Below are 57,671 nucleotides of genomic sequence, written 5' to 3'. Positions count from 1 at the left end.
GCACGATCGGCGAGAGCGTGGTGGGCGCGCCGGTGATCCGGGCGTACGGGATCGCGGGGCGCACCGAGCGGCGGTTGGACGAGGCCATCGACGGGCAGCGGCTGGCGCAGCAGCGGGCGATCCGGATCAGCATCGTGGGCAGTTCGGTCGGCGAGTTGGCCGCTGGGCTCGCGTTGGCGGGTGTGGTGGTGCTCGGGGTGACGCTGGGGGTGGACGGCACGCTGTCGATCGGCCAGTTGACCGCGTTCCTGTTCCTGGTGACGCTGTTCATCCAGCCGGTGCAGATCGCCACCGAGGTGCTCAACGAGGCGCAGAACGCGATCGCCGGCTGGCGTCGGGTGCTGGATGTGCTGGACGTCGCCCCCGATGTGGCCGACCCGGGGGAGCAGGGGCGCAAGCTGCCGGCGGGGCCGCTGGACATCCGGTTCGCCGGTGTGCGGTTCGCCTATCCGGGTGGCCCGCCGGTGCTGCACGACATCGACCTGGAGATTCCGGCGAAGAGCAGGGTGGCGGTGGTCGGCGAGACCGGCAGCGGCAAGACCACCTTCGCCAAGTTGCTGACCCGCCTGATGGATCCGTCGGCCGGGGCGGTGCTGCTGTCCGGGGTGCCGCTGGCGGAGGTGCGGTTCGACTCGCTGCGTTCCCGGGTGGTGATGGTGCCGCAGGACGGGTTCCTCTTCGACGCGACGGTGGGGGACAACGTCCGGTTCGCCCGGCCGGAGTTGACCGACGAGGAGCTGAGCGTGGCCTTCACCGAGTTGGGCCTGTCGGACTGGCTGGAGGGTCTGCCGGCGGGTCTGCACACGCCGGTCGGCGAGCGCGGCGAGGCGCTCAGCGTCGGTGAGCGGCAGTTGGTCGCCCTGGCCCGCGCGTACGTGGCCGACCCGGACCTGTTGGTGCTCGACGAGGCGACAAGCGCGGTGGACCCGGCGACCGAGGTGCGCCTGCAACGCACCCTGGACGCGGTCACCAGGGGGCGGACCACGCTCGCGATCGCGCACCGGCTCTCCACGGCGCAGGCCGCCGACGAGGTGATCGTGGTGGACCGGGGGCGGGTGGTGCAGCGCGGCCCGCACGACGAGTTGGTCCGCGACGCCGACTCGGTCTACGGCCTGCTCTACGCCTCCTGGCTGGAGCAGACCCGGTGACGCGTCCCCGCTGCACGGGTGTGGTGGACGCCGACGGGCAGGTGCTCTAGGCTCCGGGTTAGGTAAGCCTAACCTTCGAAGGAGGTCGCGCCATGCGGCCCACGCCCGCCGAGATCGTTCGTACCCTTGTCGCCGGCCGCCTGCCCGGTCTCGTCCATCTCGCGCACCGGCCGAGCCCGCACCACGCCCGGCACGTGACCGACCCGGACGGGCGGGTGCTGCTGCTGGTGCCGGTGGCCAGCCACCTGGCCGCCGCGCTGCAACCGGTCGCCGGGGTCAGCGACGTCGCGGTGGTGCTCGACGTGCTCGACCTGCCACCCGCCGCCGGTGCGCCCGGTCTGGGGCGGGCCTGGGTCTCCGGCTGGGCGGGCGAGCTGCACGGCGACGAGGCCCGCCGCGGGGCGCTCGACTTCGCCGCTGTGGAGCCGACCGGCGACCTGCTCGACCTGGGCACCCGGTTCCGGTTGTTCCGCTTCGAGGTGGTCGAGGTCCGTTGGGAGCGCGCCGGCGCCGTGCACCGGATCGACCCGGGGGAGTACGCCGAGGCGGAGCCGGACCCGGTGCACCCGGTGGAGGCGCGGCTGCTCGCCGACCTCGCCGAGCGCCACGGTGCCCAGGTGACCGAGTACCTGCGCCGGCAGCTCGGCCTGACCGAGCAGACCCTCGACGGGCCGCCCCGGGTGGTGCGCATCGACCGCTACGGGCTGGTGGTCGCCCTCGGCCACCCCGGCGCCCGACGTCGGATCCGGTTGGCGTTCCCCGGCCCGGTGGCCGACCCGGCCGACCTGCCGCGGCTGCTGCCGCCGCTGCGCCTCCCCGCCGGCGCCCGCCGACCGCGCTGACCGCACGCGCCGGCGCCCGCCGACCGCGCTGACGGCGCTGACGGCGCTGACCGCGCCCGGTGCCGCGTTGGCCGCGGGGCTGCCTCAGGCCGGCAGCGGCCCGGTGAGGTAGCGCTGGATCGTCGGGCCGATCGCGGCGACAAGGGTTTCCGGGTCCGCCGAGGCGACCGGCTCCAGTCGCACCACGTGCCGCATCATGGCCAGGCCGATCATCTGGGTGGCCACCAGGGAACCCCGCAGCGGCAGTTGGGCCGGATCGACGTCGAGCTGTTCGAGCACCCGCCGCAGGACCTGGGTGGCGACGAACTCGCGCAGCAGTCGAGCGGTCCACTCGTTGCTCACCGCGGAGCGCAGCAGTGCCTGGGCGGCGCTGCCGGCCGGTGAGTCCCAGATGCCCAAAAAGGTGCGCACCATCCGCTCACCGACGCCGTCCTGGTCGCCGGAGAGCACGTTCGGTACCAGCTGAGCCGGATCGAAGGGAAAGTTCATCGCGGCCAGGAAGAGCTGGTCCTTGCTGCCGAAGTAGTGGTGCACCAACGCCGGGTCGACGCCCGCGGTGCCGGCGATGGCGCGGATCGAGGCGGAGTCGAAGCCACGCTCGGCGAACGCGGTGCGCGCCGCGTCGAGGATCGCCTCCCGGGTGTCCGGGTTGCCGGGTCGCCGGCCGGTCCGCCGCGTCATCGCCGCCCCTCGTTCGTCCACGTGGGCAGCCGTGGGCCGGTCTGCCCACGGCTGCCGCAGCCTCACCCGCTGCGTCGGCGCAGGGTGGCCGCCGCGAGCACCAGCGCCAGCACCACCGCGCCGAGCACCACCGCCACGTCCCGCCACATTGTGCCGGTCGGCTCGGCGTGGGCGCCGACCTCCTGCAACGCCTCGATGGCGTACGACAGGGGGAAGGCGTCACTGAGCGCCTGGAGCCAACCGGCCATCTCGTCGCGGGCCACGAACAGCCCGCACAGCAGCAGTTGGGGGATCACGACGACTGGCAGGAACTGTACTGCCTGGAACTCGGTGCGGGCGAAGGCGCTGCACAGCAGCCCGAGGGCGACGCCGAGCACGGCGTCGACGACCGCGATCCCGATCACCAGCCCGATGCTGCCGGCGGTGTCCAGATCGAAGACCCAATACGCCACGGCGGCGGCGACCGTTGCCTGCGCGGCGGCGGCCAGCCCGAACGCGATGCCGTAACCGAAGAGCAGGTCGAGTTTGCCCAGCGGCGTGGTGAGCAGACGTTCCAGGGTGCCGGAGGTGCGTTCGCGGAGCATGGCGATGCTGGTCACCAGAAACATGATCACGAAGGGGAAGATGCCGAGCATCACGAGCGCGACCCGGTCGAACGTGGTCGGCTGTCCGGGTGGGGTCGGCTGGTCGGCGTACATGAAGTAGACGAGGGTGAGCAGGACGGTCGGCACCACCACGAGCAGCGCGATGGTCCGCCGATCGTGCCGGAGTTGACGCAGGATGCGGCCGGTGGTGGCCGCCAGGATCCGGGGGTTCATGACTGCTCCTGTCCGGCTTTCGTGACGGTGCTGGTCGGGCCCGCCTCGCCGGCCCGGATCAGGCGCAGGAACGCCTCGTCGAGGTCGTCCACACCGGCGGCGGCGCGGATGGCGGCCGGGCTGTCGTCGGCGATCAACCGCCCCTGACGGATCAGCAGCAACCTGTCGCAGCGGGCCGCCTCGTCCATCACGTGGCTGGACACCAGCAGGGTGGTGCCCGCTGCGGCCATCGCGTGGAACCGGGCCCACAGGTCGGCCCGTAGCACCGGGTCCTGACCGACGGTCGGCTCGTCGAGAATGACCAGCTCCGGCTCCCCGACCAGGGCGCAGGCCAGGGAGGCCCGGCTGCGTTGACCGCCGGAGAGGGTGGCGACCAGTTGGCCGGCGGCCTCGGCAAGCCCGACATCGCTGATCGCCCGGTCGGCCTCGACCCGCCCGCGCCCGTAGAGGGCCGCGAAGTAACGGGCGTTCTCCCGGACGGTCAGGTCGGCGTAGACGCTCGGCGCCTGGGTGAGGTAGCCCACCTGGTGCCGCAGCGCCGGGCTGCCCGCCGGCTGCCCAAGGACGGTGACCGTCCCGCCGCTGACCACCTGCACCCCGACCACGGCGCGCATGAAGGTGGTCTTGCCGCTGCCGCTGGGGCCGAGCAGCCCCGTGACGGCGCCGCGGGGGACCCGGCAACTGATGCGGTCCAGCACCCGCCGCCCGCCCCGGTCGACGACCAGGTCGCGGACGGCTATCGCGTCGTCCATCGTGCACCTCCAAAAAACTCATCATCTGTTGAACTCAACGCTAGATGAAATATCGGTCCGGGCGCAACGGCGAAGTCCGGTGCGCGAGTGCCCGGCGTCACGGAGAGCATGAGAACGGGCAGTAGGTTCCGGACCGGACACCAAGTCCGCCACCGGGCATTGCGCGCCGATCGGACGTACGGCACGATGGCGCGGTGGGTCACGCTCCGTTACCGAACAGCGGTTTTCTTGAGGACTGGGCCGCACGGTTGCGGCAGGGCGCCGAGCGGCCGGTCGTCGGCATCCTGCTGCGCGGCAGCCACGCCCGCCGGGCCGCCACCGCGCACAGCGACGTCGACCTCGACGTGCTCGTCGGCGGCGCACCGTACGCCGCGCGGCAGGCGTACCTGGCCGAATCCGCAGGCCGGGTCACCCACGTCTCGGTCGCCGCCCGCGACGTCCGCTCCTGGGTGCACCGGCTCGGCGAACCAGCCGACTGGGCGTTCGGGCTGCCGGTCACCGCGCCGGCGCGGCTGCTCTGGGCCGACCCGCACTGGCGGCCACGAATCGACCTGCCGGTGCTCTGCCAGCCCGCCGAGCCACCCCGGCTCGAGGAGCTGATCGCCACTCTCGGTAAGGCAGCCGCCGCCCGGTCCGCCCACGACCGCCTCGGGGTCCGGCTCGCCGTCGCCGATTTGGCCCGACTCTGCCCATCGGTGCTGCGCCCAGCCAACCCGTCGGTACGGGTCCACTCCCGCCGGGCGGCCTTCGCGGCGGCCCTGGACCTGCCGGTGGCCCCACCCGGCTACCGGGCGGACATGCTGCTCTGCCTCGGGCTGCGACCGGGCGCCACCGGCCAGCTCTGGGCCGCCGCCGTACGGCTGGTCGCCGGCACCCTGCCGTTGATCCGGCCGTACGCCGAGGAGATCGCCGAGGCGGCCGGCGCGGACCTGGCCGCCGCCCTGGTCGACGGTCGGCTGGATCGTTACGTGGCCCAGCTGGCCCGACCCGACGGGCCCACGCCGCAGCCCCGCCGGGAGCGGTCGCCGGTGCCCGCGCCACGTGCGGGACACTTGGACACTGTGTCCGTACCTGACTCGCCGACGACCGGCGTCCCCAGCGCTCCGAGCGACCCGGTGGCCTCCGGGTCGGCTCGCCCGTCCCGACTCGACGCGGCCATCGCGGCCCGGCTGCGCCGCACCGCCGACGGTCTGGTCGCCGCGGTCGTCCGCGCGCACGACTCCGGTGAGGTGCTGATGGTCGCCTGGATGGACGACGAGGCCCTGCACCGCACCCTCACCACCGGCCGGGCCACCTACTGGTCGCGCAGCCGACGCGAATACTGGGTCAAGGGAGCCACCTCCGGGCACCACCAGTACGTCCGCTCGGTCGCGCTCGACTGCGACGGAGACGCGTTGCTGATCAGCGTGGACCAGGTCGGTGCCGCCTGCCACACCGGCCACCGGACCTGCTTCTTCACCGAGTTGCCCGTCACCGCCCCGGAGGCACGGTGAGCGCGCGCAGCGCAGCGCGGCGCAGCCCCGCAGCCGCGAACGAAAGGCAGACCCAGCCATGACCGACGGCACCGTCAGCCCCGACCTGGGCACCTTCACCGAGCTGGCCGCCGACTGGCGGGTGGTGCCGGTGACCCGGCGGCTCCTGGCCGACGCGGAGACGCCGGTCGGGGTCTACCGGAAGCTGGCCGGTGGGCCCGGCACGTTCCTGCTGGAGTCGGCCGAGCAGGGGGTCGGCTCGGCCGGCCTGGCCTGGTCGCGATACTCGTTCATCGGGGTCCGCAGCAGCGCCACCCTCGTCGAGCGGGACGGCGTGGCGACCTGGCTCGGCCAGCCGCCGGCCGGGTTGCCCACCGAGGGTGACCCGGTGCGGGTGCTGCGGGAGACGGTGGCGGCGCTCGCCGGCCCGGTCGGGGACCCGTCCGACGGTCTGCCGCCGCTGACCGGGGGCATGGTCGGCTACCTCGGCTACGACCTGGTTCGCCGCTTCGAGCGGCTGCCCGACCTGACCGAGGACGACCTCGGCGTGCCGGAGTTGGGCATGATGCTCGCCACCGACCTGGTGGTGCTCGACCACTACGACGGCTCGGCGATCCTGGTCGCCAACGCGGTGCTGCCGCCGCTGGACGCCCCGGACCGCGCCCCGCAGGTCGCCGCCGCGTACCACCACGCGGTGGGCCGGCTGGACGCGATGACCACGGCGCTGTCCCGGCCCATCCCACCGATGATCTCCACCGTCGAGCGTCCGCCGGTCGGGGAGGTGCTCTGCCGTACGCCCGACGGCGGCTACCCGAAGGCGGTGGAGGCCGCCAAGGAGGCGATCCGCGCCGGCGAGTGCTTCCAGATCGTGCTCTCCCAGCGCTTCGAGCGGCCGACGCACGCCGACCCGCTGGACGTCTACCGGGTGCTGCGCACCAGCAACCCCAGCCCGTACATGTACCTGCTGCGCTTCGACGGGTTCGACATCGTCGGCTCGTCCCCGGAGGCGCACCTGAAGGTCACCGGTGGCGCGGGCGGACGGCGTCGGGCCTTGCTGCACCCGATCGCTGGCACCCGGCCGCGCGGCGGCACCCCCGCCGCCGATGCCGTGCTCGCCGCGGAGCTGCTCGCCGACCCCAAGGAACGGGCTGAGCACGTGATGCTTGTCGACCTCGGCCGCAACGACCTGGGCCGGGTGTGTCAGCCCGGCACCGTGGAGGTGCCCGAGTTCGCCACCATCGAGCGGTACAGCCACGTCATGCACATCGTCTCCACCGTCACCGGCACGTTGCGCGACGACCAGAGCGCGTTCGACGCGCTCGCCGCGACCTTCCCGGCCGGGACCCTCTCCGGCGCGCCGAAGGTACGGGCCATGGAGATCATCGAGGAGTTGGAACCGGTTCGCCGCGGCCTCTACGGCGGCACGGTGGGCTACTTCGGCTTCGGCGGCGACCTGGACATGGCGATCGCCATCCGGACCGCGCTCATCCGCGACGGCCGCGCTTACGTGCAGGCCGGAGCCGGGGTGGTGGCCGACTCGGACCCGGCCGCCGAGGACCAGGAGACGCGGAACAAGGCCGCCGCCGTGCTGGCCGCGATCGCCGCCGCCGAGACGTTGCGGCCGGCCCGGTGAGCGCGAGGAGTGCAGCGCAGCGGAGCCCCGCAGTCGCGAACGAAAAGCCAGCCTCGGTGAGCGCGAGGAGTGCAGCGCAGCGGAGCCCCGCGGTCGCGAACGAAAAGCCAGCCTCGGTGAGCGCGAGGAGTGCAGCGCAGCGGAGCCCCGCGGTCGCGAACGAAAGGCCAGCCTCGGTGAGCGCGAGGAGTGCAGCGCAGCGGAGCCCCGCGGTCGCGAACGAAAGGCCGGCCCGGTGAGCGGCGGCGAGCGGTCCGCCGAGGGTCGGCGCGAGTTGGCGTACGCCGTGCTCCTCTGCCTGGTCGGCGCGGCCCTGGCGCTGTGGGCAGCGACGCGGACCTGGTCGGTCGAGCTGACCGTGCGCCCGGCGCCGCTTCCGCCGGTACGCGACACCCGCAGCGGTGCCGCGCTGCTGCCCTGGCTGCCGGCGTTGGCTCTGGTGACGTTGGCCGGCGGTGGCGCGGTGCTGGCAACCCGGGGGCGGCTGCGGCAGGTGCTCGGCGCGCTGCTCGGCGTGCTCGCCCTGGCTGTTGCGGCCGGCGGTGGGTACGGGCTGGGTGTCGACGGCTTGGCGCAGCGGCAGTGGCCGGTGCTCTGCCTGGTCGGCGGCCTGCTGGCCGCCGTGGGCGGTTTCTGGACGGCGGTGCGCGGTGGCGGCTGGCCGGCGATGGGCGCCCGGTACGAACGGCCGGCCCGCACCGCTGGGCAGGCCGCGCCCGCGCCGACCGGCACGCCGGAGCCGCCCGGGCCGATGGCCGGGCGGCGGACGACCGAGGCGTGGGACGCGCTGGATCGGGGTGAGGACCCGACGGCCGACTGACGCGACGGCCGGTGGTGTCAGCCGACTGGCTGACGGTCCCGCTGCGGTCGCTGACGGGCGGCGCGGGCGGCGGTCAGTTCGGCCACCAGGCGGTTCAGTTCGGCGCGCTGGTCGGCGCGGGCCCGGTCGGCGCAGACCGCCTCCCAGGCGTTGCCACGCGCCGTGCGCATCCGCCCCTCGCCCACCACGGCCCGCTCCAGGGTGTGCACCACCCCGACGGCGAGCGACGCCACCGTCCGCGAGATGGTCGTCAGGCCGATGGTCTGCTGCGGCTCGGACATGCTCATGGTCACCTCGCACGAGGAGTTGCGACGGTCGGGGCAGGCGCGCCATCGAGTCTGCCCGAGGACGATGCTGGCCGGCTGACGTTTCGCCGTCGTGACCGCCCGGTCAACTGTCCCGCCTCGGCCGTGACCAGGGACCGTCCGTTCGGCCTTGAGCTTGCTCACAACATCGACGGTCGCCGTTGTCGTCGGGCGCCGGTGCGGAACTGGTGGCATGATCGATGCAACGGCACGCTCTGATCGCGGCCGCCAGGCTCCATACCGCGTGACGATTGTCGATACGGGAGGTGGCGCTGCGTGACATACCGTTCACGGCAAGTCGGCCATTATGCCGCAGCCCTTTTCGTGAGCAGCGCCATACCCCCGGCATTCGGCGTCGGTCGGCTGCCCCTAGCATCGGCCCATGACGCCCGGAGAGGGGAGTCCGTTGGTGACTGCTGAGCATGCGCACGCGGAGGGGGACGAGGCCGGTCAGGCAGCGTCCGTAAGCGTGCTCGACGAGATTCTGGCTGGCGTGCGTGAAGACGTCGCCCGACGCCAGGAGCAGGTTCCGCTGGAGCGGATCCGTGAACTGGCAGCGGCGGCGCCGCCGCCGCTGGACGCGTACGCGGCGCTGCGTAAGCCCGGCGTGGCCGTGATCGCCGAGGTGAAGCGCTCGTCGCCGTCCAAGGGGCGGCTGGCCGAGATCGCCGATCCGGCCGACCTGGCGGTCGACTACGCCGCGGGTGGGGCGCGGGCGATCAGTGTGCTCACCGAGGGGCGCTGGTTCGGTGGCTCGCTCGACGACCTGGCGGCCGTCCGTGCCGCGGTCAGCGTGCCGGTGCTGCGCAAGGACTTCGTGGTCTCCAGCTACCAGGTGCACGAGGCGCGCGCGCACGGTGCCGACCTGGTGCTGTTGATCGTGGCCGCGCTCGAGCAGAACGTGCTGATGGGCCTGCTGGAGCGGATCGAGTCGCTGGGCATGACCGCGCTGGTCGAGGTGCACGACGAGGAAGAGGCCGACCGCGCGCTGGAGGCGGGCGCTCAGGTGATCGGGGTCAACGCCCGTGACCTGCGTACCCTGGAGGTCGACCGGTCGGTGTTCGAGCGGATCGCCCCCGGCCTGCCCAGCAGCGTCGTCAAGATCGCCGAATCCGGCGTTCGGGGCCCGCACGACCTGATCCGGTACGCCTCCGCGGGTGCTGACGCGGTCCTCGTGGGCGAGGGCCTGGTCACCCAGAAGAGCCCTCGCGAGGCGGTCGCCGAGCTGGTCAACGCGGGTAACCACCCGGCAACGCCCCGGCCGGTGCGCTGACCCCGCACCGGACGCCCCACCGAGAGGATTTCCGATGAGCGCCGACGCGCTGGCCCCGGTGGCCGGCCCGCAGCCCGACTCCGCCGGCCACTTCGGCCGCTTCGGCGGTCGGTTCGTTCCCGAGGCCCTGGTGGCCGCGCTCGACGAGCTCGACGGGGCGTGGCGCACGGCGATGGCGGACGAGTCGTTCCGGGCTGAGTTCGGCGCGCTGCTGCGCGATTACGCGGGTACGCCGTCGCTGCTCTACGAGGCCCGGCGGTTCTCCGCGAAGCTCGGTGCGCGGGTGCTGCTCAAGCGTGAGGACCTCAACCACACCGGCGCGCACAAGGTGCGCAACGTGCTCGGCCAGGCGCTGCTCACCAAGCGGATGGGCAAGACCCGGGTGATCGCCGAGACCGGCGCCGGCCAGCATGGTGTGGCCACCGCGACCGCCGCCGCCCTGTTCGACCTGGAGTGCGTGGTCTACATGGGCCAGGTCGACACCGAGCGGCAGGCGCTCAACGTGGCCCGGATGCGGATGCTCGGCGCCACTGTCGTTCCGGTCACCAACGGCTCGCGCACCCTCAAGGACGCGATGAACGAGGCGATGCGCGACTGGGTGGCGAACGTCGACGAGACGCACTACCTGATCGGCACCGCCGCCGGTCCGCACCCGTTCCCGGCGATGGTCCGCGACTTCGTCCGGGGCATCGGTGACGAGGCCCGTCAGCAGTGCCTCGACCTCACCGGCGCGCTGCCGGACGCGGTCACCGCCTGCGTCGGCGGCGGCTCCAACGCGCTTGGCATCTTCCACGCGTTCGTCGGTGACGAGGACGTGCGGTTGTACGGCTTCGAAGCCGGCGGCGACGGGGTGGCCACCGGCCGGCACGCGGCCAGCATCACCGGTGGGTCGGCAGGTGTCCTGCACGGCACCCGCACCTATGTGCTGCAGGACGCCGACGGGCAGACGCTGGAGTCGCACTCGATCTCCGCCGGCCTGGACTACCCGGGCGTCGGGCCCGAGCACGCCTGGCTGCACGACACCGGCCGGGCACGTTACCTCCCGGTCACCGACGACGAGGCGATGGCCGCGTTCGAGCTGCTCTGCCGCACCGAGGGGATCATCCCGGCGATCGAGAGCGCGCACGCGCTCGCCGGCACCGTCGCGCTGGCCCCGAAGCTCGCCGCCGAGCTGGGCCGGGAGCCCACCATCGTGGTCAACCTCTCCGGGCGGGGCGACAAGGACGTGCACACCGCCGGCGACTACTTCGGCATCCTCGACAAGGAGCGGTGAGATGAGCCGGATCGGGGTGGCCTTCGACAAGGCCCGCGCCGACGGGCGGGCCCTGCTGATCGGCTGCATGCCGGCTGGGTTCCCGACCGTCGACGGCAGCATCGCCGCGATGACCGCCATGGTCGAGGCCGGCGTCGACGTCATCGAGGTGGAGATTCCCTACTCCGACCCGGTGATGGACGGGCCGGTGATCCAGAAGGCAAGCGACATCGCGCTGGCCGGCGGCGTCCGCACCAGGGACACGCTGCGCATCATCGAGGCGGTGGCGGCCACCGGCGCTCCGGTGGTCACCATGACCTACTGGAACCCGGTCGAGCGGTACGGCGTGGACGTGTTCGCCCGTGACCTGGCCGCCGCCGGTGGCACCGGTCTGATCACCCCCGACCTCATTCCCGACGAGGCGGCCGAGTGGCTGGCCGCCTCGGACGCCCACGGACTGGACCGCACGTTCCTGGTCTCCCCGTCCTCCACCGACGCGCGGCTGGCGATGACCGTGCAGCACTGCCGCGGTTTCGTCTACGCCACCGCCGTCATGGGTGTGACCGGCGCGCGGGCGAGCACCTCCGACGCGGCACCGACGCTTGTCTCCCGGGTCCGGGACGTCACCGACCTGCCGGTGGGTGTCGGTCTCGGTGTGGGCACCGGTGCGCAGGCCGGCACCGTCGCCGGTTACGCCGACGGGGTGATCGTCGGCAGTGCGCTGATCCGGTGTCTGCTCGACGCGCCCACCGAGGCGGAGGGGCTGGCGGCCCTGCGTGCCCTCAGCGCCGAGCTCGCCGAGGGCGTGCGCAACCCCGCCCGCTGACCCGCCCGCGCCGACCTGTCGGTGCTCGTGCAGGCCCGCCAGCGAAGCGGCGCGGGCTTCCGCGGCCACGCGCCGGACCTCCGGGCGCTTACGGATCTGTCAGTGGCGCAAGGAGGGGTCCGGGGCCTCGCCGCGTTGCTCCGGTGGCTGCCCCGCTCCCGGCTGCCCGTCCGCGCCCACGCCCGGCTGCCCGTCCGCGCCCACGCCCGGCCGTCCGTCCTCGTCCACGCCCGGCTCGCCGTCCTGCGCGGTCGTCGGCCAGCCCTCCTCGGCTGGGCGAGCCGCCGGCGGCGAGGTGTCTACGGCACCGGGCACCCGGCGGACCGCGCGGAGCACGCCGGAGCGGCCGGCGGTCGCGTCGGCGACGGCGGCCCGGGTGAGCGGGGTGACCGCCTCGGGCAGCGCGTCGGGGGAGTGCCAGGACAACCGACAACCAGGCGGTGGGCCGGCCGGCGGGCGGTCGTCGGTGGCGTGGGCCCGAAAGACGTGTACGAGGACGTCCGGCAGCGGCGCGGCGCGTCCCGGCGACGACTGCCCGCTGGGGCCGGTCAGGTGGTAGACGCCGATCAGGTCGACAAGTTCGATCTGCCAGCCGGTCTCCGCGCGGATGTCCCGCAGGGCCGCCTGCACCGGGCTCTCGGTCGGGCGCAGCCGCCCGCCGGGTAGCGCGTGGCGGCGCTCACCCCGGCCCTGCCGGCAGAGCAGCACCCGGCCGTCGTCGTCGTTGACGACCGCGGCGACCGCCCAGGTGAGCGCGCTCATGGACAAAGAGCGTACGGCGGCGCAAACCAGAAGTCACCGAGACGCGCGCTCCCGCGACCGGGGTGCCGCTATGGGGGTGTGCAGCGGTAGCGTGTGCACCCGTGACCCTCGCCTCGCTGTCCCCCCAGGCGGCCCTGCCCAGTCCCAGCACCGCGGTCTGGCAACTCGGGCCGGTGCCGATCCGGGCGTACGCGCTCTGCATCATCGCCGGCATCGTGCTGGCCTGCTGGGTGACCGAGCGCCGGCTGCGGCAGCGCGGCGTCGCGCCCGGCGCGGTGCTCGACATCGCCGTCTGGGCGGTGCCGGCCGGCATCATCGGTGCCCGGATCTACCACGTCGTCACCTCACCGGAGAAGTATTTCGGCGCGGGCGGTGAGCCGATGAAGGCGTTCGCCATCTGGGAGGGCGGTCTCGGCATCTGGGGTGCCGTCGCCGGTGGCGCGGTCGGCGCGTGGATCGCCGCCCGGCAGCTCGGCATCCCGTTCGGCGTGGTGGCCGACGCGCTGGCCCCCGGGCTGCCGCTGGCCCAGGCGGTCGGCCGGTTCGGCAACTGGTTCAACAACGAGCTGTTCGGTGGCCGGACCACCCTGCCGTGGGGCCTGCAGATCCACCGGATGGACCCGGACAATCCGGGGCACGCGCTGCGGGACGACGCCGGGCAGCCGATCCTCGAACCGGGCCTCTACCAGCCGACATTCCTCTACGAGGCGTTGTGGAACCTCGGCGTCGTCGCCCTGGTCCTCGTTCTGGACCGCCGGCTGAAGCTGGGTCGTGGCCGCGCGTTCGCGCTGTACGTGATGGGCTACACCGTCGGCCGGTTCTGGATCGAGCTGATGCGCACCGACGAGGCCAACCAGATTCTGGGCGTCCGGCTCAACGTGTGGACCGCCGCCCTGGTCTTCCTCGGCGCGTTGATCTACTTCGTCAGGGTGCGCGGCCCGCGCGACTACCTGATCCCGCTCGGTGCGGCGGCGACGCCGACCCCGACGCCCGCGTCCGACCTGTCCCAGGTCGACCTCTCGGAGCGCGAGACCCCCGCGCGGGCCACCGCTCCGGAGGGATACCGGGTGGTGCGCGAGGAGCAGTACGCCGCCTGGCAGGCCACCGGCGTCATCCCGCCGGAGCCGGCCACCGACCAGGACTCCCGGCCGGGCGACGGGCCGCTCGGTGACGCGGCGCCCGTCGACGGCCCGTCCAGCGACGACGAGGACGACGAGCCGGTGGACGAGCCGTCGGCTGCGCGTGCCGACCGGGCCGACGCCGCCGGCGTGCGGCCCGCCGACCGGGACAGCTGAGCGGGGGCGGCACCGATGCGAAGCGCGGTGGTGGTCGGCGCAGGGGTCGGTGGCCTCGCGGTGGCCGGCGCGCTGGCCCGCTCCGGTTGGCAGGTCACCGTGCTGGAACGCGCCGAACGGGTTCGCCCCGAGCCGACCGCCGTGGTGCTCTGGCCCAACGGTGTCCGCGCGTTGCAGGCCCTCGGCCTCGGCGCGGGCCTCGCGGCCATCGCCACCCCGCTGGCCGACGGCGGGGTCCGCCGCCCGGACGGGCACTGGCTCGTGCAGCCTCGGCCCATCCCGGCCGACCGGATGCCGGTGATGGTGCACCGTGAGGACCTGCACGACGCGCTGATCGCGGGCCTCGGTGAGCGGGTCGAGCTGCGTACCGGCGTGACCGTGCGGCACGTCCGGGTCGAGCCGGGCGAACGGCCGGCGGTCAGCGACGGACGGCACACCATCGAGGCCGACCTGGTGGTCGCCGCCGATGGCACGGACAGCGGGATCCGCCGTCAACTCGCCCCCGAGTCCCGGGTGGTCAGCTCCGGATGCGCCGCCTGGCGGGCCGTCATCCCCTGGTACCAGGCGCCTCGGCTGCCCGACGACCAACCACTGGCCGGCGAGATCCTCGGTGCCGGTTACCGGTTCGTGGCCGCGTCGTTGGGTGATCGCGGCTCCTCGGGCGGGTCGACCCGGGGCGGGATCTACTGGGTGGCCACAGCCGCCGGCGCTCCTCGCCCGGAACCCCCGGAGACCCAGCTCGCCCTGCTGCGCCGCTGGTACGCGGGCTGGCCCGCCCCGATCGGCGCGCTGCTCGACGCCACCGACCCGGCCGACCTGGTCCAGCAGGAGGTCCGCGAGCTGCGGCCGCTGCCCCGTGCGTACGGCTTCCCCGTCGGGCCGGGCGGGGTGGTGCTGCTCGGCGACGCGGCGCACGCCATGCCGCCGCACCTTGGGCAGGGCGCCTGCCTCGCGTTCGAGGACGCCGCCACGCTCGCCTCACTGCTGCGTGAGGCGCGACTGCCCGACGCGGTCCAGGCGTACGACCGGGTGCGCCGCCCCCGGGCCGCGACTGTGGTCCGGCAGACCCGGCGGATGTCGGCGGTGCTCCAGGCCCGGGGCCGGTTGGCGTTGCGCGCCCGGGACGCCGCACTCGGCACGATCAACACCCGGCTGCTCTCCAGTGCCGCCTCCTCCGCCGCCCAGTGGCGTCCCCCGGCCTGACAGCCGGGCGGCGGGAGCGGTCAGGCGATGAGCGCAGCGGGTTCGGCGATGCAGGCGGTGCCGATGCGGCGGAAGCCGACCCGTAGGTAGACCCGGGCGATGTCGTCGCTGCCCGCGGAGAGAAAGATCAGGTCGGTGCCGGCCGCGTGCAACTCCCGGGCGAGGGTGGCGGTGAGCGCGGCGCCCAGCCCGCGTCGGCGGGCGGCCGGCAGCGTGGCCACGCCGGCGATCTCCGCGACGTCGCCCACCCGCATGGCCATGCCGCTGGCCAGCGCGCCGTCGGTCGACGTCCCGGCGAGCGCGGAGATCCGTCGGCCGTCGGCGATCCGGACCCGCTCCTCGTCGAGCGCGGCCACCTCGAGTTCGGTGACGGCGGCGTCCCGCTCGGCCGGGCCGGCCTCACCGGGCGCGGTGCCGGCGGCGGCGAACGACACCGCTGCCACCGCGCGCCGGGCCGCGACGTCGGCGGCGAAGCCGGGGGAGTCCGCCGCCAGCACCCGCACCGGTACGTCGGACAGCGTCGCCGGATCGGGCAGCGCGGCCGGGTCGAGCACCATCAGCGGTGCCTCCAGCACGTGCAGCCCCGCCGAGCGGGCCACCGCCAGCAGCTCGGGAGTGGTCTCGTGCACCCACTCGAAGGCTTCCGGCAGGCCCAGCTTGCGCTGCCGCTCGCGTACCGCTGTCACGTCGGCCAGGGACGGCGGCTCGGTGGCGCCGATCCGGGGGCGGGCGTAGAACGGCCAGCCGGCACCCTCGCGGACGAACAGCACCAGCCCGCCATGGTCTTCAGCACCGGCGACGTCGCGGGGCACCGCGTCGTAGAAGTGTTCCAACCGGTCGAAGATGTCCTTGTGTAGCGGATCCACCGCGCGAGACTACACGTCCCAGACTATGGACGGTGTGATCAATCTCAGGTGGCAGTGCGAGCCTGGCCCTAACGTAGACTCAATAGACCCACGGGCCGACGTCGTCCCCAATCATGATCAACCTGAGTGACGACAGGAGGCCCGGTGGCTCAGCCGTACGCGGAAATGACACAGCCGCACCCGCACAGCCCGCAGGCGTCCCCGATGCCCGGCACCCGCCCGCCCGCCCAGGGCCTCTACGACCCCACCCAGGAGCACGACGCCTGCGGGGTGGCCTTCGTGGCGGACCTGCACGGTCGCCGTTCACACGCGGTCGTCGCCAACGGGCTCGGCGCGCTCTGCCGCCTGGACCATCGAGGAGCCCGGGGCGCGGAGCCCAACACCGGCGACGGCGCGGGCATCATGATCCAGGTTCCGGACGGTTTCCTGCGCGCGGCGGCCGACGTCGCGCTACCCCCGGCCGGCGAGTACGCCACCGGGCTGGTCTTCCTTCCCGACGACGACGCCGGCGAGGCGCGTGCCCGGCAGGTGGTCGAGAAGTACGCCCTGGTCGAGGGTGCCGAGGTGCTCGGCTGGCGCGAGGTGCCGATCGCCCCGGAAGGGCTCGGCGAGACCGCCCTGGCGGCGATGCCCCGGGTCCGGCAGGTCTTCGTGGCCGCGCGCCGGCTCACCGACTCACCCGCCGGGCCGGCCGGCTCCGCGCTGAGCGGCATCGAGCTGGACCGGGTGGCGTTCTGCCTGCGCAAGCAGGCCGAGCGGGAGACCGCCGAGCGGGGTGTGGCGGCGTACTTCCCGTCGCTGTCCAGCCGGACGATGGTCTACAAGGGCATGCTCACCCCCGACCAGTTGCCGGCGTTCTACCCGGACCTGCGCGACGAGCGGGTGGACAGCGCCATCGCGCTCGTGCACTCCCGCTTCTCCACGAACACCTTCCCGTCCTGGCCGCTGGCGCACCCGTACCGGTTCATCGCCCACAACGGCGAGATCAACACGATCCGGGGCAACCGCAACTGGATGCAGGCCCGCGAGGCGCTCCTGCGCTCGCCGAACGTGCCGGGCAACATCCGGCGGGTCTTCCCGGTCTGCACTCCCGCCGCGTCCGACTCGGCGAACTTCGACGAGGTCCTGGAGCTGCTGCACCTGGCCGGGCGGAGCCTGCCGCACGCGGTGCTCATGATGATCCCCGAGGCCTGGGAGAACGACCCCGGGATGGACCCGGCCAAGCGCGCCTTCTACCGCTTCCACGCCAGCCTCATGGAGCCGTGGGACGGGCCGGCGTCGGTGGCCTTCACCGACGGCGAGATCGTCGGCGCGGTGCTGGACCGCAACGGGTTGCGCCCGGGTCGCTGGTGGCAGACCGACGACGGGCTCGTGGTGCTCGGCTCCGAGGCGGGCGTGCTCGACCTCGACCCGGCCCACGTGGTCGCGAAGGGGCGGCTCCAGCCGGGCAAGATGTTCCTTGTCGACACCGTGGCCGGCCGGATCGTGCACGACGAGGAGATCAAGTCCGAGTTGGCCGCCGCCCAGCCGTACGGCGAGTGGCTGCACGCCGGGCTGATCGAGCTGGGCGACCTGCCGGCCCGCGAGCACACCGTCTACACCCACGACTCGGTGCGCCGGCGGCAGCAGACCTTCGGCTACACCGAGGAGGAGCTGAAGATCCTGCTCGGGCCGATGGCGCGCACCGGCGCCGAGCCGCTGGGCTCGATGGGTACGGACACCCCGATCTCGCCGTTGTCGACCCGGCCGCGGCTGCTCTACGACTACTTCCACCAGCTCTTCGCCCAGGTCACCAACCCGCCACTGGACGCCATCCGCGAGGAGCTGGTGACCAGTCTGGCGTCGACGATCGGGCCGGAGGGCAACCTGCTCGACCCGGGCGCGGCGAGCTGTCGGCAGATCGTGCTGCCGCACCCGATCATCGACAACGACGAGCTGGCGAAGATCCTCTCCATCGACGAGGACGGCGACCTGCCCGGCTTCAAGGCGGTCCGGGTGTCCGGCCTGTACCGCATCCGGGAGGGCGCCGCCGGGATCAGGGCACGGCTCACCGAGATCTGCCGGCACGTCTCCGAGGCCATCGAGGACGGCGTGCGCATCCTGGTGCTCTCCGACCGGGACTCCAACGCCGACCTGGCGCCGATCCCGTCGTTGCTGCTCACCGCCGCCGTGCACCAGCACCTGGTGCGGGAGCAGACCCGCACCCAGGCGGCGCTGATCGTGGAGTCCGGCGACTGCCGGGAGGTGCACCACGCGGCCGTCCTGATCGGCTACGGCGCGGCGGCGGTCAACCCGTACCTGGCGTTCGAGTCCGTGGAGGACATGATCGCCACGGGCGCGCTGGCCGGCGTGGCACCGGCCGCCGCGGTGCGCAACTACGCCAAGGCGCTCGGCAAGGGCGTCCTCAAGATCATGTCGAAGATGGGCATCTCGACTGTCTCGTCGTACTGCGGTGCGCAGGTCTTCGAGGCGGTCGGCCTGGACAACCGGCTGGTCGAGCGCTACTTCCGGGGCACCCCCAGCCGGATCGGCGGGGTCGGCCTGGCGGGCGTGCACACCGAGGTGGCCGCCCGGCACGCCCTGGCCTGGCCCCCGGCCGGCGCCGCGGCCTCCGCCCGACTCGAGGTCGGTGGCGAGTACCAGTGGCGCCGCGAGGGTGAGCTGCACCTGTTCAACCCGGAGACGGTCTTCCTGTTGCAGCACGCCACCCGCAGCCGGCAGTACGACGTCTTCCGGCAGTACACAGCGAAGGTCGACGCGCTCGCCGCGCAGGCCGGCTCGCTGCGGGGGTTGTTCACCCTGCGGACCGGGGCCCGCCCGGCGGTGCCGATCGAGGAGGTCGAGCCGGCCACCGAGATCGTCAAGCGCTTCGCCACCGGCGCCATGTCGTACGGGTCGATCTCGGCGGAGGCGCACGAGACGCTCGCCATCGCGATGAACCGTCTCGGCGGCAAGTCCAACACCGGTGAGGGCGGCGAGGACGTCGACCGGCTGCACGACCCGCTGCGGCGCTCCTCGGTCAAGCAGATCGCCAGCGGTCGGTTCGGCGTGACAAGCGAATACCTGGTCAACGCCGACGACCTCCAGATCAAGATGGCCCAGGGCGCGAAGCCCGGCGAGGGCGGCCAACTGCCGGGCAACAAGGTCTGGCCGTGGATCGCCCGGACCCGGCACGCCACACCCGGCGTCGGCCTGATCTCCCCGCCGCCACACCACGACATCTACTCCATCGAGGACCTCGCCCAACTCGTGCACGACCTGAAGTGCGTCAACCCGGCCGCCCGGGTGCACGTCAAGCTGGTCAGCGAGGTCGGCGTCGGCACCGTCGCCGCCGGGGTGGCGAAGCTCAAGGCGGACGTCATCCTGATCTCCGGTCACGACGGCGGCACGGGCGCGTCCCCGATGAACTCGCTCAAGCACGCCGGCACGCCGTGGGAGCTGGGGTTGGCCGAGGCGCAGCAGACGCTGCTGCTCAACAAGCTGCGCGACCGGGTGACAGTGCAGGTCGACGGTCAGCTCAAGACCGGCCGGGACGTGCTGATCGCGGCGCTGCTCGGCGCGGAGGAGTTCGGCTTCGCGACCGCGCCGCTGATCGTCTCGGGCTGCGTGATGATGCGGGTCTGCCACCTGGACACCTGCCCGGTCGGCATCGCCACCCAGAACCCGGTGCTGCGGGAGCGGTACACGGGCACGCCGGAGTTCGTGGAGAACTTCTTCCTGTTCCTCGCCGAGGAGGTCCGGGCCTACCTGGCCGAGCTGGGTCTCCGGTCGATCGAGGAGGCGATCGGGCAGTCCGAGCTGCTCGACGTGGCCCCGGCGGTGACGCACTGGAAGGCACACGGGCTCGACCTGGCGCCGGTCCTGCACCTGCCGGAGCTGCCCGCCGGCGCGGCCCGACGGGGGATCCGCGCGCAGGATCACGGCCTGGAGCACGCCCTGGACAACGAGCTGATCGCACTGGCCGCTCCGGCGCTGTCCGGGGGCGCGCCGGTGCGCGTCGAGGTGGCGGTGCGCAACGAGCACCGCAGCGTCGGCGCGATGCTCGGCGGCGAGGTGACCCGTCGGTTCGGCGGTGTCGGCCTTCCCGAGGACACCATCGAGTTCGTGTTGCACGGCACGGCCGGGCAGTCGTTCGGCGCGTTCCTGCCGCGCGGGGTGACCCTGCGGCTGCACGGCGACGCCAACGACTACGTGGGCAAGGGGCTCTCCGGTGGGCGGCTCGTCGTCCGTCCGGACGCCGCCGCGCCGTTCCTCGACCCGGACGCCGAGCCGGGGCAGCGGGCCGAGGATCAGATCATCGCCGGCAACACCATCCTGTACGGGGCCACGGCGGGTGAGGTCTTCCTGCGCGGTCGGGTGGGGGAGCGGTTCGCGGTGCGCAACTCCGGCGCGATCGCCGTGGTCGAGGGCGTCGGTGACCACGGCTGCGAGTACATGACCGGCGGCACGGTGGTGGTGCTCGGTCCGACCGGCCGGAACTTCGCGGCCGGCATGTCCGGCGGCACCGCGTTCGTGCACCACCTGGACCGGTCCCGGGTCAACGCGGAGTTGGTCGACCTGCTGCCGCTCGGCGAGCAGGAGCAGGCGCTGTTGCACGAGCTGGTCCAACGGCACGTGGCCGAGACCGGGTCGGCGGTCGCCGAGGAGCTGCTCAAGCGTTGGCCGGAGGCGGTGGCCGAGTTCACCGCCGTGGTGCCCCGCGACTACCGCCGGGTACTGGAGATCATGAAGGCCGCCGAAGCCGCCGGCCGCAACGTCGACGACGCGGTGATGGGAGCGCTCAGCGCGCCCGCCGCGCCGGTGCCGCCCGCCCCGCGGGTGGCGGCCCAGGAGGTGGCACGTGCCTGACCCGAACGGTTTCCTGCGCTACGACCGGCGACTGCCGGCCCGCCGCCCGGTGCCGGTGCGGATCAGCGACTGGCGCGAGGTGTACCCACCGGCCGGCGAGGAGCTGGTCCGTGAGCAGGCCACCCGCTGCATGGACTGCGGCATCCCGTTCTGCCACGACGGATGTCCGCTCGGCAACCGCATCCCGGACTGGAACGACCTGGTCCGCACCGGCAACTGGGACGCCGCGGTGGAGTCGCTGCACGCCACCAACAACTTCCCGGAGTTCACCGGCCGGCTCTGCCCGGCGCCCTGCGAGGCGGCCTGCGTCCTCGGCATCGCCGGCGGCCAGCCGGTGACCATCAAACAGGTCGAGGTGGAGATCGCCGACGCGGCCGCGGCTCGCGGGTTCACCCCTCGGGCGGTGCCGGCGCCGTCCGGTCGGTCGGTCGCCGTGGTCGGCTCCGGGCCCGCCGGCCTGGCCGCCGCCCAGCAACTGGCCCGCGCGGGTCACGCGGTGACGGTGTACGAGCGGGACGACGCGATCGGCGGCCTGCTCCGGTACGGCATCCCCGACTTCAAGTTGGAGAAGCGGCACATCGACGCCCGGCTGGCCCAGCTCAGCGCCGAGGGGGTGCGCTTCCGCACCGGGGTCAACGTCGGGGTGGACGTCACCGCCGAGCAGTTGCGCGCCGAGCATGACGCGGTGCTGTTGGCCTGCGGCGCGTTGCAGGGGCGGGACACTCCGGAGACTCCGGGTCGGGCGCTGCGGGGCGTACACCAGGCGATGGCGCATCTCGTCGCGGCCAATCGCGCGGTCGCCGCCGCGGCCACCGGCGAGCCGGGCGTCCCGGCCACCGGTGAGGGCCGGGCGGCGCGTGCGCTGCTGCCGGACGGCACCCCGATCGACGCGGCCGGCAAGCACGTGGTGATCATCGGCGGCGGTGACACCGCTGCCGACTGTCTCGGGGTGGCGCACCGGCAGGGCGCCGCTGGCGTGCACCAGCTCGACCTGTACCCGCAGCCGCCGCAGGAGCGCGACGAGGCACGGGACCCGTGGCCGACCTGGCCGTGGATCCTGCGCAGCTACCCGGCGCACGAGGAGGGCGGCGAGCGGGTCTTCGCCGTCGCGGTGCAGGAGTTCGTGGACGACGGCACCGGTCAGGTGCGGGCGGTGCGGATCGCCGAGGTGACAGTGGAGAAGCAGGACGGGCGGCGGGTCGTCACAGTGGTGCCGGGCTCCGAACGGGAGCTGCCGGCCGATCTGGTGCTGCTGGCGATCGGCTTCGAGGGCACCGAGCAGCAGCCGTTGCTGGCCCAGTTCGGCGTGACCCGCAATCCGCGGGGCGCGGTCGACGCCCACGACGACTGGCAGACCGACGCCGACGGGGTGTTCGTGGCCGGTGACATGCACCGGGGGGCCTCGCTGATCGTCTGGGCCATCGCCGAGGGTCGGGCGGCGGCTGCCGCGATCCACGGGTACCTCGGTGGTGTCGGTGCGTTGCCGGCCCCGGTCGGCCCGGCCGCGCAGGCTCTCGCCGCGCGCTGAGTCGCGGGCGTCCGGTCGGTGGGGCGGTCCGCTGCCCCACCGACCGGGCATTCCCGCTGGTGAAGCCGCTCACAAAAGTGGGCAAAGAGGTTTAAGCCGGCAAGACTTGCCGGCTGCCGAACCGCGCCGCGATCGGCGTGAATGATCATGCTGCCGATCGCTGGAGGTTCGTCGTGGCCACGGGTGCCACCTTCGCCGCACTGCGCCACCGCAACTACCGGATCTGGGCGCTCGCTGGCTTCGTCTCGGTCATCGGCACCTGGATGCAGGTCCTCGGGGTCAACTGGTACGTCCTCAAGGAAACCGGCTCGGCGACGTCCATGGGTTTCGCCGTGCTGCTCCAGGCGGCGCCCACGCTGCTGCTCAGCGTCTGGGGCGGTGTGCTGGCCGATCGCCTGCCCGCCCGCCCGCTGCTGATCGCCGCCCAGGTGGCCCACGCGGCGCTCGCCGCCGGACTGGCGGTGGTCGCCCTGACCGGGGTCGGCGGCCTGCCGCTGATCTTCGCGATCTCCCTGGGCACCGGTGCCGTCTCGGCGGTCGAGGGTCCGGTGATGGGGCGCTGGGCCGCCACCCTCGTCGACCGGGAGACGCTCGGCAACGCCCTGGCGCTCGGGTCGCTCACCAACTCCGCCGGACGCATCCTCGGCATGAGCCTCGGTGCCGTCGTGGTGGCCGCCGTCGGGCCCGCCCTGCTGTTCGGCATCAACGCGGCGAGCTTCGCCGCAGTGGTGGCGGCGCTGTTCGCCGTACGTCCGGGAACCCCGGCGGTGGTGACGGCACGAAACGGCGGCCGGGCCCACGACGGGGTCCGCGCCGGCTTCGCCTACCTGCGCGGGCAGCCGGTGCTGCTCCTCGCGCTCGCCCTGTCGTTCGTGCTCGGCAGCCTGGGCCGCAACTACCAGGTGACGATGGCCGCGATGAGCGACGGGCCGCTGCACGCCGGTGCGTCCGGCTACGGCGTCCTATCGACGGTGTTCGCGGTCGGGACCGTGCTGGGCGCGCTCGTCGCGGCCCGCCGCCGTTCCCTCGACTACCGGACCCTGGTCGCCGCGGGTCTGTTCGCCAGCGGGCTGCAGATCGTCGCCGGCCTGGCACCGGGAACCTGGAGCTTCGCCGCGATGATCCTGCCGATCGCCGCCGCCGCGGTGGTCATCGACACCACCGTCGGCACCCGCGCCCAACTCGACACCGACGGCGCGATGCGGGGCCGGGTGCTCGCCGCGCTGGCGGTGACCGGCTCGGTCTCGGCCGCGGTCGGCGCTCCGCTGCTCGGCTGGCTCGCCGAACACGCCGGGCCGCGCCAGACGCTCGTGCTCGCCGGATCCATCGCCGCTATCGCCACGGTGGCGGCGGCCGTCGCCCTGGACCGCCAGCACGCCCGCGCGGCCCTCGCGCTTGTCGCGCCACGACCCCGTCATCCGGTACGGCGAGTGGCGTTCCGGGCCGCCCGCATCGTCCGGCCCGCCGGGGCGGTCTGTGTCATCGCGCCCGCCGGGGTGGGGTTGGGCGCGTCCCGGCTCGGTGAGTTGGTCACGGTCGGGCCGGAGGCGCGCCGCTGAGACAGCGGTCACCCCCCGGTGGCCGGCGTACGGGACAGGGCACCGCGAAGATCATCGTTACGCTGCGATCATGGACATCGAGGAGCGCCTACGGCGGACCCGCCGGTGGCTGTGGATCGTGCTGATCGGGCTTTTCCTGAGCGGTGCCACCGCTTTTCCGCTGGAGATCGAGGTGCGCTGGCTGCTGCGTGTCCTGGACCCGCTCGCCGGCCAACTGCCCGCTCTTGTCGACTGGATCGAGCGGGTGCACACCGGGCTGGTGACGGCCGGCGAGGACTACCCGTTCCTGCTCTACGGCACCGACTGGTTGGCCTTCGCCCACCTGGTGCTGGCGGTGGCGTTCTGGGGGCCGCTGCGCGACCCGGTACGCAACGTCTGGGTCGTGCAGGTCGGCATGATCGCCTGCGCGGGCATCGTCCCGCTGGCGTTGATCTGCGGCCCGATCCGGGACATCCCCTGGTTCTGGACGCTCATCGACCTGTCGTTCGCGGTCGGGGCGTTCCCGCCGCTCTGGTTCGCCTACCGGCACATCCGCGTCATCGAGGCGAGCGCGACTGACTCGCCAGCCGTCCCCGCCATTCCCTGACCGGACGTCGTCAGCTAGCTGCCCGGGCGGGGTGAGTAACACCCCCGGCGGTGCCTGTAGAGCTGCCCCAGATATGGGGCTGCGACCTTGGGGCCGTGCCTCGGGGCCGTCCCTTGGCGCTCGGTGCCTCGGTGCCTCGGTGCCCCGTTGCTGGGGCAGCTCTACAGGCAAGCACCGGAGTGGTCGGGCCCGCCTGGTTTCGGGGGCAGCGGGCTTTGGAAGGCAGCCAAAGACCGGTGCGCTGGAAAGCGCACCGGGCGAGGTCGGGGTGCCGCGCGACCGGAAGCGCCCCCCGCGTGGGCGGCGGGCGCCTCCGGCCGGCACCGACTTCTAGTGCGACAGCCGCTCGTGGGACTCGCGGATCTTGGCCCAGGACTTCGGCTCGGCCGGCGGGGCGGCCTTGCGTGCGGCGCTTGCCACGTCGGGTCGGCCGGCGGTGAACAGCCAGGTGGTGAACAGGTCGTCCAGGTCCAGCCCGGAGATCTGTTCGGCGAGTGCCTGGAACTGCTCGATGGTGCCGTTGCCGTGCCGGTGCGCGGCGGTCCACGCCGGCAGGATCTCGAAGAACGCGTCGTCACCGACGGCCAGCCGTAGCTGGTGCAGGGTCATCGCGCCCCGGTCGTAGACGGCGTCGTCGAAGATCCGGGCCGCGCCCGGGTCACCGGGCAGCACCTGCCAGAACTCGCTGTCGGCCGGGTAGCTGGCGTAGGTGAAGTCGAACACCTCCTGCGCGGTGCCCTCGCCCTGTTCCTCGGACCAGAGCCACTCGGCATACGACGCGAAACCCTCGTTGAGCCAGATGTTGCGCCACTCGGCCACCGAAACCGAGTCGCCGAACCACTGGTGGGCGTTCTCGTGCGCCACCACGTACGTGTTGGCGCCGCGCCGCCAGAAGCCCGGCCCGTACACCGGTCGGGTCTGCGTCTCCAGCGCGAAGCCGATGCCGTCGACCGGGCCGGCCACGCCGCCCTGCGCCTCGAACGGGTACGGGCCGAAGATCCCGCTCTCCCAGTCGACGATCTCGGCGGTCCGCTCGATGCTGGCCCGTGCCGCCGGCCCGAGCGCACCGAGCGAGGTGCTGTACGCGTTGACCACCGGCTGGCCGCCGGGGGTGGTGTCGGTGACGATGTCGTACTGCCCGATGGCCATGAAGGCCAGGTAGGGGGCGGTGGGGGAGGTGGTCCGCCAGATCCACCGGGTACGGTTGCCGGCCTCCGCCGCCGGCGGCCTCGGCTGCACGCCGTTGCTGATGACCTCGACGCCGGTGGGCACCGACACGGAGATGTCGAAGGTGGCCTTGTCCAGTGGGTGGTCGTTGCTCGGGAACCACCACCACGCCGACTCGGGCTCGTTGACCGCCATCGCACCGTCGTCGGTCCGGGTCCAGCCGGTGTAGCCGCCGACCAGGGTCTCCGACGGGATGCCGGCGTAGCGCACCACGATGGTGAGCTGCTGGCCCCGGGTCACCGTGCGGGCCGGGGTGACCACCAGCTCGTGGGCACCCGCGGTGCTGGTGCTCGCCGCCCACCCGTTGACCCGCACCGACTCGACGTCGAGCAGGAAGTCCAGGTTGAACGCCGAGAGGTCCTGCGTCGCGGTGGCGAGGATCGTGGTGGTGCCGCTGAGCCGGTCGGACGCCGGGTCGTAGCGCAGCCGGACGTCATAGTGCTCGACGTCGTAGCCACCGTTGCCGTAGTCGGGGAAGTACCTGTCGCCCAGGCCGGGTGCGCCGGGTTGCGGCGCGGCGGTGACGACGGGTCGACCCCAGCCGGTCGGGGCGGCCTGGCCGGGGGTGCCGGCGAGCATGGTGCCGGCGGTGGTGAGGGTCAGGGCGGCGGTGGCCGCCGTGAACATTCGTCGCACGGGGTGGACTCCCTCCATCGGGTGTTCGCCACGCCAACCTAATCGACAACTGTGAGCGTCGCCGGCATGCCGCGCCCGGCCGGTCGTCGGCATCCCCGATGGACGGCCGGCCGCCGGTCCCTGGCGTGCCTTGCGCCGCAAGGTCACACTGTGTGGGTCGGAGGTGACGCGTGCCGCGATCCGAGGTGCCCAAGCGGGAGTTGATCGGCCAGCGACAGCCGACCGGAGGCCGGGACCGGCTGCCGGCCGGCGGGCTGGAGTTCTTCGCGCTGCTCGCACGGCTGCTGCGGCGGCCACGCCGCGGTGACCGGAGACTTCCGCTGCTCTGGCTGGTCCGCTCCGACACCTCGGATCTGATGGTGCCGCTGCGCCGATTCCTCGGCCAGGGGCCCCGACGGCGGGTGCCGCACGCCGTGCTGGACGCCGACGCGCCGCCGGGCGCCGGGGACGTGCCGGCGCTGCTGCGCGAGCTGCACCGGCAGCTCTCCCTGGAGGCGTTCGGCGCCGCGCGGCTGCGCTTCCGGCACTACCCGCTCGCCGACTGGCTGATGCACCAGAGCCTCAGCTTCGGCATCGACGCCGACGACAGCCGGGCGGCCCTGGTACGCCGGCTGCGGGACCGCCGGGGGACGCGTACCCCCGAGGCGTTGCCCTCCGGTGGCGACGCGGTGAGCATCGCCTCGCAGGTGCTGCTCTGGCTGGTCCGCCGCGCCGTGCCGAGCGTGGTCTTCCGGGCCGCCGTCTCCGGTCGGGTGCCGGTGCTCGGGCGGCACTACAACTGGTTCATGCGCCAGCAGTATCTCGCGCCCCGGCAGTCGGTCACGTTCCTCGGTTTCGCCGAGCGCCTCACCGCCGGGTGGCGCGACGGCGAACAACCCGACCAGGTCAACAAGCTGCTGCTGCACGCGTTCCTGGAGGACCTGCGGCAGGCGTACCGGCGTCGGCCGTGGCGCCCGTCGGACTGGCGGCGCACCGCGTACCCGGCGCTGCTGCTCGATCACGTCGCCCCCGGCAACGTGGGCGGGGAACTGGTCCGCCTGATCGGCGACGTCCGCACCGAGACCGGCCGCAACGACCCGCTGCTCATCGTCGCGTCCGGCGGGCAACCCCCACCGGAACTGCCCGAACCGCACCCACTGACCGAGGCCGACGAGGCGTACGACGAGTGGGCCGAGGCGCTGCCGGAGATGCGGCGGCTGCGCCGCCCGGCCGCCTGGCTGGTGACGCTGCGGCCCGACGACACCGACACCGGCCCACCGTCGCGGGGCGGGATGCGACCGTTCTCCGCACCCGACCCGCCCTGGTGGTCGCGCCGCTTCCTGCCGGCCGCGCTCTGCCTGGTGCTGCTGGCCGCCGGTGGCGTCTGGGTGGGCAGCCGGTGGGGGCCGGGCTGCCACCCCTCGCTCACCGGTGGACGGGTCTCGGTCGAGGTGGTCGGCAGCGGTGAATGCGTCGGCTACAGCGACAGCGCGGCGCAGGTGTTCAACAACGACCCCGGCCAGGATGGGCTGCGGACCATCCAGCGGCGCATCTTCGCGCAGAACCGGGCCGCCGAGGAGGTCTGGCAGCGCAGCGACCGTCGCCGACCCTTCCTCACCCTGGTCTACCTGGGCACACTCACCGGCAACCGGACCCGCGCCGACGAGGAGTCGTACGTCTCCGAGCGCGAGGAACTGGAGGGGATGGCGACCGCCCAGTACGCGTTGCTGAAGGAGTCGGCCGGCGCCGACGGCGCCGCGCTGCTGCGGATCGTGGTGGCGAACGGTGGCCGTCAGATGAGCTACGCCGACCGGGCGGTGGCGATGCTTGCCGAGCTGGCCCGGGACGACCCCACGGTGCTCGGGGTGGTCGGGCTGGTGGAGAGCCGGACCAGCACCGCCCGAGCGTTGCGGGAGCTGAACCGGGTCGGGCTGCCGGTGCTGGCCCCCACCCTGTCGGCCGACAAGATGGACGCCAACTCCCGCCTCTACCTGCAGATCTCTGCGCCCAACGCGGACCAGGTGAAGATGGTCGACGCGTACGCCCGACAGGTGCTGAAGGTCGACGAGGCGCACGTCTTCTACACGACCCTGGAGGGCAGCTCGCTCAGCGAGGACCTGTACGTGAACACCCTCGTCGACGGGCTCCGGCAGACTTTCGGCGCCCGGATCACGCGCCTCGACGAGTGGCGCACCGGTCAGCGGGTGACCGACGAGTGCGGCTACCCGGGCCTGCTCTTCTACGCGGGTCGGTGGTCGGAGTTCGACGGTTTCCTGCGGGCGCTGCGTGAGTGCGGCGCGAACCCGCCCCAACACCTGGTCGCCGACGACTCGGCGAACCGCTACATGGCCAACCCCGGGCTGCGCGCCGCCGCGCCCGGCAACCTGCCGGTCACGTACGTCTCCAAGGCCGCGCTGGACACCTGCGCGGCGCTGCGGGCGGCGCAGGACCGGCGCGACGACGCCCGAGCCAGCTTCCTGGCCTGGATCCAGGCCGACGACCTGCTCGACCCGCCGCGCTGCCGACCGGGTTCCGAGCAGCAGGTCGGCGAGCGGGTCAGCCTCGCCTACGACGCGGCGATGATGCTGATCCGGGCGGTGGAGAGCCTCGCCGCCCGGCTGCACCACGCCGACCCGCGGCAACGCTGGGAGCCGACCTCGGTCAACCCGGTCGGTGTGCACGCGGAGGTGCTCCGGCAGAACGCCGGCCAGGGCTACCCGGGGGTCGCCGGGCTGATCCGGTTCACCCCGGAGTCGGGTGAGCCCGTCGACAAGCGGCTGGCCCTGATGCGGGTGGAGCAGGTGCCCGACGTGGCGACGGCGCCGGTGGAGGTGTTCCGCTGCGGGGTGGCCGACGCGTCCAACCCGGCGGCGTGTGGTCCGGCGTGACACGTCCGCGTAGGACTGTCCGGTTGCCGTAGGTGTCCGTTAGGGTTCCTGGGACCAGACGGCCGTTGGCGTTGGGGGCAGAGGTTGGGCAGGCTCGCGTCGGCGTACGGGCAGGCGGTCAATGCCCACCGGGCGGCCCGGGCGCACCTGGACGCCGCCCGCGCGGCCCTCGGCGCGGCGCCGGCGGCAGCCGCGCCGGCCGGTGCCGCCGAGTTGGTGGCCCGCATCGCCCACCTCGGCGGCGCACTCGCCACTCCCGCGCCGGGCGTCACCACGTTGACCGACGAGCCGACCGCGGTACGGATCGGGGCGGCGTCCACCCCGGACGGTGGTTTCCCGGTGCTGGTCCCGCTCGGCGGCGGCCATCACCTGGCGCTGGACGCCGATGTCCGGGATTCGCAGGTCGCCGGGTTGTTGCGGGCGCTGGTGCTGCGGCTGGTCGCGACCGCGCCGCCCGGCCGGGTCCGGGTCGCCGGCATCGACACCGCCGCGGTGGGTGCCACCTTCGGTCCGCTGCGCCCGCTGCTCGACGCCGGTGTGTTGGACCCGCCGGCGACCGGTGAGGCCGAGGTGGCCGCGCTGCTGGACGCCGCCGAGCGGCACGCCCGCGCCTCGCAGCACGCCCAGCCCGCCGCCCGGCACCTGCTGGTGGTGGTCGCCACCGCCGCGCCGCCGCCGCGCGAGCTGGCCCGGCTCGCCGCGCTCACCCATGCCGGCCCGGCCGCCGCCGTCTGCGTGCTGCTCGCCGGCCACCCGTCCCGGCTGCCCGGCGAGACCCCGACGCCGCTGGGCGGCACCACAGCCATCCGGCTCGACCAGGGGTACGCGTACGTCGGCGACCCGCCCGGCACCCCGTTCAGCGCCGACGGCACCGGTCTCGCCGCTCCCGTGCTGCTCGACGGCGATCCGCCGTCCGCGTCGGTACGCGCGCTCGCCGACCACCTGGCCGCCGCCGCCCGCCGCTCCGACGCGCTGCCCTTCACCGACCTGCTGCCCGAGCGGCGCTGGGTCGAGTCCGCCGGCAACGGCCTGCGCACGGTGATCGGTCGGGCCGGCGGCGCCGCGCCGACCGTCGACACCCCGCTGACGCTCGCCTTCGACGACGCCACCCCGCACTGGCTCGTCGGTGGGCGCACCGGCGCCGGCAAGACGGTCTTCCTGCTCGACGTCCTCTACGGGTTGGCCGCCCGCTACTCGCCTGCCGAGTTGCAGCTCTACCTGCTCGACTTCAAGGAGGGCGTGAGCTTCACCGAGTTCGTGCCCACGAGTCGGGACCCGTCCTGGCTGCCCCACGCCCGCGCCGTCGGCATCGAATCCGACCGCGAGTACGGTCTCGCCGTCCTGCGCGAGCTGCGCCGGGAGGCGCAACGCCGGGCCACCGCGCTGAAGCGGCACGGCGTCACCAAACTCGCCGACCTGCCCCGGGACAATCCGTTGCCGCGCATCGTGGCGGTCATCGACGAGTTCCACGTGCTGCTCGCCGGCAACGACGCGCTGGCCCGGGAATCCGTGGACCTGCTTGAGGAGTTGGCCCGCAAGGGCCGCTCGTACGGCATCCACCTGGTGCTGGCCAGTCAGAGCATGACCGGCATCGAGGCCCTCTACGGACGGGCCGAGGCGATCTTCGGGCAGTTCGCGTTGCGGGTGGCGCTGCCCGGCGGTGGCGGGGTCCTCGACCAGCTCAACACCGCCGCGGCGGCCCTGCCGGTCGGCTCCGCCGTGGTCAACACCGCCGCCGGCGCGGTCGGCGCCGACACGGTGCTGCGTTTCCCCGACGCGCACGCCGCGGCGGCGGACCTCGCGGCGTTGCGCCACGAACTGTGGCAGGCCCGGCCGGCGGGCTCGCGGGCACCGGCGGTCTTCAAGGGGTACGAGGCCGCGCGGGTCGAGGACGACCCCACCTTCGCCGGCCTGCGCCCCGGTGGCCGGCGTCCGATGGCCCTGGTCGGCCGGACCGTCGACGTGCACGGCACCACCGCGCTGTTCCTGATGGACGCCACCCCCGGCCGGCACCTCGCCGTGGTGGGCACCGCACCGGCCGGCGCGGACGTGCTGCGCGCCGCGACGCTCAGCCTGGCCCGCCAGCACCACCCCGGCGACGTCCGGTTCCACCTGGCCTCCCTGGTCACCGCCGCCGCCGGTGTCGCCGACGACACCGAAACCGCCCTGCGGGCCGCCGGCCACGCGGTGGGGCGCCTCGACGCCGCCGGGTTGCGCGAGCGCATCGCCGCGCTGGCCGCCGAGCCCAGCGGCCGGGAATACCTGGTGGTGTTCGGGATGGACGCCGCCGCGCCGGTTCTCGGGGCCACCGATCCGGGCACCTTCCGCTCCGGCCTGGACGACCTGCGTACCCTCCTGCGCCAGGGTCCCGGCCAGGGGGTGCACCTGCTCGGTTGGTGGCGTGGGCTGCGCCGGCTCGCCGACGACCTCGGCGGCACCCAGAACCGCGACGACGTCGCCTGCCTGGTGGCGCTCAACGTGCCGGGGAGCGAGCTGGCCCTGCACCTCGGGACGCACGACCTGGCCTACACGCCCCGCGCCGACCGGGCGCTGCTGATCGACAGGCACGACCAGCGCACCCGGTTGATCGTTCCGTTTGCCGGCGAGGGGCACGAGCCGGACGGGGAGCGGTGACAGTGTCCTTCGAGGAGTACGCGGCGCTGGCCCGACAACTCGCCGAGCAGCACCGGGCCGGGGAGCAGCACGCCGCCGCCGAGTCCGAGCGCCGTCGTGACCTGCACGCCGCCGTCGACTACCTGCACCAGCGGCTGACCGCCCAGGGGCAGCGCCTCGACCAGCTCGGCCGAGCGATCGGCATCGAGCAGCCGCCCGCCGGCCCCGCCCCGGGTCCGGGTCGTCCGGGCGAGACCGCCGCCTGGCCCGGCCCGCCGTCCGGCCCCGCTGCCGGGTCTGCCTCCGCCTCCGCTGCGGGGTCCGGCCCTGGCTCGGCTGCCGGGTTCGGCCCTGGGTCGGCTGCGGGGTCCGGCCCTGGTCCCGCTGCCGGGTTCGGCCCTTCCACGGCTGCCGGGTTCGGCCCTTCCACGGCACCCGGAACCGGGGGCGGGGCGTCCGACGGCGCAGCCGGCGTGCCGGGGCGGGCGGGGGTCGGGGCGTACCCCCAGGTGCCGGCGGGGGAGGCGCGGCTGGCGCTGCCGACGGCGGTGAGCCCGGCGGGCGCCGGGGTGCCGGCGCAGCGGGCGGCGGCGGTCGACCCGGTGGTGGAGTTGGAGTTGGCCCGGCGGATGGCCGACGAGGCCGACCGGCACGGGCAGCAGGCGGAGTTGCTTGCCCAACGGCCGGCGCTCCTGCCGACGTGGTCACCGCTGGCTCGGGCGGTCGCTGTCTACGCCGGCTGTGGGGCTGCCGCCGGGGTGGTCATGCTGACCCTGGTGCTCGCCTCCGGGGTGGGCCTGGTGGACGGGTTCACCCTCGGCGCGTGGATCTGCGCGGGGCTGCCGGCGGTGGCGTTCTTCGGCGGGTACCTGGTGCTGGGCCGGTGGGGGCGGCCGGCCATGGTCGCGGGCACCCCGCCGCGATACCTGCCGCTGGGATTCCTGATCTGTTTTCTGCTGGTGCCGATGGCCTACTGCGCCTATTTGTTACTGGTGCGCGGCCTGCGCTGAGCGCGACGCGTTCCCTACCCGGCGTCCCCGCGCATGATCCACTCGGGATCACTGAGACCGGGGTATCGGGGCCACTCGGATGCCCCGATCTCAATGACGTCGTGACGATCATGGAGGGCTGAGGACGCGGCATACGCTAGCGTTGCCCTTACTGCCCATCCGCGCCTGCCGCTGGGGCGTCGGCGGCGTGTGGGGGGCGGCCGTGAGGATGCCGTCGCGTTCGCTGTCGGTGAGACCCTCGTCCTCAAGGAGCCCGAGCAGGAGCACCGTCCGCGCGACGATCGCCGCCGCGTCGTGGGGCACCGGCGGACGCTCACCGAGCGCCGCCCACACCAGCGCCTCGGCCAGCACCGGGTCGACGTCGCGCCCGGTCGCGTCGTAGCGTTCCCGGGCGGACGCCACGAACCGGATCACCGGCGCGCGATCCTGCCCCGCGACGAACCGCCGCCGTACCGCCACCAACAGCGCACCGGCGAGCAGGTCCGCGTACCGCCGCCAGTCCGACTCGGCGAACCGGCCCAGCCGGCGTTCGTGGCCGCGCAGCCGCCCGGTCAGCAGGCCGCGGAGCGCCGCGTGCGGATCGCTCACCATCGTCGCTCCCTGATCATCGCGAGTGTCCTCCGGTGTGGGCGTGGCCTGGTCAGTCGATGCCGCATGGTCACCAGCGCGCTCGCCGCCTGGCAGCCGCGGGCGATCACATCGGCGCTGCCGGCGTCGCTGGCCCTGTCGTGGTCGGCGTCGATGGCGTGGTCGGCGTCGCAGTCGCTGGTGGGCGGGGGCGGTGCGGCTGGCTCTGCGGTCGGTGTCGGCACCGAGCGCTCGGGAGGCGCTACCGAACATCCGGTCAGTGCCGCCACCGACGCTCGATCCGGCGCCTGCCGACCGCGAGCCGGGCAGCGACAAGGTCCAACCGGGTGATCGCCGCCGCGAGGTGCCGGGCCGCGACCAAGTCCGCCGCTTCCCGGGTACGCCGCAGCCGGTCCTCGGTCGCGCCCAACCGCCAGCGCACCCGGGCGGCCAGCGCGGCGGCCCGGTCCGCGTCGATCCGCGCAGCGTGCAGACCGGCGAGGAGGTCCCCGACCGAACCTCCCGATGACTCCCGATCGGCGGCCATGCCGGCGTAGACCAGGCTCAGCGCCCGCCAGCACTCCGTGACCGCGTCCTGCCAGGGCAGCCGCCGGCCGGGCGGCCCCGCCCCGTGCACCTGCGCGCCGGCCCGGTCGACAGCGGAGATGATGGCCAGCCAGGAGGCACGTAGATCGTCTAGAGTGTCGGCGCTCATTCGCCCGCCTCGGCACTGGCCTTGACCAGGAGGGCGAAGCGGACATCGGTACAGGGGTAGTCGACGCCGCACTCACACAGCCAGCGGCGCACCACCCGGGGCGGATGGGCGAAGAGGACATCGTCGGCGTCCTCGACGTCCTGATCGGACAGGAGGCGATGGCGTTGCTCGGGCGGGGCTGGTGGGTCGGTGGGGATCTCGTCGGGTCGATCGGGCATCGGGGCTCCCGTCGGGTCGGTCTCCTAGCTGCTGTTCATGGGTTTTGCGTCGGGGCGGCGTGCGGGCACGCCCCGGCACGCCCGGCCAGACGGGGGGACCGACCGGCCGGGCGCTTCCTGCGCGGTGGGAAACGAACCAGCCCCGGGGTTGCAGACCAGGGAGCCGGTCGATTCGAACTTTGTCACACTAGTCTGTACAAGTCAACGGTGGACTAGTCCGTTCTTGTACTGACTAGTTGGGTGTGATCAAATGGCGGTGCAGACCAGGGAGAAAAGATGCCCGCCAAGCCCAAATGGGCGCAGCTCGCGGACCATATCCGAGAGCAAATCGCGTCCGGTGAACTCGCCCCAGGGGACAAGCTTCCATCGACGTCCCAGCTTCGTGCTGAACACGGCGTCTCAGCTGGTGTCGTGCGGCAGGCAATTCTCGTCCTGCAGACCCAAGGCCTTGTTGAAGGCGTTCACGGACTGGGCGTCTTCGTTACTGAGCACTGAGCTGCACGTTCGCCTCGCACGGCTTGAGTCTCCAGGACATCCCTGCCTCCTCGTAGCGCGAGAGCGATCACGCGGTCGCGCTGGGTGCGCGAATCTCGTACGCTCCCAGGTGGTCTCCATCGGTGCGGTGGTGGAGGCGATGGTCGACCAGGGGGAGGGCGCGCGTGAGTGCAGCACAGATCATCGCGAGGTTGGCGGCGGCGTCGCAGAAGCTTGACGAGGCGAAGGCCAAGACCGCAGCGGCAGCCCAGGACGCGGCGGAGGCGCGGGCGCTCGTCGCCGGTGCGCTGGAGGGTGTGGCCGCCGGTCCGTTGGTCGGCATGATCGATGCGTACCGTCAGGCGCTCGCGCAGGCGTCCCAGGGCGGCGACCCGGCCAAGCAGCACGTACAGGAGACGATCGCCAAGGTCCGAGCACTGGGAAACTGACCACGGGTGGTGGTAGCACAACCCACCATCCACCCGCGGCCGCCGGCATCGCCTTGCGACCTGCGGTCCCACGACTAGTGCCGGCGTTGCCGAACCGCGACGGGCGACGTGAGGCTCGAAGCCGAGAGGGCCGGGACGCACCGCCGCCCACGAAACGCAGGAGTGTTGGCCCGGAGGCGATTGCTGTTGGCGGGTCAGCAGCGGCAACAGCGTGGGCGACGGTCTCAGAGTTCTTGCCAGCTCTTCCAAAGGCGGTAGCCGGCGTCGTTCTCGGCGCCGTGGCTACCTGGGGCTCCCTCAAGGCCTACAAAGCGAGATCGCAAGATGACGGAGGATCCGTTGAAGATCGATGAGCGAGTAGAGCAGCTCGTCCGCGACACGTTGCACTGGGCCGTCAAGCGGCGGCCGGTTGAATTTGATGAGGCGCTCAAGGCATTTTCCGACGGACCAACGCGGCAGTCCGCCTTGGAGTTGCTCGCCGCCATCTCGGCCTTCGTCAGCGCTGACATCTGCGGCGGCAAGCCATCGCCCGAGCAGATCCAGCAGTTGGCTGTTGAGGTCGCCGAGGGAGAAGCGTGGAGCTCGGCGACAACCCCTGAGGTCGAGGCCTTCCTCAGCGCCGTTGTGACCGGTCGAGCATTGTCGGGCGTGCTGCCAGTCGGCAGCGCAGTCGTCCTCGCATTCGTTGTGGCCGCGAGTCTCCTGTCCGCTCGCCCGAAGAGTAAGGGGGAGTGGTGGTTCAACTACCTGGACAAGGTGGAGGCGGCCATTGAGTCGGCGGGGTGACCGGCATGTCTGACTCGCTTGCCCGGAAGGCGGCGAGCTGGACGGCTTCCACATCGGCTATCTGTCGCCGGACATCGGTGACCTGGTTTCGGACTTCGCCTCCGAGTGGGAGGACGTCACGTTCGCCACGCGCGTTTGGGAGCGCCAGTTTGAGGACGGCCACCGAGTCGACTTGCGGGTACACGTGCTCCAAGGCGACCGGCTGGGCACCCTCGGCGAGCTGTACGACTTCCTGGCCGAGTTTTACGAGCGCGATCCCGCCGACTGGGCCCTTACCGAGTTCCAGCACGGCGGGACTGTCGGTTTCATCGGCGCCAGCGAGGCGTTTTGGCTGGCGGTGCCTGGTGTGGCCGTCAACGTGCTGATCGACCGGGAACGCCTCCCTCAGGGCACCTTGCAGACGATCACGCAAAGGATTGCAGCAGTTGTGGCCCCCGAGGCGGGCGCGGGAGCCCGATGAATGCGTGCCGCGCATGGAACGGAGCCGCGGTGCGCCGCTGGTCCGGTGTGGACGGCGAGGCCGATCAACTTCCCACGTTGATCCGGGTTGCTGCTGTCGGAAAGCTGTCACCGCCCGTGGTGCGGGCTGTGCAGAGCGGTAATCGTCCCTATCCTGACGTGTTCACCGCAGGCTAGCCACGTGGAGTGTCTTGGATCCTCGACAGGTACAACGTCTGGCAGAGCAGTCCGCCAACTTCGGGTTCCTCAAGGAACACCCGCTGCTGGTCTGGTACGGCGCGGGCGCTGAGCTACTCGTCTATGTCGACGCGCAGGCCGCGATGTTCAAGATCCGCGCCTTCGGCGACGAGATGGCCAAGGATCTCGTGCGGCGCACCGGCGCGAAGCCGCAGAAGAACGACTTCTACCACCGGGTTCAGGCCCTGTATGGCGACGGCACGCTCGTGGCGGAGACGTACCACGCGTTCGACCGTCTCCGGGATCAGGGCAACAAGGCCGTACACGATCACCTGGGTGAGGTGCGTGCGGCGCTGGACATGCTCCGGACCTGCTTCGAGCTGGGGGTCTGGTTTCATCGGGCCCTGACCGGTGACCGGACTCCGCTCGGTTTCGTGCCGCCCTCCCCGCCGCCTCAGCATGTGTCGCAGAGCATCGCCGACGGGCTCCAAGCGGAGATTCAGCGCTACAAGGACGAACTGGCGCAGACCAAGCTCCTGCTGGAGGGCAAGGCGTCGCTGGCGCAGGCGCAGGCGGATGCGATGGTCGCCGCGGATCGCGCCGTCCGCGATGCCGACGCCCGCCGCGATCAGGCCGCTGCGCTGGTAGCGAGCCTCACGTCGGCGGCGGAGGCGGAGCAGGCGGCACTGGACAGCAAGGCGACGGCCAAGGTCTCGGCCGCTCGTCGCGAGGAGTTCATCGCCCGCGCCCGTCGTGCCTCGCACGAACCGCTCAACGAGATCCAGACCCGCGCCGAGATCGACCGGCAGTTGCGCGCCGCCGGCTGGGTCGTCCAGGACGAGAGCCAGATCAACCTCTGGGCCGGCAACGGCGTCGCCGTGCGGGAGGTGACCCTGGCGACTGGTCGGGCCGACTACCTGCTCTACGTCAACCAGCGGCTGGTCGGCGTCATCGAGGCCAAGCGGGAGGGGACCGCGCCACGCGGTGTCGAGGCGCAGCTCGACCGCTACCTCAACGGGCTCACCGCCGAGCAGAAGCTCGCCGCATGGCACAGGAACGATCCGCTGCCCTTCGGCTACGTCGCCACGGGCACCGAGACCGCCTTCGTCAACCGGCTCGACCCGTTCCCGCGTACCCGTGAGGTTTTTGCCTTTCATCGGCCCGAGACGTTCGCGCGGTGGATGCGGGAGGCCGACGACGACCCGGCGGCACCGACGTTGCGGGCGCGGCTGCGGCGGATGCCCGCGCTGGACCGGCTCGGCTTGCGGCCTGCCCAGGTGGACGCCATCGACGGGCTGGAACGCTCCCTCGCCGAGGATCATCCGCGGTCGCTGATCCAGATGGCCACGGGCGCTGGCAAGACGTTCACGGCGGTCACCAGTAGCTACCGGCTGCTGAAGCACGCCCGCGCCGCGCGCATCCTGTTCCTGGTCGACCGTAACAACCTCGGCAAGCAGACGCTGCGGGAGTATGCGGGCTACCAAACCCCGGACGACGGGCGGAAGTTCACCGAGCTGTACAACGTCGATCGGCTCTCCGGTGCCGGGATGCTCGACTCCTCGAACGTGGTGATCTCCACCATCCAGCGGCTGTACGGGGCGCTGCGCGGCGACGAACTGCCAGACGCGGATTTCGACGATCGGGCGTACGACGACTACGAGCTGGATGAGCCGGTCGACGTCACCTACAACCGGCTGCTTCCGCCGGAGACGTTCGACCTGATCGTGGTCGACGAGTGCCACCGTTCGATCTACGGCAAGTGGCGGGCCGTCATCGAGTACTTTGACGCGTTCGTGGTTGGGCTGACCGCCACGCCGGTCAAGCAGACGCTGGGCTTCTTTCAGCAGAACCTGGTCTCCGAGTACACCTACGAGCAGGCAGTCGCCGACGGCGTCAACGTCAGCTTCGACGTGTACCGCATCAAAACGGAGATCACCGAGAAGGGCGCGGACATCGAGGCCGGCACTGTCGTGCCGCTACGCGACCGCCGCACCCGGGCCGAGCGCTACCAGGAGTTGGAGGACGACTTCACGTACGGCGGAAACCAGGTCGGCCGGTCGGTGATCTCGAAGGGGCAGCTGAGGCTGGTGCTGGATACGTTCCGGGAGAAGCTCTTCACCGAGATCTTTCCCGGGCGGAAGACTGTGCCCAAGACGCTGATCTTCGCCCGGGACGACAACCACGCCGAGGAAATCGTGCAGATGGTCAGGGTGGTCTTCGGGCGGGGCAACGACTTCGCCGCGAAGATCACCTACGCCTCCCGCAAAGGTGGCGACAACCCGGACACCCTCATCCAGGCGTTCCGCAACAGCCCGGAGCTGCGTATCGCGGTGACCGTCGACATGATCGCCACCGGCACCGACGTCCGGCCGCTGGAGTGCGTCTTCTTCCTCCGGCCAGTGCGCAGCGCCACCTACTTCGAGCAGATGAAGGGTCGTGGCGCTCGGACCATCGACGCTGCCGAGTTCCAGGCCGTCACGCCGGACGCGGCGGTGAAGGACCGGTTCGTCATCGTCGACGCGGTGGGCGTCACCGAAGCGGACCTCGACGAGGCGGTGCCGCTGCAACGGCACACCGAACGGCAGATCTCGCTGCGCGACCTGCTGAAGAAGGCCGGCACCCTGACCGCCGACCCAGACGAGGTCGCTACCCTCGCCGCCCGGCTGGCCAGGCTGGAGCAGCAGTTGACCGATGACGAACGCGCCGAGTTGGCCGACCTCGCCGACCAGCCGTTGACCGGCATCGTGCGTGGCCTGGTCGACGCGGTCGCCCCCGAACAGCTCAACCCGGCCAAGGAAGCTGGCCCGGACGCCGTACGCGACCTGCTAACCGGCGCGCTGCGCCCGCTCGCCGCGAACCCGGCACTGCGCGAACGCATCCTGGAGATTCGCCGGGCGCACGACATCACCATCGACGAGGTGAACGCCGACAAGCTCATCTCGGCAGCCGGCGTGCCGCCTGAGGAACGTGCCCAGGTCACCGTGAAGAGCTGGCACGACTATCTGGAGGAGCACCGCGACGAGATCACCGCGTTGCAGGTCTTCTTTGAAGGGCGGGGGAGAGTCGGATACGACCAGCTCAAGGAGTTGGCGGCGCGGATTGCGCGGCCGCCGCAGGCGTGGACACCGGAGTCGCTGTGGAAGTCGTACGTGCTGCTTGGCCGCACCGCGGAGGCGACCGGCACCAGGGGAGTGACCGATCTTGTCAGCCTCATCCGCTATGAGTTGGGACTCGATCAGGATCTGCGCCCGTACCGCAGCCTCGTCGAGGAGCGCTTCCGTGGGTGGCTGCTCCGGCAGGAACAGGCGGGCGCTACGTTCACTGCCGATCAGGCATGGTGGCTGGAGAGGATCAAGGACGTGATAGCGGTCAGCGTGGAGATCACCCTGGACGACTTGGAGGGCGCGCCGTTCAGTGAACGAGGTGGGATCGATGGGTACGCGGGCGCGTTCGGAAAGAGAGCCGAGCCGCTGCTTCACCAGCTAAATCAGGAGCTGTCCGCGTGACCGAACTGCCATCGGGATGGACGAGAGCAAGGCTTGACGAGGTCGCTGAAGTCCGCCTCGGCCGTCAACGGTCGCCGAAGAATCATACTGGCGACCACATGCGTCCATACCTCCGTGCAGCCAACGTGGACTGGAATGGCCTCAAACTTGATGACGTGAAGTCTATGAACTTCACGGATGAGGAAGCGAAGGTATACCGACTGCAGCCGGGCGACATTGTCCTTGCCGAGGCGTCTGGCAGTCCGGGCGAAGTCGGTAAGCCAGCCATCTGGAACGGCGAGATCGAGGATTGCTGTATCCAAAACACGTTGCTCCGCGTCCGCAGCTACGGCCCTGATCCTCATTACCTGCTCCACTTCTTGCGCTTCGAGGCGCTTCGAGGCGCATTTGTGGAGCACTCGCGCGGCGTCGGAATCCACCATATCGGTGCCGCTCGCCTATCCTCCTGGCTCATCCCGCTGCCGCCCCTCGTGGAGCAGCGTGCCATCGTTGCCGCGCTTGAGAACCGATTCTCCCGGTTGGAAGTGGCAATCCGATCGGTGCGAGTAGCAAAGCGTCGACTAAGAAACCTCAGGAGGAGAGTGCTGATCGAGGCTGTCCCGATTCGGGGGCGCGAGGGTTGGTCTGTCCGCTCCGTCGCCGAGGCAGGACGTGTCGATCTTGGCCGGCAGCGGCATCCTGACTGGCACCAGGGTCCGAACATGCGATCCTACCTGCGCGTCGCGAACGTTTTCGAGGACCGAATCGATACCTCTGATCTCATGGAGATGGATTTTCCTCCGTCTGTGTTCGAGAAGTTCCGGCTTCGAGAAGGCGATATTCTCCTGAACGAGGGGCAGAGTCCTGAGTTGTTGGGGCGGCCAGCCATGTATCGCGGAGTTCCTGCGGAGGTGGCATTCACGAATAGCCTCCTACGGTTTCGGGCCGCTGACGGCATCGATCCGGAGTGGGCGCTTCTGGTTTTCCGTCGCCACATGCACGCAGGCCGGTTCACCCAAGAGGTGCGTATCACCACCAACATCGCGCACCTATCGGTAGGTCGCTTCAAGGCGGTCGAATTCCCGATTCCGCCGCTCGCCCAACAGAGGGAAATAGTCAGCCGGACCGAGGAGTTGATGGCAGGCCTCGATCGGCTTTCGGCGGCGGCAGATCGAAGCGAACGACGGGCAGCCGCCCTGCGCGTTTCGATACTTGCTGAAGCATTTGCGGGGCGGCTCGTGGCGCAAGATCCGAATGCTGAGCCGGCCTCGGATTCGTTGGCGCTGATCCGAGCCAGACGGGCCGCCGCACCGCCGAGTCAGAAGGCGCGCTCTCGACGTACCCAAATAGAGCTGGCCGCTCCGCCGATCAGGGTGATTGGGAAAGACTATCAGCAGGAGGAATTGCCGCTGTGACCACTGTGGATTCGCGCCGGTTGGTGCAGAAGCTGTGGAACTACTGCGACGTTCTGCGCGACGACGGCGTTTCGACTATTGATTACGTCGAGCAGTTAACGTTCCTCCTTTTTCTCAAGATGGCCGACGAGCGGGCCAGTCGATCGATCCGACCTGAGCAGATCGTGCCCGACGAGTTGAGTTGGCAGACCCTACTCGACACCGAGGGCAACGCCTTGGAGGTGCAGTACCGGAGCATTCTCACCGGCCTGGCCCGGGAGGACGGCACGCTCGGCACAATCTTCCGCAAGGCGCAGAACAAGATCCAGGACCCGGCGAAGCTCAAGCGGCTGATCGTCGACCTTATCGACAAGGAGCAGTGGTCGCAGGCGGGCGTCGACGTCAAGGGCGACGCCTACGAAGAGCTTCTGGCAAAGGGTGCCGAGGATGCCAAGTCTGGTGCCGGCCAATACTTCACTCCGCGCGCGCTGACTGCCGCGATGGTCGACTGCATGCAACCCACCCCTGACGACACGATCACCGACCCGGCGTGCGGGACGGGCGGCTTCCTGCTCGCCGCGTTCGACTACATCCAGCGACAACATGGCAGCGCACTGACACCGGACCAGCGCCGCCGGCTTGCCAATGGCGCGATCACCGGCACTGAACTGGTTGATGGCACCGCCAGGCTGGCTGCGATGAACATGCTGCTGCACGGTATCGGCACGCCTAGTGGTGACTCACTGATTGCTATCAGGGATGCGTTAGGTAAGGAGCCGGAGCGCCGCTACAGCCTTGTCCTCGCTAACCCGCCGTTCGGTCGCAGCTCCTCGATCCGGATGGTTGGCGAGGGGGGCCGTTCCACCCGCGAGGAGCGGGAGATCGAGCGGAACGACTTCTGGGCCACGACCGCCAACAAGCAGCTCAACTTCGTCCAGCACATCGCTTCGCTGTTGGAGATTGACGGCCGGGCCGCGGTCGTCCTGCCGGACAACGTGCTCTTCGAGGGCGGTGCGGGGGAGACGATCCGCCGCCGGCTGCTCAAGCAGTACGACCTGCACACCATGCTGCGCCTGCCCACCGGCATCTTCTACGCCGGCGGTGTGAAGGCCAATGTGCTCTTCTTCGAGCGTAAGCGCGCCCGCGAGGAGCCGTGGACCCAAAAGCTTTGGGTGTACGACTTCCGCACCAACCAGCACTTTACCCTCAAACAGAATCCGCTGCGTCGCGAACACCTTCAAGATTTCGTCGACTGTTATATCCCGGGCAAGGACCGCACCGAGCGGGTCGAAACCGAGCGGTTCAGGTCCTTCTCCTACGACGAATTAATCGCTCGCGACAAGGTGAACCTCGACATCACCTGGCTCAAGGACGCCTCTCTAGAGGACGCCGACGCGCTACTGCCGCCGGAGGTGATCGCACAGGAGATCGTCGAGGACCTAGAGGCGGCGCTGCGCGAATTCGCGGCGATCGCGGAGGCACTTATCACGCGGTCGTCGAAGTTGGATGCAAGGTGAACGTCCATGATGGGAACCTGAAGTGGTGGAGGTGGTGGCATGCCTGAGGCACCGATCCGAGGTGATGGCTTCACGATCCAACAGCTATTCAGCCAATTCCAATTCCGTCTCGACCCGTACCAGCGCGAGTATAGTTGGGGCCGTAAAGACGTCAAGGCGCTGATCGACGACTTGACACGCCACTTCGCCGAGGATTGGACCCCGGGTCATCAACGGCGGGAGGCCAGGCGCTACCAGCCGTACTTTCTCGGGCCATTTGTTTACTACCGGGACGAGGATCTCGCAGCGCTCGTCGACGGCCAGCAACGGATCACCACCCTGCACTTGTTGCTCTTGCACCTCCGGCGATTGGCTATTGAAGCTAGCCGCAGCGAGTATCAAAACGACATCGCCGCTCTGGAGCCTCTGATCGCCGGCACTGCATATGGAGAGCGCGCCTACGCGATTCGGTCAGATGAGCGCTCCCCGGTGCTGGAAGCGATCTTCGAGGACAAGCCCTACACGTTGCCGCCGGATGCCGGCCCTTCGGTCATCAACCTATATGAGCGCAGCCAGGAACTGGATGAGCTGCTTCCTGAGTCGATTCGGGATGAGGCCCTGCCGCTGTTCATTCATTGGCTGCTCAACCGCGTTTGCCTGGTAGGCATCAATGCCATCGAGCGTCGCCAGGGCTGGGAAATATTCGAGACGATGAACGACCGAGGGGTGCAGCTTGGCCCAGCGGACTTGCTGAAGAGCTACCTTCTGCGGCGTGCCAGCAATGTTGACAATCTTCCCCGGCTGGGCGACGCCTGGAGTAATGTCCTCGCGAGGATCGACAACCGTGTCCCCCAAGCGGCCGCGAAGTTCCTTCAAGCGCTACTGATCGGGAAGTACGCGCAGAACGCAGCTGAGATGACAGATATCACCGTGTCGTTCCACGGTTGGGTTCAGGAAAACTCTGCCTTACGGATGGGTTTGCAGTACGCGCCAGACTTTGCGCGCTTCATCGAGCACGATCTCGTACGCATGTCCCGGCGCTACGCATCATTAACCGCAGCAATGAATGTACTTGAGCCTGGGCTGGAGCCGGTTTTCTACAATGCTCGGAACGAGATCGATCAACTCCCACTGCTGCTTGCCGCGATCGATCCGGACGACACGGACGCGCAATTCCGGGAAAAGGCCTTCTTGGTCTCCGCCTACCTTGACCTAGTCTTCGTTCGGATGGTCGTAAACAACAGGATCAGCAAGCCGGATGACCTGCATGACGTGTTATTGCCGATAATCTTTGACCTTCGTGATAGCCGTGATATCGACAGCGTCGCGAAGATTCTCGGACGCCAGGTATCTCAGCTGGACGTCGATTTCACCGGAGTTAGGCAATATGGCCTGCGACCGGATAATCGAGCGCAGGTTCGCTATTTGCTGGCCCGTCTGACGGCGTTCGTTGAGACTGAATGCGGCCGACCCAACGAGATGCCCCGTTATCTGGACAAAGACGAACCGTGCGAGATCGAGCATATTTGGGCGAACAAATTTGAACGGCACCAGCCAGAGGTGAAGACCGAGTCGGCTTTCCGTGTGCAGCGCAACCGATTGGGAGCGCTGCTCCTGTTGAGGAAGTCCCACAACGCCAGCTATCAGGATGCCCCTTATGAGCAGAAGATTGAGTGGTACCGTGGACAAAACCACCTGGTCGCTTCGCTGCACAAAGTTACCCGGGAACGCAACAAGCCGTTCACTGAAGGAGTCGTCAAGAAACATCGACTGGAGAAGCTCCTTCATCCGATAGCCCGGTTCGACATGGATGCGATCCAGCTGCGGCAGCAGCTTTATGAGCGGTTATGCGAGATTATTTGGGATCCGGGGCAGCTCCATCTTATTCTTCCACCCGCAGTAGCGGCCGGGGCCCGAAATGCAGATGCGGACACCGTCCTGCCTGCTCAACGAGTACCAGCTGCGGTTTCCCGCCGGACCCGCGCATATTTCGGCGGCGTTACGGTGGCTCGATTGGTTGCGGCGGGTGCAATCAATGTCAACGACGAGCTAGTTCTCAGCTACAAGCGTGTCCAGTACACCGCGCGGATTGGCGAGACCGGCCAGATCGTGCTGAACAGCGGCGAGCGATTTGAGTCCCCCTCCCCGGCCGGTGCGATGGTGACCGGCAAGGGCGCCATCAACGGATGGAGCGCTTGGAAGGTCCGGCGAGGCGACAAACTAGTTCCTCTGTTCGACGTACGGGCGGACGCACTGTCCCGAGGTCTGCTTGAAGGCGGACAGTAGGCGCAGCGCGTTCCGAAACGACCGCAGGTGATGCGCGGGTCGCTGTCCAGGGGCGGTGCGATAGATGCGTTTCCTGCTATTACCGGATCGGTGACCAAGAAGTCGTTCTCGCATCCGCAAGATGTGGCGGAGCGCTTGGAGGGTGAGCCCAACACCAGCACGTAGGTGGTCGACCCATCCGAGCACGGGCTGCGTGCCGAAGATCTTGACGCCGAGTTGGCCCGCCGGAGCATGCCCGTGGCAGCGGAGGGGCAGGCCCGCGCCAGGGCTCAACGTGCTCAGGTCGAGCAGGAGTGGTCACCTGGTCGACGTGCGGCGCTGCGGGACCGTCCCCGCCGCGCGGCAGCGGCGATCTCGACGGCTCCGGCAGCCAGGCCCCGGAGTCATGACGGATCCCGAGGCCGTGGGTCCGGCTGATATTAAACCGGTCCGCGCTGCTCGCCTACGTGGCTGGATCATCCGTGGACGTCGCCGAACCCATCCGCTCGGTCGCCCAGGACGGGGTCCGGTTCGGGGTGCCGGCGGTAGTCGCGGCCGCGGCCCTGGCCGTGTTGGACGATCTGGACGACCGACCGGTGCTGCACCGACTGCTCGAACGTCCCGCCTGCGCGGTGCTGTCCACCTGGGGTGAGGACTGGCAGGAGTTGGCGTACTGGCGTAGTTGTCGGTCGGGTCGAGCTTGCAGCCACCTTGAAGGCTGTCCTGGAGCACGACACCTCGGTGCTGACCAGCGAGGTCAAGGCGTACGGCGATGGCGGGGACCTTCCGGTCATCCGCTTCCTGGCTAGGGCGCTCGTTCGATGACGATGAGGGGAATCTCGCGGGCGGTGCTCTGCTGGTAGCGGGCGTAGGTCGGGAAGACCTTCGTCATCACCGGCCACAGCCGGACCCGTTCCTCGGCCGTCGCCGTCCGGGCCCGACCGGCGAACCGCTCCGCGCCGACCTGCACCTCCACGGTGGGGTCGGCGCTCAGGTTCAGATACCAGGCGGGGTGCTTGCTGGCGCCCCCGTTGGAGGCCACCAGGAGGTGGTTGTCGCCGTCGCGGCCGTACATCAGCGCGGTGCGGCGCAGTTTGCCCGTTCGGCGTCCGCGCGTGGTGAGCAGCAGCGACGGTACGCCGTGAAAGGTGTCGCCGTCGGCGCCGTCGGTCTCCACGTAGCGCCGGATGTGCTCGGCGACCCACTCGACCGGGCTGTCCTCGATCGTCTCGTGCTGCTCCTGCGCCGTCACGGCATGTCTCCTCTGTCGGCCCTGCCCGGCAGTGGGTCGGGCCGGAGGCGGGGCCGGGCCCCGTTCCGGACTCCGAGACGTGCTGGGCGCTTTCGAGGCATTGTGCCGGACCGCCGGTTGCCTCGCCGACCGTGCCTAGGCCGCGAAGACGTGCCGCTCAGGATGTGGCGGCGGACTGTCCACTGCGGTTGGCCGGCCGGGCGTCGTGACCGGGGCGGGTGGTCAGCACCTGGGGGCCGGCCTCGGTGATCGCGACGGTGTGCTCGGAGTGGGCGGTGCGTGAGCCGTCCGCGGACCGGATCGTCCACCCGTCCTCGTCAAATTTGATCTTGTCGGTGCTGTGGCAGAACCACGGCTCGATCGCGATCGTCAGGCCGGGCTTGAGCGTCATGCCCCGGCCGGGGCGGCCGCTGTTGGCGACGTGTGGGGCCTCGTGCATGGTGCGGCCGATGCCGTGCCCGCCGAACTCGTTGTTGACCCGGTAGCCGTAGCGGTGGGCGACCTCGCCGATGGCGGCGGAGACGTCGCCGAGCTGGTTGCCCGGCTGCGCGGCGTCGATCGCGGCGACCAGCGCGACCTCGGTGGCCTCGATCAGCTTGAGGTCGTCCGGGGTGGGGGTGCCGACGGCGACGGACAGCGCGGAGTCGGCGACCCAGCCGTCGATCCCGACCGCCATGTCGATGCTCAACAGATCACCGTCGCGCAGGGTGTAGTCGTGCGGCAGGCCGTGCAGTACGGCGTCGTTGACCGAGAGGCACAGGACGTTGCGGAACGGGCCGCGGCCGAACGACGGCGCGTAGTCCCAGTAGCAGGACTCGGCGCCCCGCTCCTTGATCCGGCGGCGGGCGTGGTGTTCGAGGTCCATCAGGTTGACCCCGACGGCGGCGACCTCGCGCAGCTCCGCCAGCAACTCGCCGACGAACTGGCCGGTCACGGCCATCCGTTGGATTTCCTCGGGGGACTTAAGCTCGATCACGACCAACCCTTCCTGTCCGTAGCGGTATATTTATACCACGCCTCGGTGTGTCCGCGCGGATGACGTTGCTGGTCCGCCAGGGCAGATCTATCCTGCTCACATGGTTCGCCCACCGCTCACACCCGCGCAGATCGCCGCGGGCCAACGTCTCGGGGCGGCGCTTCGGGTCGCGCGGGGTGGCCGCCCCCTCGTCGAGGTGGCCCTGGCGGCCGGCATCTCGCCGGAGACGCTCCGCAAGATCGAGGTGGGCCGGCTCCCGGCGCCCGCGTTCGGCACTGTGGTCTGCCTCAGTGAGGTCCTCGGCGTCCCGCTCAGCGACCTGGCCGAGGTGTGGCTGGCCGACCTGCGCCTCCGCGAAGCCTCCTGACCGGTCAGCCGCGTGAACGCGGCAGGCAGCACTTCTTGTACTTGGCGCCCGATCCGCACCAGCAGGCGTCGTTGCGGCCGGGTGGCCAGGCCCGGAGGTCGGGCCCGGTGAGTGAGTCGGCGTACTCGTCCAGGGTTTCCTCGTCGGTGGGGTCGCTGCCCTCGCGTTCGGCGAAGGCCGCCAACCCGGCGACGGAGCCGACGACCACGCCCAGGTCGACCCCGCCCACCCCGGACGCGTCGACAAGGGCCCGCTCGGTCTGGGCGCGGTGCTCGTCCCAGGTCGCGGGGTAGCTCTCGACGAGCGTGGGCCAGCGCAGCAGCAGCGCGTCGAACTCCGCCTGCGGCCAGAACAGCAGCGTCGCGGGCCCGTCGTCGAGCGCGTCGAGCGCGTGGTTGCTGGCGGCGCGCAGCCGGTCGGCGAGGTTGTCGTACTCGTCGTGCGGCAGGCCCAGCTCCTCGCGCAGGTTGTGCCGCCGCTGGGTCAGCCCGTAGATCATGGCCGCCGCCTCGTCCTGGGCGTCCTCGGATTCGTGCTGCTGGTCCCGGGTGCGTGCCAGGATCGCGTCCAGCGCCCCGGTCAGCCACTCCACCGCCAGGTCGGGGTGGCCAGCTTCGGCCAGTTCCTCGACCAGGTAGGTGGCGTTGGGATTGGTCTCCAACAGTGGGCGCAGGGCGGTCAGCTCGGCCATGCCCTCGTCCTCGCGGCCGAGGCGTAGCAGCAGACCGCCGCGCACCGACCGGGCGTACGCGTCCTCGTCGGGTTGTTCGGCGATGGCGCGGGTGGCCAGCGCGAGCGCGTCGGCCAGGTCGCCCGCCTGCTCCAGGATGTCCGCGGCGACCAGCAGGGCGAACCCGGTGTCGTCGGGGTCGGCGACCCGCCCCTCGTCGACCGCGCTCACCAGCTCGGCGACCAGCGCGGCCGGGTCCGGGCTGGTGGAGCCCAGCGAACCGATTTCCTCGATGCGTTCGACGGTCAGCAGTTCGGGCATGGCGGCATCCTGAAGCAGGGGAGTGGTGGACGGGAGAGCGGCCAGCGTACTCCCGCAGGCCCTGAAGACCACGGAGCCTGGGGCGCGTTGCGCTCCAGGCTCACGATCGCAGCAAGTGCTGCCTGCCGACGCGACGAGGCAGCAACTTCACCGAAGTTGCTGCCTCGATCGTGATCGCCCGTCGGATGGTCAGCGGGTCGCGGGCATGGTGGCGAACTCGCCGGCTAGCTCCGACTCGACGATCGTCGCGGTGGACGGCCGGCGACCGGCCGACGCCCGCCGGGCGGACGGGACGGCGAAGGCCGCGAGCGCGGCGGCCAGGGCGATGGCCGTGAGAACGAGAAACCCGGTGGTGAAGCCGGCCTCCCGGGGCAGGCCGTTCGCCTGCGGGTGGGCGGTGATCACGCCGCTGACCACTGCGGCGCCGATCGCGCCTCCGATGGTGCGGATGTTGGCGTTCATGCCGGTCGCCACGCCGGTCTGGCTGGCCGGCACGCTGGCGACGATCAGGTTGGCCATCGACGCGAAGGCCAGACCGATGCCGAGGCCGACCAGGCCGCCGGCGATGGCGACCTCCCAGCGGGTGTCGTGCGCGGCGGCGAGCATCGCCGAGGCGGCCACGTTGAACGCGGCACCGGTGGCGAGCTGCGCCTTGGCGCTGAAGACGGCCTGGAGTCGGCCCGCGACGAGACCGGCGACGAACATCGCGACGAGCATCGGCAGCATGAGCAGACCGGCCTGGCTGATGCTCGCCCCGAAGCCGTAGCCGGCGGCGGTCGGGGTCTGCACGAACTGCGGGAGGAACGCGTACACGGAGAACATCGACGCGCCGTAGAGCAGGGCGACCAGGTTGGTGGTCCAGACTCCGGGCAGGCGCATCATCCGCATGTCGATGAGGGGATTCTTCGACCGCAGTTCGGCGACCAGCCAGCCGGCCAGCAGCACCACGGCGAGCGCCAGCAGACCGAGCACCCGGGTGGAGGTCCAGCCCCACGCCGCGCCCTGGCTGATCGGCAGCAGCAGCGCCACCAGCCAGCCGGAGAGCAGCACTGTGGCGCGCCAGTCGATGCGCCCGGGGGTACGGACCGGCGACTCGGGGACGAACAGGTGGGCGGCCACGGCGGTCAGCCCGACCACGACCATCGGGATCCAGAACAGCCAGCGGTAGTCGAGCGTGGTGACGATCGGACCGGCCAGCACGATGCCCAGGCCACCGCCGACGGCGACGATCGCCGAGATGGCGGCCACGGCCGTGGAGACCCGCGCGGCCGGGAACTCGTCGCGGATGATGCCGAACGAGAGCGGGAAGACCGCTCCGCCGATGCCCTGGACGACCCGGGCGAGGATGAGGACGCCGATGTTCGGCGCGATGGCGGCCAGCAGGCAGCCGAGCGCGAGCGCGGCGAGCGAGACGACGAGCATCCGTTCCTTGCCGACCATGTCGCCGACCCGTCCGAGGATCGGCGTGAAGATCGACGCGGAGAGCAGGTAGGCGGTCAGGACCCAGGTCACGGTGTTCTGGGAGGTGTGCAGATCCTGCTGGATGGTGGGTAGCACCGGGGTGATCAGCGACTGGAGCATCGCGAAGAACCCGGCACCGGCCGCGAGCACGGTGAAGGTGAGCCGGCGCGAGCTGCGTCGGGAGGTTACTGCCACGAGAGAGAACTCCCTGAGTACGTACGGGAAGAGGTTTGTCGCCCGTCGTCCGGGACGGGCAGGGTGTGTCGGGTCCGGGCGATCGGGTGGCCAGGCGGCGATCGGGCGGATCCCGAGGTAAGCTAACCGGAGGCAGGCCTCCGGGGGTTCCGGAGGGGTGCCTCCACTAAGCTAGCGGAGGGTTGCCTCCGGATGCAACCAGGGTGAGGTGACGCACGTCATGACCAGCGCGGGGCAGGCGCCCGAGGTCTTCGCCCAGCGGCCCAAGCGGGCCGATGCGCGGCGTAACTACGACGCCCTGATCGCGGCGGCACGCGAGGCGTTCGCCGAGAACGGCGCCGCCGCCTCCCTGGAGGACGTGGCCCGGCGGGCCGGGGTCGGCATCGGCACGCTCTACCGCAACTTCCCCAGCCGACGGCACCTCTTCGAGGCCGTCTACGTGGAGGAGGTCCGGGCGCTGAGCCGCTCGGCCGAGGACCTCGCCGAGTTGCCCCCGTGGGACGCGCTCGTCGCCTGGCTGCACCGATTCGTCGCGTACGTCGCCACCAAGCGGGCGCTCGCCGAGCAACTGCTGCACGACTCGGAGATCTTCACCAGTTGCCGGACGGAGATCTACGCCGCCGGCGAGCCGCTGATGCGCCGCGCCCAGGGTGCCGGCGCGGTCCGTGCCGACGTCGGCTTCGACGACGTGGTGCGCCTGATCAGCGGCCTCACCATGGCGCAGTTCCCGTCGCCCGAGCAACGCGACCGGGTGCTCGGCGTGGCCCTGGACGGATTGCGCGCCGCCGCCCGCTGACCGGCGTCAGTGGCCGACGAGCAGCAGCCACTCGTCGTCGAGCGGCTCCAGCCACACGCCCGCCGGCCAGCGGTGACCCAGGTCGGCCACCGCCCGGGCCTGCTCGACCTGCGGTGGCCGGCTGAACTGTGCGTCGCGGAAGCTGGTCATGCTGTGGAACCGGGCCCGGCCGAAGTTCGCGGCATCGGTGAAGCGGGCCCGGTCGAACAGCGCCTCCGCCCCGAACACCGTCCAGCGGAACAACGCCATGTTCCGGAAGCGGGCGGAGTGGAAGTTGACCGTCCGGCCGAACTCGGTGTGCTCCATCGACAGCGCGCCGTCGAAGACGGCCTCCTGGAAGGTGACGGCGTCCTCGAAGCGGGTCGCGTCGAAGCTGGTCGGCTGACCGAATGCCGTCCGGCGGAATGAGGCCTGGCCGGCGAAGGTGGACCGGCGGCAGGACAGGCCGCCGGTGAACGCGGCTCCGTCGAAGCTGGCCGGCCCGCCGACGCGGGCGCCGTCCAGCAGGACCTCACCCTCGGCCGTCAGCCCCTCGAAGGCCACGTCGCCGAAGGTCGCCGCCCCGAGCAGGAGACGCCCCCGCGCCGTCGCGCCCGCGAAGGTGGTCGTGCCGGTGAAGGCCGCCGCCGTGAAGTTCGCGTCGATGAGCGTGCAGCCCGTGGCGTCGAAGTCGACGAGCGTGGCACCGGTCAGGTCGAGCGTCAGCTCCGGCCAGTGGGTCGGGTCGTCCGCGCGCAGGTGCCGGGTGAGCACGCGCTGCGCGGTGCGCCGGACCTCCGTCTCGCGCGGCTCGCCGTCCGGCGCCGGCATCCGCAGGTACGCGCAGAGCACCGCCGTGATCGTCGGGCGCTGCCCCGGATTGTCCTGACCGAGGCGCTCCAGGGCGTGCAGCCCGCCGAGGCGTACCGCCGCGCTGTCGTTGCCGAGCAGCTCGACGGCCCGGGTGTAGAGCTCGGTCAGCCGGCGCTCCGCGGCGTCGTGCTCGGCCGCCGCGGACTGCCGGTCCTGCTGGCGTTGCGCGGCCTCGGCGACCGACTCGGCGTGCGCCTGCACCCGGTCCCGGTGCGTCTGGTCGCGGGCGGCGACGCTCTCCTGGTGCCGTTGTGCGCGTTCGGCGATCCACTGGCGGCGGGCGGCCAGCAGCAGGGCGAGCCCTCCGCCGGTGCCGGCGACCACGGTCAGGCCGGTGCGGATCGCGTCGATGCGCAGCGTGGCGCGGGTATCCGGCTGGCTGGCCCGGTCGGCCTCGGTGAGCAGCAGGCCGAGCACCAGCCAGCCCAAAGCGGCGGCGACAAGCAGGCCCACCAGCACCAGCCACCACGGCATCACCCGTAACTGGCGCTCGGGAGGTTCGTCGGCGACCACGGCCACAGCATGACATTCGCCGTCGCCGTCCGCGGGTGCGCCTCGGGCTGCCGGTCCGATGTGGAGTGCGGCGATTTGCCGGTTTGCCCCGTCGGTGGAACAACGGGTTACCCGCGCGTAACAAGTCATTGACGTTTCTGAATTGTTGCGGGGATGATCGTCGCACGGTCGACCGGACACCCCCACCCACCTGCCCGGTACGCCGGGTGCCTCCCCCCGGAGGTGCAGCCATGCTGCTCCGAAAGACCGCCCTCGTCGGGTTCCTCGTCACCGCCGCCCTGTTCGCGTCCGCCGGCACGGCGACCGCCGCCACCCCCACCGATCCCACCCCGGCCAGGGCCGCCGCGCCCGCCGTCCCTGCCGCCGCCGCGGCCAACCCGGTGATCGTGGTCGGTGGGCTCAGCGGCGTCGCCGTCGCGTACCAGCCGCTGGCCGCCCGGCTGCGCGCCGACGGCTACCGCGCCTACGTCTACCCGCTGCCGGGGCTGGGCCTCGGCGACATCCCGACCTCCGCCCGCGCCTTCGCCGGCTACGTCGACCAGGTACGCGCCAGCACCGGAGCGGCGACAGTGGACGTCGTCGCCCACTCCGAAGGCGGCCTGGTCAGCCGCTACTACCTCAAGCGGCTCGGCGGCACCGCCACCGTCGGTCGCTACGTCAGCCTGGGCACGCCGCAGTACGGCACCTACGTCGCCACCATCGCGGCGTTCCTCGGCCTGGGCAGCTGCGCCGGCGTCGTGGCCTGCCAACAGATGGCCATCGGCTCGGCGATCCTCACCGACCTCAACGCCGGCGACGACACCCCGGGCGCGGTGCGCTACACCACCGTCCGCACTGTGCAGGACGAGCTGGTCCGGCCGACCGGGAACGCCGCCGTCAGCGACGGCGCGACGAACGTGCTGATCCAGGCGTACTGCCCGCTGCGGGTGGTGGGGCACCTCGGCCTGGTGCTCGACGGCACGGCGTACACCATCGTGCGCGGCGCCCTGGTGGACGGCCCGGTGCGACCCAACTGCCTCGCGCTCTGAACCGTTCCGTGCGGGTGGTCCCGACCCGACCACCCGCACGGGCGCGCGACGGTGAATGTCGGGTGGGCGACGATCCTGGGAAAGGGGGTGCCGGACATCAGACGTGCTCGATAGCCTGCTGCCGCCGTCCAATCCGGACAGACGTGTCGTCCCAGAGGAGCAGCGCGCATGACCGAGCCGCACACCGTGCCGCCGGAGAGCACCCCGCCGACCGTGCCGCAGCTCGACGTCCGGGCGGCCGAACCGCCGACGAGCGAATCACCGCCGCCCACCGGTGGCTTCGCCGACCGGCCGCCCGGCTACCCCAGCGCGCTGGTCTGGCTGCGCGCCGGGATCCTGCGCGACTGGCGGGGCGTGCTCGGCGCGTTCGTCGCCACCTGGTTCTACCTGCCGGTCGCGCTGCTCCTGGCGTTCTGGGGCGGTCTCGTCCTCGGCGTCACCGGGCTCTTCGCCGGCGCGTTGGGCGCCGACGACCAGGTGCCCCAGATGCTGCGCGACGCCCCGCTCATCGGCTCCCTGCTGGAGGCGTTCCTGACCCGCTCCGGCGGGGTGCTCGGCGGCGTGACCGGCTTCGCCGCCGGGTTCCTGATCGGCTTCCTCGCCGTGCTGGTGGTGCCCTGGCTGGGCGCCGACGACGGGGTGTTCACAGTGGTCACCGGTCTGGTCGGCACTGTCGTCGCGGCGGCGCTGATCGGGGTGCTGTACACCCTCTACCGGGTGCTGCTCGAACCGCGCCTGCTGGTGGTCTCCGGTGCCCGTCAGCCCAGCCGCCGGGAGTACGCGCGGCTGCGTCCCGTGCTTGACGAGTGCGCCCGGCGGCTCGGCCTGCCCAGCGTGCCCCGGCTGCTGATGGAGGACGACCCGGTCCTGAGCAACGCCCGCACGTACGCGCGGCACGTGGTGGTCACCACCGCCGTGCTGACCGAGCCGGACGACGAGGTCGCCGCGCTGCTCAGCCACGAGCTGGTGCACTGGCGCACCGGCGACGAGATCACCAGCGCCTTCGTCCGTGGTGTCGGCCTGCCGCTGACCCTCGCGCACGCCCTGCCGACCTGGTTGATGCGGACGTTCCCGCACCCGGGCACCAACTTCGTGGTCTTCCTGTTCTTCTGGCCGGTGCTGCTCACCATGCGCTACGTGGTGCTGCCGCTGCACGCCCGCGACGTGCGGGCGGCCGAGTACCGGGCCGACCTCGGCGCCGTGCTCACCGGGCACGTCGACGGGATGCGGCGCGTCCTGGAGCGGCGGCTGTCCTTCGAGACCGGCCGCAGCGGCTGGGACGAGGCGGTCTGCGCCACCCACCCGCCGCACGAACTCCGGCTCGACGCGCTGGAGCGGGCGTCGGTCGCCGGGGTGCCCGCCGGAGCGGACGAGCCCGTCACCGCCGAGCGGCTGTTCGGCCACTCCGGCCCGGTCGGCACCCGCCGCACCTGGCTGCTGGTCGGCGCCCTCATGCTGGTGGCCTGCGTCGGCACCGGCGGGCTCGGCGTGGTGCAGTGGGCGTTCTTCCGACCGCAGGCGACCGTCGACGGATACTTCTCCGCGCTCGCCGACCGGGACAGCGACGCCGCGCTCGGCTTCCTGAGCGACCAGAGCGGTGGCACCGACCGCAAGCTGCTCGCCCAACTGCTGCGCGGCGACGGCTACCGGCCACCGACCGACGTCGAGATCACCAAGCTGGACCGTGACGGCGACAGCGCCACCGCCACCGTGACGTACCGGTTGGCCGGCGAGCGGCGCACCACAACCGTCGACCTGCGCCGCGACGAGGAGGCCACCCTCGGGCTCTTCCACGGCTGGCGGGTGAGCGGCGGGCTGACCCCGCTCGACAGCCCGATCGCCGGCCCCGGGGCGCAGCTCAACGGTGTGGCGCTGCCGGGCGCCGCCGAGGGCCCCGCACTGGTGCTGCTGCCCGGTGAGTACACCGCGACCGGCCCGGCCAGCGCGCTCAGCGAGACACCGAGCGAGACCGTGGCGGTCGGCCCGGGGCAGGGCTCGGCGACCCTGCAACTGGCCCCGGTGCTCAAGCCGGCGGCCGGCGAGGCCGTCGAGGCCCGGGTACGCGCCTGGTTGGACGAGTGCGCCAAGCAGACGGTCGTCGCGCCGCCGGGCTGCCCGTTCCGCTACTACGGGGGCTCCGCGCAGAAGGTCACCTGGAAGATCCTGGAGTACCCGCAGATCACCGTCGAACTGACCGGCCCGGCCAGCGCGCAGGTCGCCACCCCGACCGAGGCCGAGGGCAAGGTGCAGGTCAGCGGCACCACCACCTACTTCGGCACCAGCACACCGTTCACGGACGAGGACGAGTTCACCGTCGCGGGCGTCGCCACCGCCGACGGGGACACCATCGCCTTCCGCCCCGCCGCCAACTGACCGGGAGACACCGTGACCGACAGCGACACCGCCGCGCGACACCCCGTCCGGCTGACCATCAGTCCGCGACACCGGCAGCCGCCGCCGGTCGCCCTGCTCGACTGGATCCACCGCAACCCGCAATACCGGCCGGTGGTCCGGCAGGCCGGTGGCGGCGGGGGGCGGCCGGGCTTCAGCGACGCGGTGATCATCGCGGTGCTGGCCCAGGGGCTGCTCCCGGGTCTGTTCAACCTGTTGCAGTCCTGGGTCGACCAGCAGCGCACCGAGGCCAGCATCCGGATCCAGGCCGGGGACACCGAGGTGGAACTACAGGTGAGTGGCCGCACCGATTCGGCTCGCCTGCTGGCCCAGGCGACCGAGGCGCTGCGGGCCGCCCGGGAGCCCGGTCCGGACGCCGCCGACTGACACCGGCGGCGTCCGCACCGGCGGGTCAGCTCGCCTTGGCCAGCGACTCGAACTCGTCGTCGGTGAGCCGCACGTCGGCCGCGCCCACGTTCTCCTCCAGGTGGGCCACCGAGGACGTACCGGGGATCGGCAGCATCACCGGCGAGCGGCGCAGCAGCCAGGCCAGCGCGAGCTGCGCGGGCGACGCGCCGTGCGCGGTGGAGATGGCGTCCAGCGGGCCGCCCGGGCGGGCCAGCTCACCGGTGGCGATCGGGAACCACGGGATGAACGCGAGGTCGTTGCGCTCGCAGTACTCAAGTACGTCCTCGGCGCTGCGGTTGGCGAGGTTGTACAGGTTCTGCACGGAGGCGATCGTGGTGATCGCGCGCGACTCCTCGATCTGCGCCACGCTCACCTCGGACAGCCCGATGTGCCGGATCTTGCCCTCCTGCCGCAACAGCGCCAGCTCGCCGAGCTGATCGGCGAGTGGCACCTTCGAGTCGATCCGGTGCAACTGGTAGAGCGGAATCGTGTCCAGGCCGAGGTGGCGCAGGCTCAGCTCACACTGCTGGCGCAGATACTCCGGGCGGCCCACCGGCCGCCAGTCGCCGGGGCCGGAACGGGTCAGCCCGGCCTTGGTCGCGATCACCAGGTCGTCGGCGTACGGGTGCAGGGCCTCGCGGATCAGCAGCTCCGAGACGAACGGCCCGTACGAGTCGGCGGTGTCGATGAACGTCACGCCCAGCTCGACGGCCCGGCGCAGCACCCGGACCGCCTCCGCCGGGTCCTTCGGGTCACCCCAGACACCTGGGCCGGTGATCTGCATCGCCCCGTAACCGAGCCGGTTGACGGTGACGTCTCCGCCGATCCGGTACGTGCCGGACGCCTTCGCGGGCTGCTCACTGATGTTTGTCGCCATTGGTAGATCATCCCCCGGAAATGGGCCGCCACACCGCCTGTCAGCCGACTGTGTGCGCGGACACGTCACCCGGCCGCCGGGGCCAGTTGCCGGCAAGCGCCAGGTACGACCCGGGTGTACGTGCGACGCTGGCGGGGCCGGTGCCGTTCGGCGCGACGGCGGAGGGAGCACCCATGGCGGGAGTGCCGCCTGTCAACTTCGCGCTCGACACGTACGAGTGCATCGTGATCTATCCCGGCGCGGCCGGACGGGTCCTG

At 71.5% G+C, this 57,671-nt stretch carries 48 protein-coding genes and 2 pseudogenes (2 of these 50 cut by a window edge); 33 read left to right on the top strand and 17 right to left on the bottom strand.

The window, feature by feature from the left end:
- Both AB0F61_RS16980 and AB0F61_RS16975 read left to right on the top strand, forming a co-directional pair.
- Positions 1-1,148: the 3' portion of an ABC transporter ATP-binding protein gene (locus AB0F61_RS16980; RefSeq protein WP_357810120.1), read on the top strand. 631 nt of this gene lie to the left of the window's left edge; the window shows 1,148 of its 1,779 coding nt (coding positions 632-1,779); its start codon lies off the left edge, out of view; it ends in the stop codon at positions 1,146-1,148.
- Between the two features lie 92 nt (positions 1,149-1,240).
- Positions 1,241-1,990: a DUF2470 domain-containing protein gene (locus tag AB0F61_RS16975; protein ID WP_357810117.1), complete on the top strand. Its 750-nt coding sequence runs from the start codon at positions 1,241-1,243 to the stop codon at positions 1,988-1,990.
- An 84-nt stretch (positions 1,991-2,074) separates the two neighbouring features.
- Here AB0F61_RS16975 and AB0F61_RS16970 read toward each other — a convergent pair whose 3' ends face one another.
- The 3 genes from AB0F61_RS16970 to AB0F61_RS16960 form a co-directional block, all read right to left on the bottom strand.
- Positions 2,075-2,671 carry a TetR family transcriptional regulator gene (locus AB0F61_RS16970; protein ID WP_357810114.1) on the bottom strand — a complete coding sequence of 199 codons (597 nt, stop codon included), beginning with the start codon at positions 2,669-2,671 and terminating at the stop codon, positions 2,075-2,077.
- 62 nt (positions 2,672-2,733) lie between these two features.
- Positions 2,734-3,489: an ABC transporter permease gene (locus AB0F61_RS16965; RefSeq protein WP_357810112.1), complete on the bottom strand. Its 756-nt coding sequence runs from the start codon at positions 3,487-3,489 to the stop codon at positions 2,734-2,736.
- Positions 3,486-4,241 carry an ABC transporter ATP-binding protein gene (locus AB0F61_RS16960; RefSeq protein WP_357810109.1) on the bottom strand — a complete coding sequence of 252 codons (756 nt, stop codon included), beginning with the start codon at positions 4,239-4,241 and terminating at the stop codon, positions 3,486-3,488. Before AB0F61_RS16960 ends, AB0F61_RS16965 begins: the two co-directional genes overlap by 4 nt.
- 194 nt (positions 4,242-4,435) lie before the next feature.
- Between AB0F61_RS16960 and AB0F61_RS16955 the strand changes: the two are divergent.
- From AB0F61_RS16955 to AB0F61_RS16940, 4 genes and pseudogenes are all read left to right on the top strand, one after another.
- Positions 4,436-5,122 (top strand): annotated as a pseudogene (locus AB0F61_RS16955) (phosphoribosyl-AMP cyclohydrolase); the annotation flags it as partial.
- A gap of 180 nt (positions 5,123-5,302) precedes the next feature.
- Positions 5,303-5,734 carry a phosphoribosyl-AMP cyclohydrolase gene (gene hisI / locus AB0F61_RS16950; protein ID WP_357810218.1) on the top strand — a complete coding sequence of 144 codons (432 nt, stop codon included), beginning with the start codon at positions 5,303-5,305 and terminating at the stop codon, positions 5,732-5,734.
- Between the two features lie 58 nt (positions 5,735-5,792).
- The gene (locus tag AB0F61_RS16945) at positions 5,793-7,346 is read left to right on the top strand and encodes an anthranilate synthase component I (protein WP_357810107.1); all 1,554 of its coding nucleotides are present in this window, start codon (positions 5,793-5,795) and stop codon (positions 7,344-7,346) included.
- Between the two features lie 235 nt (positions 7,347-7,581).
- Entirely contained in the window at positions 7,582-8,166 is a 585-nt protein-coding gene (locus AB0F61_RS16940; RefSeq protein WP_357810105.1) for a Trp biosynthesis-associated membrane protein, read from the top strand.
- A 17-nt stretch (positions 8,167-8,183) separates the two neighbouring features.
- Here AB0F61_RS16940 and AB0F61_RS16935 read toward each other — a convergent pair whose 3' ends face one another.
- Positions 8,184-8,453, bottom strand: a complete 270-nt coding sequence (locus AB0F61_RS16935) for a hypothetical protein (RefSeq protein ID WP_357810102.1) — start codon at positions 8,451-8,453, stop codon at positions 8,184-8,186.
- A gap of 487 nt (positions 8,454-8,940) precedes the next feature.
- Between AB0F61_RS16935 and trpC the strand changes: the two genes are divergently transcribed.
- Genes trpC through trpA form a run of 3 tightly spaced genes read left to right on the top strand, consistent with a single transcriptional unit; the run spans position 8,941 to position 11,822 of the window.
- Entirely contained in the window at positions 8,941-9,744 is an 804-nt protein-coding gene (gene trpC, locus AB0F61_RS16930) for an indole-3-glycerol phosphate synthase TrpC (RefSeq protein WP_355032734.1), read from the top strand.
- Between the two features lie 34 nt (positions 9,745-9,778).
- Positions 9,779-11,017, top strand: a complete 1,239-nt coding sequence (gene trpB, locus AB0F61_RS16925) for a tryptophan synthase subunit beta (RefSeq protein ID WP_357810099.1) — start codon at positions 9,779-9,781, stop codon at positions 11,015-11,017.
- A 1-nt stretch (position 11,018) separates the two neighbouring features.
- Positions 11,019-11,822 carry a tryptophan synthase subunit alpha gene (trpA, locus tag AB0F61_RS16920; RefSeq protein ID WP_357810096.1) on the top strand — a complete coding sequence of 268 codons (804 nt, stop codon included), beginning with the start codon at positions 11,019-11,021 and terminating at the stop codon, positions 11,820-11,822.
- A 99-nt stretch (positions 11,823-11,921) separates the two neighbouring features.
- On the opposite strand, the gene AB0F61_RS16915 is transcribed toward trpA, so the two are convergent.
- The gene (locus AB0F61_RS16915; protein ID WP_357810093.1) at positions 11,922-12,584 is read right to left on the bottom strand and encodes an NUDIX domain-containing protein; all 663 of its coding nucleotides are present in this window, start codon (positions 12,582-12,584) and stop codon (positions 11,922-11,924) included.
- A 101-nt stretch (positions 12,585-12,685) separates the two neighbouring features.
- On the opposite strand from AB0F61_RS16915, the gene lgt reads away from it, so the two are divergent.
- Together lgt and AB0F61_RS16905 are read left to right on the top strand one after the other, a co-directional pair.
- Positions 12,686-13,879: a prolipoprotein diacylglyceryl transferase gene (gene lgt / locus AB0F61_RS16910; RefSeq protein ID WP_357810090.1), complete on the top strand. Its 1,194-nt coding sequence runs from the start codon at positions 12,686-12,688 to the stop codon at positions 13,877-13,879.
- Positions 13,880-13,894: 15 nt separating this feature from the next.
- Complete coding sequence (locus AB0F61_RS16905) at positions 13,895-15,082, top strand: NAD(P)/FAD-dependent oxidoreductase (protein ID WP_357810087.1); 1,188 nt, start codon at positions 13,895-13,897, stop codon at positions 15,080-15,082.
- A gap of 20 nt (positions 15,083-15,102) precedes the next feature.
- Here the strand turns inward: AB0F61_RS16905 and AB0F61_RS16900 are convergent, their stop codons facing one another.
- The gene (locus AB0F61_RS16900; RefSeq protein ID WP_357810084.1) at positions 15,103-15,948 is read right to left on the bottom strand and encodes a GNAT family N-acetyltransferase; all 846 of its coding nucleotides are present in this window, start codon (positions 15,946-15,948) and stop codon (positions 15,103-15,105) included.
- A 165-nt stretch (positions 15,949-16,113) separates the two neighbouring features.
- Between AB0F61_RS16900 and gltB the strand changes: the two genes are divergently transcribed.
- The 4 genes from gltB (at position 16,114) to AB0F61_RS16880 (ending at position 24,469) form a co-directional block, all read left to right on the top strand.
- Positions 16,114-20,796 (top strand): glutamate synthase large subunit, encoded by a 4,683-nt coding sequence (gltB, locus tag AB0F61_RS16895; protein WP_357810216.1) that lies wholly within the window; start codon positions 16,114-16,116, stop codon positions 20,794-20,796.
- On the top strand, positions 20,789-22,324 hold the full coding sequence (locus AB0F61_RS16890) for a glutamate synthase subunit beta (RefSeq protein WP_357810082.1): 1,536 nt from the start codon (positions 20,789-20,791) through the stop codon (positions 22,322-22,324). Before gltB ends, AB0F61_RS16890 begins: the two co-directional genes overlap by 8 nt.
- 173 nt (positions 22,325-22,497) lie before the next feature.
- Positions 22,498-23,883 carry an MFS transporter gene (locus AB0F61_RS16885; protein WP_357810079.1) on the top strand — a complete coding sequence of 462 codons (1,386 nt, stop codon included), beginning with the start codon at positions 22,498-22,500 and terminating at the stop codon, positions 23,881-23,883.
- A 70-nt stretch (positions 23,884-23,953) separates the two neighbouring features.
- Complete coding sequence (locus AB0F61_RS16880) at positions 23,954-24,469, top strand: hypothetical protein (protein WP_357810076.1); 516 nt, start codon at positions 23,954-23,956, stop codon at positions 24,467-24,469.
- Positions 24,470-24,799: 330 nt separating this feature from the next.
- Here AB0F61_RS16880 and AB0F61_RS16875 read toward each other — a convergent pair whose 3' ends face one another.
- On the bottom strand, positions 24,800-26,332 hold the full coding sequence (locus tag AB0F61_RS16875) for a M1 family metallopeptidase (RefSeq protein ID WP_357810074.1): 1,533 nt from the start codon (positions 26,330-26,332) through the stop codon (positions 24,800-24,802).
- Between the two features lie 170 nt (positions 26,333-26,502).
- Between AB0F61_RS16875 and AB0F61_RS16870 the strand changes: the two genes are divergently transcribed.
- From AB0F61_RS16870 to AB0F61_RS16860, 3 genes are all read left to right on the top strand, one after another.
- Positions 26,503-29,199 carry a hypothetical protein gene (locus AB0F61_RS16870; RefSeq protein WP_357810072.1) on the top strand — a complete coding sequence of 899 codons (2,697 nt, stop codon included), beginning with the start codon at positions 26,503-26,505 and terminating at the stop codon, positions 29,197-29,199.
- Positions 29,200-29,283: 84 nt separating this feature from the next.
- Complete coding sequence (locus AB0F61_RS16865; RefSeq protein ID WP_357810069.1) at positions 29,284-31,833, top strand: FtsK/SpoIIIE domain-containing protein; 2,550 nt, start codon at positions 29,284-29,286, stop codon at positions 31,831-31,833.
- Complete coding sequence (locus AB0F61_RS16860) at positions 31,830-32,822, top strand: hypothetical protein (protein ID WP_357810066.1); 993 nt, start codon at positions 31,830-31,832, stop codon at positions 32,820-32,822. The genes AB0F61_RS16865 and AB0F61_RS16860 overlap by 4 nt, the downstream gene beginning before the upstream one ends.
- A gap of 108 nt (positions 32,823-32,930) precedes the next feature.
- Here AB0F61_RS16860 and AB0F61_RS16855 read toward each other — a convergent pair whose 3' ends face one another.
- The 3 genes from AB0F61_RS16855 to AB0F61_RS16845 all read right to left on the bottom strand — a co-directional run bounded on the left by AB0F61_RS16855 (position 32,931) and on the right by AB0F61_RS16845 (position 34,322).
- Positions 32,931-33,413, bottom strand: coding sequence for a hypothetical protein (locus AB0F61_RS16855; RefSeq protein ID WP_357810064.1), 483 nt, complete (start codon positions 33,411-33,413; stop codon positions 32,931-32,933).
- Between the two features lie 253 nt (positions 33,414-33,666).
- Positions 33,667-34,104: a hypothetical protein gene (locus AB0F61_RS16850; protein ID WP_357810061.1), complete on the bottom strand. Its 438-nt coding sequence runs from the start codon at positions 34,102-34,104 to the stop codon at positions 33,667-33,669.
- Positions 34,101-34,322, bottom strand: coding sequence for a hypothetical protein (locus AB0F61_RS16845; RefSeq protein WP_357810059.1), 222 nt, complete (start codon positions 34,320-34,322; stop codon positions 34,101-34,103). The genes AB0F61_RS16850 and AB0F61_RS16845 overlap by 4 nt, the downstream gene beginning before the upstream one ends.
- Positions 34,323-34,598: 276 nt before the next feature.
- Between AB0F61_RS16845 and AB0F61_RS16840 the strand changes: the two genes are divergently transcribed.
- The 9 genes and pseudogenes from AB0F61_RS16840 (at position 34,599) to AB0F61_RS16800 (ending at position 46,132) form a co-directional block, all read left to right on the top strand.
- Positions 34,599-34,817, top strand: a complete 219-nt coding sequence (locus tag AB0F61_RS16840) for a winged helix-turn-helix domain-containing protein (RefSeq protein WP_357810056.1) — start codon at positions 34,599-34,601, stop codon at positions 34,815-34,817.
- Positions 34,818-34,981: 164 nt separating this feature from the next.
- On the top strand, positions 34,982-35,245 hold the full coding sequence (locus tag AB0F61_RS16835) for a DUF6244 family protein (RefSeq protein ID WP_088949318.1): 264 nt from the start codon (positions 34,982-34,984) through the stop codon (positions 35,243-35,245).
- Positions 35,246-35,569: 324 nt separating this feature from the next.
- On the top strand, positions 35,570-36,031 hold the full coding sequence (locus tag AB0F61_RS16830; protein ID WP_357810052.1) for a hypothetical protein: 462 nt from the start codon (positions 35,570-35,572) through the stop codon (positions 36,029-36,031).
- 172 nt (positions 36,032-36,203) lie between these two features.
- Complete coding sequence (locus AB0F61_RS16825) at positions 36,204-36,491, top strand: hypothetical protein (protein WP_357810050.1); 288 nt, start codon at positions 36,204-36,206, stop codon at positions 36,489-36,491.
- 190 nt (positions 36,492-36,681) lie between these two features.
- Entirely contained in the window at positions 36,682-40,173 is a 3,492-nt protein-coding gene (locus AB0F61_RS16820; protein WP_357810047.1) for a DEAD/DEAH box helicase family protein, read from the top strand.
- Positions 40,170-41,567, top strand: coding sequence for a restriction endonuclease subunit S (locus AB0F61_RS16815; RefSeq protein ID WP_357810045.1), 1,398 nt, complete (start codon positions 40,170-40,172; stop codon positions 41,565-41,567). The genes AB0F61_RS16820 and AB0F61_RS16815 overlap by 4 nt, the downstream gene beginning before the upstream one ends.
- Positions 41,564-43,063, top strand: coding sequence for a class I SAM-dependent DNA methyltransferase (locus AB0F61_RS16810; protein WP_357810042.1), 1,500 nt, complete (start codon positions 41,564-41,566; stop codon positions 43,061-43,063). The genes AB0F61_RS16815 and AB0F61_RS16810 overlap by 4 nt, the downstream gene beginning before the upstream one ends.
- 39 nt (positions 43,064-43,102) lie before the next feature.
- Entirely contained in the window at positions 43,103-45,328 is a 2,226-nt protein-coding gene (locus tag AB0F61_RS16805) for a DUF262 domain-containing protein (RefSeq protein ID WP_357810038.1), read from the top strand.
- A 392-nt stretch (positions 45,329-45,720) separates the two neighbouring features.
- Positions 45,721-46,132: pseudogene (locus AB0F61_RS16800) on the top strand (hypothetical protein).
- Here AB0F61_RS16800 and AB0F61_RS16795 read toward each other — a convergent pair.
- Complete coding sequence (locus AB0F61_RS16795; RefSeq protein WP_357810035.1) at positions 46,113-46,559, bottom strand: nitroreductase family deazaflavin-dependent oxidoreductase; 447 nt, start codon at positions 46,557-46,559, stop codon at positions 46,113-46,115. The pseudogene AB0F61_RS16800 and the gene AB0F61_RS16795 overlap by 20 nt on opposite strands.
- A gap of 157 nt (positions 46,560-46,716) precedes the next feature.
- Positions 46,717-47,535 carry a type I methionyl aminopeptidase gene (map, locus tag AB0F61_RS16790; RefSeq protein ID WP_357810033.1) on the bottom strand — a complete coding sequence of 273 codons (819 nt, stop codon included), beginning with the start codon at positions 47,533-47,535 and terminating at the stop codon, positions 46,717-46,719.
- Between the two features lie 100 nt (positions 47,536-47,635).
- Here map and AB0F61_RS16785 point away from each other — a divergent pair, with 100 nt between their 5' ends.
- On the top strand, positions 47,636-47,902 hold the full coding sequence (locus AB0F61_RS16785) for a helix-turn-helix transcriptional regulator (protein WP_357810029.1): 267 nt from the start codon (positions 47,636-47,638) through the stop codon (positions 47,900-47,902).
- A 4-nt stretch (positions 47,903-47,906) separates the two neighbouring features.
- On the opposite strand, the gene AB0F61_RS16780 is transcribed toward AB0F61_RS16785, so the two are convergent.
- Positions 47,907-48,893 (bottom strand): SEC-C domain-containing protein, encoded by a 987-nt coding sequence (locus tag AB0F61_RS16780; protein WP_357810027.1) that lies wholly within the window; start codon positions 48,891-48,893, stop codon positions 47,907-47,909.
- A 189-nt stretch (positions 48,894-49,082) separates the two neighbouring features.
- A complete protein-coding gene (locus AB0F61_RS16775; RefSeq protein WP_357810025.1) occupies positions 49,083-50,549 on the bottom strand; it encodes an MFS transporter in 1,467 nt (488 codons plus the stop codon).
- 220 nt (positions 50,550-50,769) lie between these two features.
- Between AB0F61_RS16775 and AB0F61_RS16770 the strand changes: the two genes are divergently transcribed.
- Positions 50,770-51,345 (top strand): helix-turn-helix domain-containing protein, encoded by a 576-nt coding sequence (locus tag AB0F61_RS16770; RefSeq protein ID WP_357810022.1) that lies wholly within the window; start codon positions 50,770-50,772, stop codon positions 51,343-51,345.
- A gap of 6 nt (positions 51,346-51,351) precedes the next feature.
- Here the strand turns inward: AB0F61_RS16770 and AB0F61_RS16765 are convergent, their stop codons facing one another.
- On the bottom strand, positions 51,352-52,710 hold the full coding sequence (locus AB0F61_RS16765; RefSeq protein ID WP_357810019.1) for a pentapeptide repeat-containing protein: 1,359 nt from the start codon (positions 52,708-52,710) through the stop codon (positions 51,352-51,354).
- Between the two features lie 230 nt (positions 52,711-52,940).
- On the opposite strand from AB0F61_RS16765, the gene AB0F61_RS16760 reads away from it, so the two are divergent.
- From AB0F61_RS16760 to AB0F61_RS16750, 3 genes are all read left to right on the top strand, one after another.
- Positions 52,941-53,738, top strand: a complete 798-nt coding sequence (locus AB0F61_RS16760; RefSeq protein WP_357810016.1) for an alpha/beta fold hydrolase — start codon at positions 52,941-52,943, stop codon at positions 53,736-53,738.
- 168 nt (positions 53,739-53,906) lie between these two features.
- Complete coding sequence (locus AB0F61_RS16755; protein WP_357810012.1) at positions 53,907-56,111, top strand: M48 family metalloprotease; 2,205 nt, start codon at positions 53,907-53,909, stop codon at positions 56,109-56,111.
- A gap of 12 nt (positions 56,112-56,123) precedes the next feature.
- On the top strand, positions 56,124-56,516 hold the full coding sequence (locus AB0F61_RS16750) for a hypothetical protein (RefSeq protein ID WP_357810009.1): 393 nt from the start codon (positions 56,124-56,126) through the stop codon (positions 56,514-56,516).
- 25 nt (positions 56,517-56,541) lie between these two features.
- On the opposite strand, the gene AB0F61_RS16745 is transcribed toward AB0F61_RS16750, so the two are convergent.
- Together AB0F61_RS16745 and AB0F61_RS16740 are read right to left on the bottom strand one after the other, a co-directional pair.
- Positions 56,542-57,414 carry an aldo/keto reductase gene (locus tag AB0F61_RS16745; protein ID WP_357810006.1) on the bottom strand — a complete coding sequence of 291 codons (873 nt, stop codon included), beginning with the start codon at positions 57,412-57,414 and terminating at the stop codon, positions 56,542-56,544.
- Between the two features lie 40 nt (positions 57,415-57,454).
- A complete protein-coding gene (locus tag AB0F61_RS16740) occupies positions 57,455-57,589 on the bottom strand; it encodes a hypothetical protein (RefSeq protein WP_357810003.1) in 135 nt (44 codons plus the stop codon).
- On the opposite strand from AB0F61_RS16740, the gene AB0F61_RS16735 reads away from it, so the two are divergent.
- A protein-coding gene (locus AB0F61_RS16735; RefSeq protein ID WP_357810000.1) for a YciI family protein crosses the window boundary here: on the top strand, positions 57,588-57,671 show its beginning. The gene runs 282 nt beyond the window's last position; only the first 84 of its 366 coding nucleotides appear in the window; it begins with the start codon at positions 57,588-57,590; the stop codon falls past the right edge of the window. The genes AB0F61_RS16740 and AB0F61_RS16735 overlap by 2 nt on opposite strands.

Origin of the sequence: Micromonospora sp. NPDC023888, from assembly GCF_040639415.1 — a bacterium.
Lineage (GTDB): Bacteria > Actinomycetota > Actinomycetes > Mycobacteriales > Micromonosporaceae > Micromonospora.
Note: the sequence above shows the minus strand (reverse complement) of the source record. Positions and strands in the feature narration are given on the sequence as shown.

What these genes read in the sequence shown, in the direction of transcription:
- AB0F61_RS16975 (WP_357810117.1), top strand. Translation starts at nt 1,241, where the DNA reads ATGCGGCCCACGCCCGCCGAGATCGTTCGTACCCTTGTCGCCGGCCGC.
- AB0F61_RS16970 (WP_357810114.1), bottom strand. Translation starts at nt 2,671, where the DNA reads ATGACGCGGCGGACCGGCCGGCGACCCGGCAACCCGGACACCCGGGAG.
- AB0F61_RS16965 (WP_357810112.1), bottom strand. Translation starts at nt 3,489, where the DNA reads ATGAACCCCCGGATCCTGGCGGCCACCACCGGCCGCATCCTGCGTCAA.
- AB0F61_RS16960 (WP_357810109.1), bottom strand. Translation starts at nt 4,241, where the DNA reads ATGGACGACGCGATAGCCGTCCGCGACCTGGTCGTCGACCGGGGCGGG.
- AB0F61_RS16945 (WP_357810107.1), top strand. Translation starts at nt 5,793, where the DNA reads ATGACCGACGGCACCGTCAGCCCCGACCTGGGCACCTTCACCGAGCTG.
- AB0F61_RS16935 (WP_357810102.1), bottom strand. Translation starts at nt 8,453, where the DNA reads ATGAGCATGTCCGAGCCGCAGCAGACCATCGGCCTGACGACCATCTCG.
- trpB (WP_357810099.1), top strand. Translation starts at nt 9,779, where the DNA reads ATGAGCGCCGACGCGCTGGCCCCGGTGGCCGGCCCGCAGCCCGACTCC.
- trpA (WP_357810096.1), top strand. Translation starts at nt 11,019, where the DNA reads ATGAGCCGGATCGGGGTGGCCTTCGACAAGGCCCGCGCCGACGGGCGG.
- AB0F61_RS16915 (WP_357810093.1), bottom strand. Translation starts at nt 12,584, where the DNA reads ATGAGCGCGCTCACCTGGGCGGTCGCCGCGGTCGTCAACGACGACGAC.
- AB0F61_RS16905 (WP_357810087.1), top strand. Translation starts at nt 13,895, where the DNA reads ATGCGAAGCGCGGTGGTGGTCGGCGCAGGGGTCGGTGGCCTCGCGGTG.
- gltB (WP_357810216.1), top strand. Translation starts at nt 16,114, where the DNA reads ATGACACAGCCGCACCCGCACAGCCCGCAGGCGTCCCCGATGCCCGGC.
- AB0F61_RS16880 (WP_357810076.1), top strand. Translation starts at nt 23,954, where the DNA reads ATGGACATCGAGGAGCGCCTACGGCGGACCCGCCGGTGGCTGTGGATC.
- AB0F61_RS16855 (WP_357810064.1), bottom strand. Translation starts at nt 33,413, where the DNA reads ATGGTGAGCGATCCGCACGCGGCGCTCCGCGGCCTGCTGACCGGGCGG.
- AB0F61_RS16850 (WP_357810061.1), bottom strand. Translation starts at nt 34,104, where the DNA reads ATGAGCGCCGACACTCTAGACGATCTACGTGCCTCCTGGCTGGCCATC.
- AB0F61_RS16845 (WP_357810059.1), bottom strand. Translation starts at nt 34,322, where the DNA reads ATGCCCGATCGACCCGACGAGATCCCCACCGACCCACCAGCCCCGCCC.
- AB0F61_RS16840 (WP_357810056.1), top strand. Translation starts at nt 34,599, where the DNA reads ATGCCCGCCAAGCCCAAATGGGCGCAGCTCGCGGACCATATCCGAGAG.
- AB0F61_RS16830 (WP_357810052.1), top strand. Translation starts at nt 35,570, where the DNA reads ATGACGGAGGATCCGTTGAAGATCGATGAGCGAGTAGAGCAGCTCGTC.
- AB0F61_RS16805 (WP_357810038.1), top strand. Translation starts at nt 43,103, where the DNA reads ATGCCTGAGGCACCGATCCGAGGTGATGGCTTCACGATCCAACAGCTA.
- AB0F61_RS16785 (WP_357810029.1), top strand. Translation starts at nt 47,636, where the DNA reads ATGGTTCGCCCACCGCTCACACCCGCGCAGATCGCCGCGGGCCAACGT.
- AB0F61_RS16780 (WP_357810027.1), bottom strand. Translation starts at nt 48,893, where the DNA reads ATGCCCGAACTGCTGACCGTCGAACGCATCGAGGAAATCGGTTCGCTG.
- AB0F61_RS16770 (WP_357810022.1), top strand. Translation starts at nt 50,770, where the DNA reads ATGACCAGCGCGGGGCAGGCGCCCGAGGTCTTCGCCCAGCGGCCCAAG.
- AB0F61_RS16760 (WP_357810016.1), top strand. Translation starts at nt 52,941, where the DNA reads ATGCTGCTCCGAAAGACCGCCCTCGTCGGGTTCCTCGTCACCGCCGCC.
- AB0F61_RS16755 (WP_357810012.1), top strand. Translation starts at nt 53,907, where the DNA reads ATGACCGAGCCGCACACCGTGCCGCCGGAGAGCACCCCGCCGACCGTG.
- AB0F61_RS16745 (WP_357810006.1), bottom strand. Translation starts at nt 57,414, where the DNA reads ATGGCGACAAACATCAGTGAGCAGCCCGCGAAGGCGTCCGGCACGTAC.
- AB0F61_RS16740 (WP_357810003.1), bottom strand. Translation starts at nt 57,589, where the DNA reads ATGGGTGCTCCCTCCGCCGTCGCGCCGAACGGCACCGGCCCCGCCAGC.